This is a genomic window from Candidatus Tisiphia endosymbiont of Nemotelus uliginosus (assembly GCF_964264755.1).
Taxonomy (GTDB): domain Bacteria; phylum Pseudomonadota; class Alphaproteobacteria; order Rickettsiales; family Rickettsiaceae; genus Tisiphia.
Window position 1 is genome coordinate 461,035 of sequence record NZ_OZ183481.1, and the last position, 57,671, is coordinate 518,705.

Here is a 57,671-nt window from a genome sequence, read left to right on the forward strand (position 1 = left end):
CAGCAATTTTAGGTTCTGTTGACAAAATTTTTAACGTAACCATATTATACCAATTGAAATAGTTAAGGAGGTATTATATATGGAAGTATAAATTTGTGCAGGTACTAAAATAGCAAAAACATATATTACCAAAAGGTTTTCATGAACATGATTTCATAAGCCTAATGAAAAACGAGTTGCACGGAAGAAATCGCATACGCTTATTAGCAATGCATCACCTGCAATCAGGCAACTGTATCTATGATAGTTGGATCGCACTGGAAAACAATACAATCTTGGCTTAGAAGATTTAGAAACTCTAGTTTTGATGGATTATTTGAATCACATAAGAGTAGTGCGTTTAGAAAATTCAATAAGTTATCCTAACTAGAGTTTTATTTAATATTTTTCCACCTTCACGATAGGAAGTGCGAAGCAATATTGCAGGGCGAGAATTTCTATTTGGAACGATTGTAATATACATGAAAGAGATTACATCTCTGGAATCTGATAATATCAAACAAAAAACATCATTTACACTATAACAAAATCCCTACAAACCTCTTTACCTCAACATTCTTAGCACTTTTCTATCTCGAAGATAAGTCGCAAGGACATCATAGCGTATGTTCACTATTTGTTAATAATCACAATTCCTCGCCTTTTTCAATCGGCTCTATTCCATATAGTGACACCATTCGCTCAAGGACTCTCCCAACGGTAGGAGCGGCAGTCCAGCCGGCAGTAGCAAAACCAAAGGACTCCTTTGTTCCTTTTGGCTCATCAAACATTATAAAAATAACATATTGTGGATTAGAAGCTGGTAATACACCTAAAAATGATGACATTCTGCTATTCTTAAGATACCTTCTTTTGCCATGCCCATCTGCCGTTAATTTCTCAGCCGTACCAGTCTTCCCACCAACAAGATATCCTTTTACATCAGCTCTACGTCCGGTGCCTTCTTTTACCACAAAACGAAATAATTCACTCATTTGCTTAGAGGTTTTTTCACTAAAAACCTTTGTGCCAACAAGAGGTTCATCTTGTCTTTTGATTAGAGTCAAATCATATAATGTCCCACCATTCACTACCGGCAATACTGCTTGTATAAAGTGTAAAGGACTAATTGAAATACCATAACCATATGACATTACAACACTCGTTAAATCACTCCATCTCTTATCGGATGGAAACAAAGGGGTGCCTCTCTCTGGCAATTCAATTTTAAGCTGATCTAGTAACCCTAATCTTTTTAAGTATTTTTTGAAATCATTTTTGCCGACTTCTAACATAATTTGGCTAACCCCAATATTTGATGAATGCAGAAAAATTTCTGGAACACTATGCCACCCATGCCTTGGGTGATAATCTTTTACATTAAACGCCCCTACCTTCATATAGCTAATATCATAAGCATCGTTCATTGCTATAGCATCAGTATCAAAACCTACAGCCATAGTTAAGGTTTTAAATACCGACCCCATCTCATAAATACCAAGACTTGCCATATTAAACAACTCTTCTGGCTTTGCACTACTCGGGTAATGTGGATTGAAATCAGGTTTACTAATCAGAGCTAGAATTTCACCATTATTAGGATTGGCAATTATCCCTACCGCTCCTATTGCACTAAATTCCTTTAATGTCTTATCTATTTCTTCATTTAGGATATTCTGTAATCTTACATCTATAGATAATTCAAGTGGTTTTTTAAGCTGTTCTGGCTGTGCTAAGTCAAAATCCGAATTAGTTAAAAATTTGTCATAACTCCTTTCCAACCCAGCAAGACCAGCCAAATCCCTACCCACATATCCTATAACATGTGATAATAAATTGGAGAAAGTATATATCCTCTTTTGTTCTTGTTCAAAACTAAAGCCTGGCATTGCCAAATTTAACACCGCCTCTTGCTCTTTTGGCAATAAATCCCTTTTTACCCATACAAAACTTTTATTACCCTTTAGTTCTGCAAGTAATTTCGTTTTATCAATCTCAGGCAAGATTTTAGATAATCTTTCTAAAGATTGCTCTGGGTTGATTACTTTTTGTGGATTAACAAATAATGAGGACGAGGGTAAGTTAACTGCTAATAAATTACCATTGCGGTCTACTATCTCTTTTCTAAAGTTACTACTCTTTACTTGATATTCTGGCTTAACATAACCATTAGTCGCAACGATTATTAAGCGGTATGACAACCCACAAAAAAACACAGCAAAACAAAAGCTAACTATGAATAATCTGATTTTGGTATTGTCAGCACAAATATCCCATAAAATAATATTACTAAAACTTCTTTTCATTTTAGTTATAGTATTTTTTATCAATGCTAATAAAACTATATTATTACTCATAACCTACTCGCGTCATTGCGATGAACCACGAAACTCGAACAAAGCAATCCATTCCTAATCACTTTCCTGGATTGCTTCGTCGGTACTAAAGTACCTCCTCGCAATGACCAGTGGGTAAGAAGTCATTCCGTCATTGCGAGACCATGAAATGGTCGTGGCAATCCACACTCATTAGATTGCCTCATCGGCTTACGCCTCCTTACAATGGCGTATTCATAGGCAAAAAGAGTACCTTTCATCGAATATACTCTGATTTTTTAGTTGAAACAGTTTTTATATATTTACTATTAGGAGTTGTTTTATAACGCCACTTAACATTGGTTTTATTAAAATATGAACCACTCACTTCATGAGACTTGGCATATTTCTTACTCTCAGGCATTAAAGGATCACTAATCATTTGCTTAACTTTAACAGTATCTAATTGTAAATAAAGTGATGATAATTTTCTTAGTCTAGCTGGAGAAGTAAGGTATGATTGTTCGACTTTTAACACGTGAATTCTATTACTCTCATCAATCAGTTGTTTTGAAACCTCTCCAAGCTGATAATGTAAGATAATAACCTTATCTTTTACTCTAAATAACCCATAAATGGAAAAAATTATAGTACAGACAGCTATATAACTAAATATTCTAACCGCCATATGTAGCACCCTCTATTTTCTGTCCAGCCCTTAACTTTGCAGACCTTGCTCTTGGATTAAGTGCAATTTCTCTAGACGATGGACATAATGGCTTCTTTGTAATAATCTTAAGCCATTCCTTAGAATTTTCTTTAGTAAAAACCTTTGCCGCATATTTAGACCTGGCAACTAACTTAGCAGAATTTGCTTTAAAAAAATTCTTAACAATTCGGTCTTCTAATGAGTGAAATGAGACAATTACTAGGCGACCATTTGCTGATAGAATATTTTTGCTATTACTTAGAAATCTTTCTAATTGACCCAATTCATCATTAATGTAAATGCGAATTGCTTGAAAACTCTTGGTAGCAGTATCTATCTTACCTTTTCGAAAACCTATACTACTACGAACAATATGAGCAAACCTTGCTGTATTGGTAATAGGCTCTAACCTCCTATGTTCTACAATTCTTTTAGCGATTCTTCGAGAATAAGACTCATCGCCATATTTATAAATCACATCAGCTATTTCTTGTTCATCAGCATTATTTATAAAATCTGCAGCACTCTGCCCTACTCCACTCATTCTCATATCGAGTGGACCATCATGAGTAAAGGAAAATCCCCTATCGCCAGAATCAATCTGCATAGAAGAAACACCTAAATCCATAACTATGCCGTCAAATTTCAATGAACCTAATTCTGAAAAGCTTTCAGCAAACCCTGTTTGAATAAATCTCACTCTACCAGGATAATCTTTTATCAACTGATTGGCGTAAGTTATAACATTTGGATCACGATCAATTGCCACTAATTGACAATTACAAGAATCGAGTATCATTCGACTATAACCACCAAAACCAAAAGTGCAATCCAGATAAATTCCACCATCTTTAGGACACAAGACTTCCTTAACTTCATTTAACATAACAGCTGTATGAGAGGACTCTTGTATCATATTTCCTTATTAATATTCTTAAGAGTTAAACGGTTATTTTGAGCAATTTGCCGAGCTGAAGAAAGATAGGTCTCAAAATTTTGCGGCTGCCAAATTTCAAAAACTAATCCCTTTCCTACAAAACAAACCTGTTCTGATATGTCAGAATGCTCTATTAAAGATTTAGGCAAAATCACCCTACCCTCACCATCAAACGCAAGTTGGATAGCCTCGCCAAGAATGATTGTTTCAAAAGCATCTCGTTCCTCAGAATATGGGTCTAAGGTTTGAATCATTTGGCTTAACTCCTCAAGCCTCTTTAAACTACACGCTTCAATACACTTATTTCTAAAAGACGGATAGACAATAACCCCATTAAATGACTGGCTAGACAAAGCTGCTCTATAGCTAGCAGGTACCGAAACCCTACCTTTCTTATCAAGATTATTTATATATTTTGACAAAAAAATATTCATTTACCTATTTACCTTCCAATAATTGGTAGTGTCATCCCTGCTTGCCTTAGTGTCATCCCTGCTTCAGTGCGGGGTCTAGATTCCCGCCTACGCGGGAATGACAGACATTATCCGATTAAATACAAATCAAATTAGCTATATAACAATACCCTGTACAAATTATTCCATAATTAGATTTGGTCATATTTGGGATAATTTGGGATTATATGGAATTTTTAGGATATTGTACTATAATTATAGAGTCAAGAAGGTTTTAAATAGTTTGTAAAAAATTTATGAATTTTTATTAATTGTGACTTATTTAATGTATATAGTCAATTCAGGAGAAATTGGTGCTAGGAGCGATGGAGCGAAGCCTATATATAATAGGCGAGCGACGAGTAACGACGTCACCAACTTCTCATCAATTGACTATAGTTCAATCTGAGCATAAATTGTATTTGTATGATAGGTGATATAGATAGTAATTTTTAAAATCACGACAAGGTGATAAATAAAAATATAATATTATAGTCATTAGCTCACAAAGCTTTAAGCTTCCTTACTTGCAACCCTTATCCTTCCTATACTTCTAAACTTTCCTTATCCTATACTCGCATTAGTAGGGGTGCTATATCAACTATTGACTGTAACTAATTACCATGATCTAGAAAAGCTTACTTTGTTTGCTCGTGAAATTATATAGAACAAACAATAAACCATGGTATTTATTACAGTAATTATTGGTGTAATTGGTACATCAAGGTATAATGATGCTGTTAAACCAAGGAAATTTACAGTTAAAGCTATGATAACTGAATTGATAATCATTTGAGCAGGGTTACTAGAAATCATCCTAGCCGTCATGGCTGGAATTAGCAAGATACTAGTGACAAGCAGTGCTCCAACAATTTTAATAGTTGAGAATACTGATAAAGATAAAAGTAACAAAAATGCCAATTCAATGGTTCTTACTTTTATTCCTTTAATTTGAGCAATATCTCTATTAATTACAATTAGAATAATTTGACGGTAGAAATAGCAAATGAAAAAAATAACTGACACAAATATGCTTGATAAAATCAATATATCATTTAAAGAGCTAGATAAAATATCGCCAAATAATAGGCTAGTAATCTTAATCTGTAGTGGATACATATAACTTACTACCAAAGCCAAAGATAACATAAAATTTGACACCAAAATTACTACACTACTACCACCCGACCTATTTTTTAGGGTGAATACTAAGATAGCAAAAATAATAGCGACAACTAACCCTGAATAAACAACAGGCAAATGGATCAGAATAGTAATACTCCCAGCCAGTAAACTAGCATGCGACAGACCATCACCAAAATAAATATATTTTTTCCATAAACTTAGACAACCAAGAGGGGCAAAAATTAAACTGATTAGAATTATAGTTAATATTATTAGAGGCATTTAATACGATTTTTAATAAATAAGTTGAGAATAGCACTTAGTGCTTAATTATTTTTGTGGTATATATTATTGTATAGCTAACCCGATTAATATTACTCTGTCTATTAGCGACGCGACAATCTATAAAAGTAACCAAAAATGGATTGCTTCGTCAGCTTACGTCTCCTCGCAATAACGTTTGAGATTCTAGAACTTATTCGGGTTAGTTATAATATTAGTAATATTATAACCAGTAAAGGAATATGTCTACAAAATCTTCTATTAATCAAATAGAGCTAGAAAAATTTAGTAAGATTTCTAGCCAATGGTGGCAGAAAGATGGAGAATTTAAAATTCTTCATAAAATAAATCCAATTCGTATTGGTTACATAATAGACAAGATAAAAGAGCATTTTAACGTGCAGGATGACATATTACCTTGTTCAAATTTAAAAATTCTAGATGTAGGATGTGGAGGAGGATTAATTACCTCTCCTCTCTGTAAATTAAATGGCATAGTTACCGGCATAGATGCTCTACAAAGTAATATAGATATTGCAGTACAGTATGCCTCGGAACAAAATTTGAATATACAATATCTTAAATCAACTGTTGAGGAGTTAGTATATTCAGATGATTTAAATAAAAAACAGTATAAGTATGATGTGGTGCTGTGTTTAGAAGTAATAGAGCATATAGATAACCCTGGTGATTTTATAAAAAACCTGGCTAGCTTAGTAAAACCAAATGGTATGATTATAATTTCAACGATTAATCGTACAGTGAAATCATATATGCTAGCTATTTTGATGGCAGAATACCTACTTAATTGGGTACCCAAAAACACCCATGATCATAGTAAATTTCTTAAACCATCGGAAATTTACTCGATGTTCAATGATAATAATATTGGGCTTAAAGAACTCAAAGGCTTAACCTATAATATCGTTAATGGACGTTGGCAGTTGAGTGATGATATAGATGTAAATTATTTTGCTTACTTAACTAAATAAAGGAAAATATGACTATAATTACTAGATTTGCTCCATCTCCTACTGGCTTCCTGCATATTGGTGGGGCAAGGACGGCGTTGTTTAATTATTTATTTGCTAAACACCATAATGGTAAGTTTTTGCTGCGAATTGAGGATACTGATCAAGCAAGATCAACCAAAGATGCAGTAGATGCTATATTTTCCGGCTTGAAATGGCTTGGTTTAAACTGGGATGGAGAAGTAATTTTTCAGTCTAAAAGAAATGATTTATACAAAAAAGCTGCTCTGAAGTTAGTAGATGAGGGGAAAGCTTATTATTGCTTTACTTCTCAACAAGAAATAGATAGGCAGCGAGATAGTGCCATAGCTAATAAACAACATTTTTTGTTCGAAAGCCCTTGGCGGGATGTACCACCTTCTAATTCGCAGGAGCAGAAAAGTATCCCCGTTATCCGCTTGAAAGCCCCAAAAACTGGGCAAACAATTATTCATGACGCTTTACAAGGAGATGTTACTATTGAAAATTCGCACCTTGATGATATGGTATTGTTACGTAGTGACGGTACTGCTACCTATATGTTAGCGGTAGTGGTGGATGATCACGATATGCAGATTAGCCATATTATCAGGGGGGATGACCATTTAACTAATGCGGCTCGTCAAAAAATACTTTATCAAGCTTTTGGCTGGTCTGTACCACATATGGTACATATACCGTTAATACATGGAGATGATGGAGCGAAATTATCTAAAAGACATGGAGCTCTTGGAGTAAAGGCTTACCAAGATATGGGGTATTTACCTGAGAGTTTGTGCAATTATTTACTAAGATTAGGCTGGAGTCACAAAGATGACGAGATTATTTCAAGATCCCAAGCTATAGAATGGTTTAACCTTGATGGGCTAGGTAAATCGCCAGCTCGTCTTGATTTTGCCAAAATGGATAGTTTAAATTCTCATTATTTACGTCAGCTTGATGACCAAACATTAACAGAAATGACTTGTCAGAGTTTACAAGAAAATTATCAAGTTACTGAGAAAGAAAAGGAATATATTAGACAAGCAATGCCAAGTTTGAAAATAAGAAGTACCAATTTAGTCGAATTAGCAAAACTAGCTAGGATTTATTTAGTTAATGTTCCTATTATCTATTCTGAAGAAGCTAAAGAACTGATCAATAATTGTGATAAAAATTTGGTGGGACAAGTTATAAAGGAATTGGAGAATTTAGCAAATTTTGATAAAGACTCAATTCAAATAAAATTTAAAGAAATTGCCAAGGATAATAATATTAAACTTGCAGATATCATGCAGTATATTAGAGCTTTAATGACAGGTATGACTACTTCCCCAAGTGTTTTTGAAATTATCGCTATAATTGGTAAAGAAAATGCTATTGATAGGTTATTGTATAAGGACGCTAAGGAATGAGGGAAATGATACATATAGTCAATGCAGGGGAATTTGTGGCTAGGAACGATGGAGCGACGCCTATAAGTAATAGGCGAGCGACGAGTGACGACGTCACCAACTTCCCATCAATTGACTATATATTCTACAACCTAGTTGGAACCTATACTATTACGAGAATTTTAGATAATTATGGCACAGCTAAAGGAATTGCTTATTTTATAGAGGATAAAAAGCCTATATATTCAAAATATCCATCTATATTATATAGAGAAGAACTTGATGTCAACTATCACGGTAGTAGCACTAAGGTAAAAGCCTTTAAGGAATATATATACTCTCTAGAACAAGACAAAATTGTAAAGTACTTTGTTAATGAGAATAACAATACTTTATTTTACCAAATGCGTTTTATCTCGGGTAGTCCTTGCCAGGCTGAAGCTATACATCAGTGTAACTTGGATATTTATCAAGCTAGTTACATATTCTTAAATAAAGATTCTTTTGACTTGAGTTATAAGATTTTAGGACCGAATAAAGATTATACCATCAAAACTAGTTTTATTAGGCTTTGAGGCTTGCAATATCTTTCAACGTCATTGCAAGACCACGCAAGTAGGTCGTGGCAATCCATTTTTGGTTACTTTTATGGATTGCTTCGTCGGCTTCGCCTTCCTCGCAATGACGTCAGTTCTAGTTTCTTCTATTACCAAAGAATCTTAGAAGATATAAGAACAAGTTGATAAAGTCTAAATATAAGCTAAAAGCAGCCATTATAGACATTTTTTGTCCTAATTCTCCACCACCAGACATAAAATACATCGACTTAATTTTTTGAGTATCCCATGCAATAAGCCCCATAAATACAGCAACCCCAATTAGAGATGTTGCGAAATATATAGCAGAGCTTTGTAAGAACATGTTAACCAATGATACAATGAGAAGACCAAACAATCCCATAATAACAAATGATCCCATTGATGTTAAATCTCTATTGGTACTGTATCCATAAAGACTCATTGCTCCAAAAACAGATGAGCAGATAAAGAAAGTTCGAGCAATTGACTCTCCTGTATAGATAAACCCAAGAGATGCTAGAGACATACCAATTAAAGCAGCATAAACCCAAAATAACACTTTAGTAGTATCTAAGCTCATCTTGCCGAATCCCATAAAGAAGTACAAAGCAATTCCTACAGGAGAAATCATTACCAACGTTCCCAAACCAGTATTGCCTATAAATTGTCCATTTGGTGCAGTCTGAAATAAAAGCCTGGTCAATGGATCGAATGATATAGTAGCAAAAGCTGTTACTCCAGTTAACACCAAAGCCAAAGCCATATAATTATAGACTTTCAGCATGTACTCCCTCAGCCCCGCATCATATGTTTTCTGAGTGGCAGTAAAAGTTTTTGTATAATCAATCATAAGAAACCCCATGAATATGTTGTTATTTATATTATATAGTATAGGATGCAAACCTTTTATTTTCAAGAAGAAAATTCTAAATATGTCTTATAGAAGTTTATTGACAGAAGAAAATTCTGAAATATTATTTTAGTTTTAATTCAATAACTTATTTACATAGTACAAAGATATAGCTATTTTGTTGACAAAGCCTCTGTGGTGGAATGGTAGACACGGTAGACTCAAAATCTACAGCTCAAAAGGCGTGCTGGTTCAAGTCCGGCCAGAGGTACCAATAAATAGACTTACCTAGCATAAGTTTAATAACTCTCAAAATCTATGTTAAATAATAATTTTCAAAATAATCTTGTATAATTCCTGATGTTTCGTGTATAAATTAAGTTTAAAAAACTTATCAAGTTCTATGATGAAATTAGCAAAATTATTATTTTATACAATCACTACCTGCTTAATCCTATCTGGTTGTAAAACTAAGAAGACGGACGAAGACTTAATAGTTCCAGCTCCAGAATTATACAATGATGGTCTTATTTTACTGGAAAAGCAACAATATTTGAAAGCTGCCGAAGAATTTTCGAGGATTTTTTATCAAGATCCTGGTAATAAAATGACTCCTCAAGCTGAGTTGATGCAGTCATATTCTTTATTCCTCGGAGGTCAGTATGAAGAAGTAGTAGATGTACTGGATAGCTTTATTAAGCTTCATCCAATGCATGAAGATATTGCATATGCCTATTACCTAAAGGCATTATCCTATTATATGCAAGTCTCGAATGTACAACTTGATCAATCAAGAACCTTTTTAGCTAAAAAGAGTTTTGAAGATGTGATAAGACTTTTCCCAAAAACAAAATATTCAATTGATGCAGCTTTAAAAATTGATTTAGTAAATGATCATTTAGCAGGTAAAGAAATGGACGTAGGTCGTTATTATCTCAAACAAAATAACCCTATAGCTGCTATTAATAGATTCCAGCTTATTGTCGATAATTACCAAACTACATCACATATACCAGAAGCACTTTATCGCTTAGTGGAAAGTTATTTAATGCTAGGTCTTAGCAATGAAGCAAAGAAATATGCCGCGGTACTCGGTCATAACTATCCGGACAGTACTTGGTATAAATATTGCTACTCACTAATTAATAACTCTTTAAAAGAATGAAATATAATGTTACAAAGTCTTTCGGTTAAGAACTTTATTCTGATAGACGAATTGGAGATAGAGTTTGAAAAGGGGCTATGTGTAATTACCGGAGAAACCGGAGCTGGTAAGTCTATTTTGCTAGATGCAATTTTGTTCTCTTTAGGTAACAAATTCTCTGATAATGTAATAAAACATGGGAGTGATTACTGTTCGGTTGCTACAACATTCACTCTCAATGATGATTTAAAAAAGCTTTTGGAGCAATTTAATATTGAGTATGACCAGGAATTATTAATAAAACGTATTCAAAAACCTAACAACCGTAAGAAATTTCTTATTAATGATCAAGTAGTAACGATAAGTACCTTGCAACAAGTAGCAGATTATTTATTTGAACTTCATGGGCAAAATAGTAATACTTCTCTTCTTAGCCCTTCCTTCCATATTAACATTTTGGACGATTATGGAGGGCTTGTAAATTTAAGATCTGAATTATCAAAACATTTTGATATTTTACAGACAACTACCAAAGAAATCAATAAAGTTACCAGAGATAAAGATGCTATAGAACAAGAAATAGATTATTTAACCTTTGTTACCAAAGAATTAGAAGCTCTTGATTATCAAACAGGAGAAGAAGAAAAGCTTGTTACTATAAGGCGTAGTTTACAAAATCGTGATAAAGAAATACAAGTGATCCAAGATATATTATCATATCTTGAAGTCCCTGAAATTAATAAGTCAATTAATAATGCTCAACGTTTGATAAACCGTAATTTACAGCAAAACGAAGAATTTGCCTCTATTTCATTAAATTTAGATGATTGCTATAATAGCTTAGAAGAAGCACGTATAAAATTACAGAATATTATTAATAACATTGATAGAAATGAATTTAACTTAGACGAAGTGGAAGAAAGGCTATTTAAAATTCGTGATATAGCACGAAAATATAATATTTCTTGCGATAAAATACCTGAATTTTTTGATAATTCTAATCAACAATTAAATGCCCTTAAAAATAAAATCAATAATGTTAAAATCCTAGATATTAATAAGCTAGCAGAACATAAAAAATATTTTGAACTAGCTGAAGCTTTATCATGCAAGCGTTCTATTAGTGCAAAAAATCTAGAATTAGCTGTACAAAAAGAGCTTGAACAGCTTAAAATGGAAAAGGCGATTTTTAAAGTAGAAATAGCACCTAAAAATAATCCTTCTAACCAAACCAATAATAAAAATTTTGCAGAATTAAACATAAGCGAGGAGTTTTTAGAAGAAACTAAGCAAAATACGGAAGGTAGAACTAGTCAGATGCTATTATGCAAGATGTCTGATGGTATTGATAATATACGCTTCGTTGCCTCAACAAATCCAGGTATGCAACTTGCACCTATTGATAAAATTGCTTCTGGTGGCGAATTATCAAGGTTTATGTTAGCACTAAAAACTTGTCTCTTTGATAAATCACTGAAAGACATTATTATTTTTGATGAGATAGATACCGGAATTGGTGGTATCGTGGCCGATAAAGTTGGAGAAAAACTTAAAAAGCTTAGCTCTATTGCCCAAGTAATTGTTATTACTCACCAACCTCAAGTAGCAGGTAAAGCAGATCAGCATATTATTGTCAACAAACTACAATTGGATGAAACTACTAAAATTACGGTAAAAAGCCTGAATCTTCAGGAAAGACAAGCTGAGCTTGCTCGCATGATTTCAGGAAAATCCATTACCGATGCGAGCCTAAAAGCAGCTAAAGAGTTGCTTAAGCCTTAGGAGGTTGCCTCCTAAGTGATGCACACAAAATTAATGAGATGTATTATATCTTAAAAGTCATTGCGAGAAGGCGTAGCCGACGAAGCAATCCAGGAAAGTAATTAGAAATGGATTGCCACAACCACTACATGGTCTTGCTAAAGACGTATATGCACCTTGCGAGATAGCTGTATCCTTCTTAAGCAACAACTTTTTTCTTATTTATTTTTTTAGTGTTTACTTGAAGTTTTTCTTTAATTCTAGCTGCTTTACCACTTAGGTTTCTTAGGTAATAGAGTTTAGCACGACGTACTACACCATATTTTACAACTTCAATTGCATGTACCATCGGTGAGAAAATCATAAATCGTCTCTCTACGCCTTCACCATGACTGACCTTACGAACTACGCAAGAAGAGGCAACTCCACTATTTCTTCTAGCAATTACCACGCCTTCATATGCTTGAAGTCTTTCTAACAATTTTTCCTTGCCATCTTTTTCGACTGTCCGGTCAATTATCTTTACAGTGACCTTTACAGTATCTCCCGCCTTAAAATCAGGGATTTCTTTATTTTCGGTTAGTTTTGCAATTTGCTGTTGTTCAAATTGCTCAATAATATTCATCGCTTTAAACTCCTATAAAATTTAATAAATCTGGTCTACGTTTTTTAGTAATCTCCATAGACTGATTACTTTTCCAATCTCTAATTAACTGATGATTACCAGACAACAAAACACTTGGAACTTCTCTGTTTTTCCATTTTACTGGTCTCGTATATAAAGGGCATTCAAGCAATCCAGCAAACTCACCATTTTTCTCAAAAGACTCTGATTGCAATGTATCTTGGTTTGCTAATACATTCGGAAGTAGTCTAATCAAACAGTCGAGAATAGTAAGGGCTGCTACCTCGCCACCAGATAAAATATAATCCCCTATACTAATTTCTCTAACATTATACTCTTCAATTATACGTTCGTCAATCCCTTCAAATCGTCCACATAAAATTATTATTTGTTTTTCTTGTATAATTTGATGAGCAATATTTTGGTTAAATAATTTTCCTCTTGGTGATGGGTAATATATTGGGGTATTAGGACTTGAAGACAAAACATTATCTAAACAACTACCAAGTACATCCGGACGCATTATCAGTCCGCTACCACCGCCATAAGCTTCATCGTCAACATTTTTATGTCTAGTTAACCCAAAATCTTTTATATTAACCACATTATAAGACCAAATACCTTTTTTTAAGGCTTGCCCTGCAAGGGAATATTGTAAATATCCAGGAAACATTTCTGGAAATATGGTTAATATTGAGGTATGTAATGAAGACATTTTATAAATATGCTGAATTTTTAAAACAAAAAAATTGATTTGGCTTGTATTATAGTCTATATAATTAAACAATACCAATCTACTTAGTACTAGTGTTTAATTTTTATCATTTATTCGGGGCATAGCGCAGTCTGGTAGCGCATCTGGTTTGGGACCAGAGGGTCGGGAGTTCAAATCTCTCTGCCCCGACCATATATAATGGACTGACTGTATTCAGTTTTTTTGCTATTATATATTATTTTTTTCTTGTATTATCGGGTAGGTTCATTCTATTAGTCCATTATTAGTTCCTATTATAGTGTTAAACCCACAATCTACATAATGTATCTCACCGGTAACTCCTGATGATAAGCTACTCAGCAGGTATAAAGCAGACCCTGCAACATCACTAGGCGAAATATTTCTGCGTAACGGTGAAGTAGCCTCATGGGAAGTGAGCATAGTTTTAAAATCACTAATACCACTAGATGCTAGAGTTTTAATAGGGCCAGCTGATATGGCATTCACTCGGATGTTATTTGACCCCATATCAGTTGCAAGATATCTTACACTGCATTCTAATGCAGCTTTAGCAAGTCCCATCACATTATAATTACGAACCACCTTTTGGGAGCCATAATAAGTTAGAGTCAGGATACTCCCACCATCTTTCATCAAAGGTTCTGCACGCTTTGCCATAGCAGTTAGAGAATAACATGATATATTCATACTATTAAGAAAATTAGGTAATGTGGTATCTATATATCTACCTTTTAATTCATTTCGATCAGAAAAAGCTATAGAATGAACTAAAAAATCAAGCTTTCCCCATTTTTGTTCAATAAGTTTAAACAAATTATCAAGTGACTGTTCATCGGTTACATCACATGGAGCAACAAAATTACAACCAATTTCCTCAGCAAGGGGCTTAACGCGTTTTTCAAGCATTTCTCCTTGATAGGTAAGGGCTAAGTCAGCACCATGTTCTTTGGTCATTTGAGCAATAGCCCAAGATATTGACAAATTATTAGCGACGCCTGTAATTAGTCCTTTTTTACCATCAAGTAAACCCACAATTTGCATATATTCTCCATACTTTATAATTAGACCTTGCTCAAACAATAGCATTATGTATATTTTTGTAAATAACTTTTAAAATATAACCAAAGTATAACACTAATAATAGATAGCACTAATGTTTTTATCCAAAATATTTCTACTTATTTCAGGTATGGTTAGCGGTTTAGTTTTTGCTCCAACTTTCTTCGTACCTGGGTTATTTTTCTTGGCACTACTATGTTATCAAGTACAAATTGCTAATAGTTGGCAAGAAGCCTCTATATTAGGCTTTATATTTGGTTTTGGGCATTTTTTAGTCAATATGTACTGGATTAGTATAGGGGTCACTGTTTATATTGATGAATTTTGGTGGGCGATACCATTGGCGTTATTTGGTTTACCAATTATTCTTGCTTGTTTCATCGCTATAACCTGCGGTTTAGGATTTTTAGCGAAGAATAATAATTTATATCAGTTTATATTTTGCCTTTATTGGGTATTTTTTGAATGGGTAAGATCATGGATATTTACCGGATTGCCGTGGAATTTACTTGGATACGCTTTTTCATTTTCCGATACTCTCATCCAGTCTTCTAGTATTATAGGAATATATGGTTTAAGTTTTATTGTAATATATATATCAACTAGTTTTTATCACCTATTTACTAAACAATATAATCTATTAAAAATATTATTAGTGAATTCATTAATAATATTTTCTCTAATAACTTCCTACGGTTTATTAAGGTTACATAACAATCCTAGCGATTTCTCAAATATAAAAGTTCGATTAGTTCAGCCAACTATTCCACAAATTGCTAAATGGAACGTTGAAGAATTTTGGAAAAATTTAAATCTTCATATTGCATTATCTGAAAAACCAGGTGACGTAGACCTAATTATATGGTCGGAAGCTGCTATGGTAGTACCATATGACTATAAACCAATCAAAAGGAAAATATTAAAGATGCTAGAAAATAAAAAGGCAATTTTAATTACTGGTGGTATAACAAATAATGGTAAACAGGGAGATGATTTTGAAATTTATACAAGTTTATACGCTTTAACAAAAGAAGGGGACAAATTATTTGAATATCATAAATCTCATTTAGTGCCATTTGGTGAGTATATGCCTCTTAAATGGATATTACCATTGAAGAAATTAACCCCTGGGTTATTAGATTATACTGAAGGAAGCAAACGATTGGTTAGTATTGACCAACCTGCTATAACCATAAAACCTCTTATTTGTTATGAAGCAATCTTTCCAAATCTCGTTCAAACGAGTAATAAACTTTCAGATGTGATTATTAACGTTACTAATGATACATGGTATGGAAACTCTTCTGGTCCATACCAACATTTACAAATTAGTCGTATGCGTAGTATAGAAAACGGTCTTCCTATGCTTAGAACAGCTAATAATGGTATATCGGCTGTAATAGACCCAGTAGGTAGAATTATTCAACAACGAACTCTCAATGAAGTAGGTTATATAGATAGTTTATTACCAAATAAGCTGAAATATGAAACTTTATACTCCCAATATGGCGATATATGTGCTTTATTAGCAATAATATTTATCTTAATTAGCTATAGTCAATTGATGAGAAGTTGGGGACGTCGTCGCTCCATCGTTCCTAGACCCAAATTCCCCTGAATTGACTATAAATGCTCAGTACCCGACAAAAAGATTAAGGAGAGGAAAAAAGAGTGGATAACGCCTAACCAATTGTCTATTTTTCACATTATATTACTTAGTGCTTTATAGTTTTTGTGCTATACTGTTTCTTAGGTACTAATAACTACTAATAGCAGCATATATATGGACAAAATAACTCCTCGTGTGGATTTAGCTTTCAAAAAGATCTTTGGTGTAGAAGAGAATAAGGATTTGCTGATATCTTTGATTAATTCTATCGTTGGACAAGAGGATCAAGTGTCAGATGTAACTCTGCTTAATCCATATAACCCTAAAAATTTTAAGAATGATAAACTGTCAATATTAGACGTTAAAGCCAAATCTGTTGATGGCAAAAGGTTCAATATTGAGATTAAAATTAGCGACGAAGCTGATTATGATAAGCGAGCTTTATATTACTGGGCTAAATTATATACTGAGCAATTAAAGGTAGCTCAGGACTATTCGACCTTAAGCAAAGCCATTGGTATTCATATACTTAATTTTACTTCTATTCCTAAAGTAGATAAATATCACAATGTTTTCCATATAGTCGAAAAAGATAGTGGCTTGTTATATTTCAAGGACCTCGAATTACATACTATTGAGCTTAATAAGTTTACTGATAATTCTCATGAGGAATTAGCGGATATACTGAAAAAAGTAAAAGACTCTCTAGATATGTGGTTAGCTTTTTTAACAAGACATGACCTACTTAACAAAGATAATTTGCCTAAAGAACTGGACAACATTGCCTTAAAAAAAGCTCTAACAGTGCTAAATGTTATGAACTTTACTGATGAAGAAAGAGAGGCTTATGAAGGCCATCTCAAATGGCTGCGTATCGAAGCTAATACTATCAAGAAATTTGAGGATAAAGGTAGAGCGGAATGTAAAGAGGAAGGTAGAGCGGAAGAAAGAATATCTATGGCAAAAGAAATGCTATTAAACAATGAGTTGATGGAAAAAATTATTAAATACACTAAGTTAAGTAAATCTCAAATAGAAAATCTAAAATGACTTACGATCTTCAAACTGTTACTGCTCTAAAAATCGACAATTGGTTAGGCAGTTATCCTCTCCTTAATCTTCTTGTCGTGTACTGAGCTATAAATGTCAATTTAGGAGGTAACAAGTTTTTATGCTATTCTTAGTCGGAGAGGCAATGAAACTAATTATATTAATTTGTTCGGTGAAAGTCGACGTAGTATTACTTAGAATAGAAAGCATTTGCTTTGATATTAGGTTATGAGGGTTTTGCAGTAATGCCCCAGATTCTCCAATATTCTTTAGCTCTCTAATAAAATCTAAAGGACTGTTATAGCTCAACTGAATATTTTCATAATCAACGATAATCTCTGTAAATCCTGCTTGTTGTAACAAAGGTGTGACGTGATCAAAATGTATAAAAGGGGAAACATGTTGGAAGTGAGGGCGATTTGTTGCTATTTCAGCTTCGATAAATTTCATTCGTAGTTCCTTTAGGCTGTTACCACCGATAAAATTAGCAATAAATAGACCATCTGGTTTTAAAATACGTTTTATTTGTGACAGAAAATTTTGTACATCATTGATCCAATGTAAACCTAAGGAAAAAGTTACTAGATCAAAACTAGCTGTTTCAAGAGGTAAATTTTCTTCATCAAGCAGCAATTTTGGATTATGCTCAAAGGATTGTAACATAGTATTAGATGCATTAGTCACTACAATTATAGCATAGTTATAGTTCTGCACTAATAGTTTTGTTAATTGACCAGTACGCCCCCCTAAATCTAGAATATGGGGAAATTTTTTATCAATAATACTCAAACGTTCAATAATATCTTCTGCTGCATGTTGAAAAAACCAACATTTAGCGATATTATGAATCACTTTTTCACGGTTAAATTTTAACTTATCACGATCAAATATAATTGTTACCTAAATCTAGCTAGCTCGTGGTAGTGCTACCATAATACCACTCTTATATTTCCTAATATTACTTACAAATGAAGGTCTTCGTTTATTTGTTGGGGTCGTTGTAGCGATATTATTAGGGTAATTCCCACTATACATATTAACAGAATTTTTATACAAGTCCATATTGTTAGCAATCTTGATAACATCTTGTTTATATTTATAGCCAAGATCATGAGTAGCTGAATGGTAATAGGCGATGGCTTTGTGCCAACTACCTAACTGATCATATTTAGCTTTGAGAAATTTAGCACCATAAGCAACGTTTTGCTCAGGATCAAAAGCTTGATTTAAGGAGTTAAAAGCATCTGGATGGTGTCTTAGGTTAATTTGCATACATCCTACATCCATCTTTTCTTTGCCTTGAATAATTTGATTTTTTACAAAAGCTATCGCGTCTTTTTTAGTATTAAAATGATACCCTTTCCCCTCAACATTGACAGTCCAAGGCCAAACCACCATGATTTTATGTACAGTATGTTTTTTACCAGATTCTTTTAAAGCTATTGAGTGTAGGATATCAGGAGGAATTTGGTATATTTTTTCGAAGTAAGGAAACATCTTTGAACATTTATGTGATTCAGCAATTTCCGCATCCATATTAGCATATGAATATAAAGGAAAAAGGCAAAACAAATATAGGGCTAATATTAACCTAATAGACATAGTATAAACGTAATTTTATTTTGTATACTCAAATGATTTGAGTATATTTGTAGTATATTAAAAATTTCTCTACAAGACAAGTTATGCTTCGGTTTTTAATGTTATATACTAAAATAACTTAAGAATATTGGCACCTGAAAATAATGCAGGTGCTAGGTTCTACACCTGCATTAGTTTCTTATACTATTCTATTAGATTTGAATAATGAATGATGAACACTTATAGTTTACATCTATGCCGTTTACAGTAACCTACGGTATAGCAATAAACAACACTATATTAAAAGCCGTCAGCACTTTTTGAAATAGTGCTATACAAGCCATTTTCTTTCTTAATTATATCGTACTCTCTTTGGGCTATTGAATCGATAAAGTGAATATTACCTGATATACCAATATATGGAGCTGTACTATTCAACGCTGCTAAAAATCGTTCTTCCGTAAAGTTAGTATCTATATATTTTGATGTTATTTTTCCTAAATCATAAGCCACAGCGTGCATGAAAGATAAATGATTAATGCCTATATTTTTAGCTCTCTCTATTATATTACTATTTACAATATTTAATGAACCAGTAAAGATAATATCCACCGGTTCAGAATAATCAATATTTATTCTGTTATCGCCTATTATAATTGCTTTTTTATCTAAATTATGCTTATGAATACTATCAAAAAGCAAATTTAGATTTTTACCATCATCCGACAGATAAATTACAGGTTTAGTTTCTGTATCCTCCATTTCATTTAAATTATCAACAGTATTTGAGACAGTTAACACCGCTTTTTCTATTGATTCTGGTATATTAGCATAAAATTCACTCCGCACTAAGGTAGAATTTTTCTGAATTAATATATTTTGAATAAGTTGATTTGTTGTTTGTGCATGACGCCCTGAAGGTAGCAGGGCAATAAAATTTTTATAATCATTATCTGCAAAGTAATTAATTATTTTTGTAAGCTGCTTTGATGGAGCATGCCCAAATACCAAAAGTTTCTGGTCTGCCAATACAGGATTATTAGACATGGTAATTATAAAAATGTTATGCGTTTTAGCTTTATTGGCAATTAGAGAAGTAAGGTTTGAATATAATGGCCCTAGAATAATTTTTGTTTTACGAGCTAATATTTTATCCATTGCAGCAAGTACCTGCTGCTCATTAGAGCCATCATAAGAAGTGACATGGACATAAGTTTTTAAACCATCTTCTAGACCCATTTTAATTAATTGGTTATATTGTCTACCTAATGTAGAATTTTCTCCCGTTAGAGGCATTAAAATTGCCACTTCTAGAGTTTCTTGCACAACTTCTTTCGTTGTAGGAGTAACAATAGGCTCTTTATTAGATTGGCAAGAAAATAAAGAGACAAGACATATAAATGATAAGGTGATATTTAAAAATTTTTGCTTTATACTGTTCATAATACTTACTTTATCTTAATTAGGGATAATTGGCAATTGGGGTTAAATCATGATCTTTAAACCAGGACTATATATTGTTTCAACACCTATTGGTAACTTAGATGATATAACATTTCGGGCTTTAGAAGCACTAAAAAACTCTACAGTAATACTGTGCGAGGATACCAGAATATCAAAAAAATTACTAGTAAAACATAATATAAAGACCAAGTTACAAGTATATAATGATCATAGTGATAACCAGTCAAGAGAGATTATCTGCAAGCTCATTGATAATGGAGCAATAGTCAGCCTAATATCTGATGCTGGAACACCGTTAATTTCTGACCCTGGTTATAAATTAGTTAGGCAGTTGAGAAAACTTAATTATCACATAGATGTTATACCTGGCGTTTCTGCATTAACTACCGCTATACCCATTTCTGGATTACCGTCAGATCGTTTTTTATTTGCTGGATTCTTACCAAAAACCATTGAAGGTAAAAAGAAGATTTTCACAGAATTATCTAGCATAAAAGCAACTTTGATTTTTTTTGAAACTGCTAGCAGAATAGAGCAATCGTTACATACTGCTCTTGCTGTTTTTGGCAATAGAGAAATATGTATAGCACGTGAACTTACTAAATTGCACCAAGAAGTAAAGTCAGGATTAATAGAAAACGTTATAAATTTCTATAAACAGAATATTATCAAAGGGGAAATAGTATTGCTAATTTCCGGTGTTTCTGAAGATGCTAATGCAGCTAATCTAGCAGATGACTTAGAAAAATTTATACATTTGTACTTATCTAAAGGATGGAGTGCCAAAAGTATTACAGATACGGCTAATGAAAATTTTGGCAAAAGCTACAGCAAGAAAGAAATATATGCTATAGTTAACAGGCTCAAGAGTTCAAGTGATTAATTATATTAACCCGTTAGGCTCTGTGAACAAAATTTAAATTACTAGATTTCGACTCTTTTTAGCTGCAAATTATAAGATTTTTTTGAAATAGAACTAACTATTCCGGCAAAAATCTTATTAATTTTCGCTTAAAAATACTCAAAATCTAAACAATTAAAATTTTGTTCACAGAGCCTAGTCTATGATGTAGTCTAACCGCTATTTCCCTTATTCCATACGTTTTATTTTCTATTAAATAAATTGTGTCATCAAATAACATCTTTAATTCTTGTCTTATATAGATGCTTTCTATTCCTATATTAGTTTGATGCTGTCTAAATTTGCCAGCCCAAGTCCAAGTTTTATTAAACATTTTCTTATGCATATCTTGAGCAAACTTTATTAAAAATATTTGGTTTCTCTTATGTTTAAATGCTCATTCTTCTCCTATTACAATATTATATTGTTCCCATTCATTTAATTCATTCTGGGTAGTCAAATGTTTGGGTATCAAATTGTATATTTCATCATTATTAAGCGGTGTTGCCCCAATTGGATAAACAAACTGCATTTCATTCCCATAAAGATTTTATATTTTTTCTCATTAGCTGATCTTTTAATAAATCAAGTTGGTCTTTTTGCATTTTATTTACTACTTTCTGATCCTCAAGTACCATTGAATGTGATATCCTATTTAACTTTTCTAAAGCTTTTTTTTCAGCTTGTTCTTCAATTATCTTTAAAAAATCCTTCTTTGGTACAAAAGCATATACTAATCTACATCCAAGTTGCTCGGCTGTTTTTTCTAATGTGGTTAAAGTAGTACGTCCAAGGATTTCATCCTGCTCTATGCGTAAAATACGCTGTGTGCTTACAGCACATTTTTTAGCTAATTGAGCAGTACTCATCCCAATTGCTTTACGTATCGTTTTTAGCCAACCTGTTGGAGGTGTTATAAAGCCATTTAAAGAAGTTAATTGATACATTAACTGTTTACAAGTAAGTTTCCTTATATTCCAATCCATAAAAATAATTCAATAAATATTTACAATATATATATTACTTAATATACAAATAAATGCAATATATATATTGTAAATTATAATCAATCAGAAGGACATATTTTTTCCAAAAGGGGTTTTGTAGATTAATGGATTGGGTCTTTTTCTTTATAGTACCCTACATTTTTTTTACTATTTTCCTATGATGAATAAAAAATCGCCAAGCGTCATTGTGAGGAGCAGCTTTGCGACAACGAAGCAATTGTCCATATTATTAATTTTTATGGATTGCTTAGTCGGCTTACACCTCCTCGCAATGATGGTTGGGTCTTATGTACTCCTCGCAATGACGTTTGGGATATCTTAAGTGATCTCACTAATATACGGATAAGCTAAATATACTCAAATCATTTGAGTATATTTAAACTTCTGAAAGTTTTTTTGCCTCATCAGCTGATATTAAAGCTTCAATAAATTCGTCTAACTGTCCATTTTTTACGACATCTTCTATTTTATAGAGAGTTAGGTTAATTCTATGATCAGATACTCTGCCTTGCGGAAAGTTATAGGTACGAATTCTTTCCGATCTATCACCAGAACCAACTTGACCTTTACGTACTTCGGCTCTTTCCATATCTTTTTTATATCGCTCTGCTTCATAAACCCTAGAACGAAGAATTTTCATAGCCTTAGCTTTATTTTTATGCTGTGATTTTTCGTCTTGTAAGGCAACGACAATACCAGTTGGTAAATGGGTAATTCTTACCGCTGATTCTGTGGTATTGACATGTTGTCCACCTGCTCCCGATGCTCGATATGTATCAATTCGTAAATCTTTGTCATCGATCTTAACGTCTACATCTTCTGCTTCAGGCAAGACAGCAACGGTAGCTGCCGAAGTATGGATCCTCCCACTTGACTCAGTCTCAGGGACTCTTTGCACTCGGTGGACGCCTGATTCGAATTTAAGTTTAGAGAATACATCGCGTCCTTGAATCAGGGCTGATGCTTCTTTATATCCGCCAATACCAGTATCTGAGATTGATAATATTTCAAAACGCCAGCTTTTTAATTCGGCGTATCTGTGATACATATTAAATAAAGTTGCTGCAAATAATGCCGCTTCTTCTCCACCGCTACCAGCTCTTACCTCGATAATAGCATTTTTTGTATCAGCTTCGTCTTTTGGTAACAAAGAAAGTTTTACCGCCCTTTCTAGTTTAGGCATCAGAGCTTCTAAACGATGTATTTCATCATATATCATCGACTGCGTATCATGGTCTAAATTTGGCTCTTGTGCCATTTCTTTGATATCGCGTAACTCGGCTATAGAATTATTATATTCATTAATTGTTTGAACAATTGGCTCTAGTCCAGCATATTCCTTCGATGCTTTGATAAATTCTTCTCCGACTATACCAGTGCTTAATTTTTTTGATATTTCTTCATATTTGTTTAAGATTTTTACTAGATTATCAGAAAAGCTCATAATTTATTCTATGATTTAAGTTTTAAGTTGTGATGAAGATAAGATGCAAATCAGAAATTATATAAGCATCAATGCAGGGCTTTCTATAAATTTTTTGAATGAAGTCAAAAATTTGGCTCCAACAGCACCATCAACAACTCTGTGATCAGAAGAAAGGCTAACATCCATCATAGTAGCAATTTTTATCTGATCATTGTCAACTATTGGACGTTTTGAACTTGCTCCTATTGCTAGGATACAGCTTTGTGGTGGATTTATTATAGCATTAAAGCTCTTAATACCGTACATACCTAGGTTAGAGACGGAAAAACCACCCCCTTGAAATTCTTCAGGAGTTAATTTATTATCCCGGGCTTTTTTTATAAGAGTTTGTAATTCGCGGGATAATGTCACCAAATCTTTTTGATCAGCATTTCTGACGATAGGTGTTATAAGACCGTTATCGATTGCTACAGCAACTGATACATCGACGTTATTATAATATCGAATATCAGATTCATCCCAACTGGCATTTGCTTCCGGTACAATTTTTAGAGCTTTGGCTACTGCTAAAATAACAAAATCATTGACAGAAATTTTAATATTACTCTCTTCTATCAGCGATTTATTGATATCTTCTCTAATATCAAGCAACTTATCCATATTACATTCTATTGAGAGATAGAAATGTGGAATGGTTTGTTTAGATTCAAGCAAACGTTTAGCGATGATTTTACGAATATTGTTATTGGGGACAGACCTGTACTCCTGGTTATTTCTGTTCACCGCCCTAATCTTACCACTATTTGTTGGTTGCACTAAGTAGGATAATACATCTTTTTTAATTATTCTACCATGTGGTCCACTACCTTGAATATTTGACAAATCAATATTATCAATAGCTGCTAATCTTCTAGCCAAAGGTGAAGCATATACTCTAGCAGTATCTTTTATTGTTTTGTTTTCCGGAGTTAAATTAACTGATTTACTTTCCTCTACAACTATTGCCGGCTTTTCAGATGATTTAGCAACATTATCACTACTTGCTATAAAATTATCCAATAAGCTTATATCTTCACCTTCTTCAAGTAATACAGCAATAAGTGAGTTGACCGCTACATTCTCTGTACCTTGTGGTACAATTATTTTAGCAAGAACCCCTTCATCTACAGATTCCACTTCCATAGTAGCTTTATCTGTCTCTATTTCTGCTATAACATCCCCTGGAACAACCTTATCTCCTTCTTTTTTTAGCCATTTGCTAACATTCCCTTCAGTCATAGTTGGGGATAGAGCAGGCATGAGAATCTTAATTGGCATAATATTAGTTCTAATTAGTTCGTTGGTATTTTTATGGTATTAGGACTGACTAACATAATTATCTGTTTACCCTCCATTTTAGGAGCAGAATCAATCTTAGCCAAACCTTCTAGTTCTAACAATATACGGTCAAATAACTTCATACCAATATCGTTATGGATAATCTCTCTACCTTTGAACCATAAGGAGATTTTTACTTTGTCACCTTCCTTCAAAAAATCCTTGATTTTACGAAGCTTCACATCAAAATCACCCTGACTAATGTTTGGCTTAAACTTCATCTCTTTAAGGACAATAATTCTTTGTTTTTTCCTAGAATCTTGAATACGTTTTTTACTATCATATTTAAACTTACCAAAATTCAATATCTTACAGACAGGAGGTTCAGCATTTGGTGAAATTTCTACTAAATCTAAAGCAGCCTTTTCGGCATACTCCAAAGCTTCCCTAATACTGACGATGCCAAGCATCTCACCATTTTCACCGACTAAACGAACTTGACTAGCCCTAATTTCCCTATTAGCCTTCGGAAAATTACTGCTCTTAACTCCAGAAATAAAACTTCTCCATAATTATTGTTTAAATAAAATTATATTATTACTCAAATTATTTTGAGCATATAACTAACCCATTCTAGTTAACTCGTCATTGCAAGGAGTACATAAACCTCAACTGTCATTGCGAGAAGCTACTTTAGTAGCATTGAAGTAATCTATTTCTTAATGAAGAATGGATTGCTTCGCTCACATATGTTCGCTCGCAATGACAAACTACAAGCACAACCGTCATTGCGAGAAGGCGTGAGCCGACGAAGCAATCCATTTCTAATTACCTTTATGGATCGCTTCGTTGCCACTTTGCAGCTCCTCGCAATGAAGGAGTGTGGACTCGCAATGACATTTAGCTATATTCAAAATACCACTTACGTTAAATAGCGGGTATTCTGATCTTTCACAAGCTTTACTAGATTTTCTAAAGAAATAATTTCTTGTTGATCAGATCCGAGTTGTCTTATAGTCACAGTATTATTTGCCATTTCCTGTTTACCAACAACAGCTATTATAGGCACTTTATCATTAGAAAAACAACGTATTTTATAATTAATCTTTTCAGGCGAAATATCAATATCTGACCTTACCCCTTCACTAACCAATAATTTATGCACCTCAAGTGCATAATCATTTAAATCACTAGTGATAGTAGCAATAGCTACTTGTACAGGAGCTAACCATAGAGGGAATCGTCCGGCATATTCTTCAATTAATATACCAATGAATCGTTCAAAAGAACCAATTACAGCCCTATGCAACATTACTGGTCTCTTTTTCTCACCGTTTGCTGCAATATAGTGGGCATCAAGACGTTCTGGTAAGACAAAATCAACCTGTAGAGTACCGCATTGCCATTCTCTACCTATTGAATCTTTAAGACAAAAATCTAGTTTTGGTCCATAAAATGCCCCATCACCAGGGTTTAATATGTAAGAATAACCGGCTTCTTTTACGGCATTTTTTAGAGCATTTTCGGCTTTATCCCAAACTTCATCACTTCCAGCCCTTACCTTAGGACGATCTGAAAATTTAATTTTTATATCCGAAAAGCCAAAATCTTTATAAATCTCGGTTAAAAGACTACAAAATTTTACTGTCTCACTGTTAATTTGCTCTTCGGTACAGAAAATATGGGCATCATCTTGCCTAAAAGCCTTTACTCTCATCAAACCATGCAGTGCTCCAGATGCCTCGTTTCTATGACATAAACCAAATTCAGACATACGCAATGGTAAATCCCGATAACTTTTGATACCTTGCTTAAAAATCTGTACATGACATGGACAATTCATTGGTTTCATAGCCAGCGTTTTATCATCAGCAAGATTTAGAGCAAACATATCTTCCCTAAATTTTTCCCAGTGTCCAGAAGATTCCCACAAGCTTTTATCAACAAGTACCGGAGTTTTTACCTCAATATACCCCATTTTTCTAATTTTATTTCTAATATATTGTTCGATAGTGCGGTATATGTTCCAACCCTTATCATGCCAAAATACCATACCTTGAGCTTCTTCCTGAAAATGGAACAAATCAAGTTCCCGCCCTAATTTTCTATGATCACGTTTCTCTGCCTCTTCAAGCATATACAGATAATTGTCCAACTGCTCTTTTGTTGCCCAAGCTGTACCGTAGATTCTTTGTAGCATAGGGTTCTTACTATTACCTCGCCAATATGCTCCTGCCACTTTCATTAATTTAAAATGTTTAATGAAGCCAGTTGATGGAGCATGCGGACCACGACAAAGATCAATAAAATTACCTTGCCGGTATAAGGTAATATCCTCATTGTCCGGAATTTCCGAGATTATCTCAGCTTTATAATGTTCACCAATTGATTTAAAGAATTCTATAGCTTGATCACGATTCCATACTTCTCTAGTGATTTTCTCATTTCTTTTAACAATCTCATGCATTTTTGCTTCTATCTTCAGCAAATCTTCCGATGAAAAAGGTTGCTCCTTAGCAAAATCATAAAAAAAGCCATTTTCAATAGCTGGTCCTATAGTTACCTGGATATTGGGAAATAATTCTTTAACTGCCTCCGCTGTTATATGAGCAGCATCATGACGTATTACCTCTAAGCATTTAGAATCTTTATAGGTTAGAATTCTTAAATTACAATCAAATTCTATCGGCAAGCTTAAGTCCTTTAGCTCATTATTTACCTCAATAACCAAAGCATCTTTTGCTAGAGAAGTAGAGATTTGACTAGCTATCTCCAACCCCGTAATATTTTTTGTAAATTGCTTTTGTGTTCCATCTGGAAAAGTAATAGTAATCATTGTATCTTATCTAATTTCAACATCCCCATATTATATTGTTAATAGCTTATATTCAACTTAAATTTTAATGAATTCCTCACTAACAGACGTATAGCTAACCATAACATAATAGGTTATTGATATTAGACCTATTATCTGTTGGACTTACTACTGTATTATCATATTAGTTGTCCCTACAACCATTTTATCTTCCTCAGTGCTTTCTTTTAACTATTTCTCTGTTTTTACAGTTTCTACAACATCAGTGATATCTTATACTAGTAATTCTTGAGGTAAATCTTTGATCGAGTAAGTACGCACATTAGTAGCACCAGCATATTGGGTCAATAACCTTGTCATTTCATGCATTTGTTCTTTTAACAACTGTTCTCCATCAAAACTAAAAATTACTGTAATAAGATCAGTTGTTGAGTTATGAATTAGGGCTTTATTTGAATCGGATGTTGGGCTTCCAAATGGTCCATCCTGATCACATAATACAGGTAAATGCTCAAGATTAATTGCTTTCTTTGTAGTACCAATATAAGTTTCTCCTGTTTTTCCTGGTCGAAACTCAATATCTCCTGATAATTTAGATAAATCATAAGAGCCTACAGATCGTAGTGAAGTAATAGAAATATAATTATTTATGTCTACAACAGTATTAATTTGATATAATCCTTTATCTGAAAGAATTCTTTTTAATAAGGCTTCATTAGACCCTTGATAACTAGAAACTTTTACTCCTAAGTTCTTATAAGTATCGCGTAAAGCTTTAATGGGGGTAATATCACTAACTGTTTTAGGATCATATTTTTTTTGACTTTTTCCACTATCTTGTAATAAATCCCATAAGCTCTGGTTTAATGGACTTACTTGTACCTTTGCTGTGACAACTCCTAACGTTAGAATTCCTCCTGAAGCTTCTATCAATTCTTTACTGACAGATATTCGTCTGTTAAATTCTCCTACAACGTTCTTCATATTAAATCTCCAATATTTAAACCTTACTTTTACCCACAAATATAAAATTAAGTATAAACTAATATTGAATTATATACTTAAAATATAAGAAGGGGAAAGAATGAGGAATATGCAAGCGTTATCTAATGCTTACAACTTAGGTAATAAGTGGTTAGAAAGGGAATTTAGGCATGTTAACTTTGGAGATCAAAGGCTTATAAAAAGACTTATTAAAACTAGCTCACTTATAGAAAGCAAAGCTTCTGGTTCAATAAATCAAAGTTGCAGAAGTTGGAAAGAGGCTAAAGGAGCGTATAGATTATTTAGCAATAAAAAATTTGATCCAGCGGGAATTTATTATTCACATTATAAAGAAACACAAGAAAGGATTAAAGGTAATGAGTTTGTATTTTCAGTTCAGGATACAACATACCTAGATTTTGATTCTCATATTAAAACTAAAGGGCTCGGTAGCGTCTCAAAGTCTTATACAAAACATAAAATGGGGCTGATTGTGCATAGTGCCTTGATGTTTACAATGGAAGGATTACCTTTAGGATTATCTTCTCAACAATGTTGGACTCGTGTTATACGTGAAGAAACTGCACAAGAAAAATCAAGAAGAAAATATATCTCTTCTACTGAAGATAAAGAAAGTTATAAGTGGATAGCAGCACTTAAGGACACTATGCATATTATACCTAAAGACACTAAAGTTATAACTATTGGTGACAGAGAAGCAGATATCTTTGAACTATTATGGTCGTGTCAAGAAATGGGTAGTTTGTTTATTGTTCGTAATAGACAAAATAGAAAATTTATTTCTACAGAGGGAGGAAAAACAAATTTGCAAACCCATATAAATCAGATATCAGCAAAGAAAGAAATAGTAATTCAAGTTCCAAAAAAGAACAATGAAGCAGCAAGAATGGCAAATATTGAAATAAAATATATGTCTGGTTTAATACCAATTAGAACCCCTTCATTATATGGTTCAAAAAATACTGAACACAAAATCAGTGATAAAGTAGTGCTCTATGTTGTAAGAGCTAAAGAACAAGTCCCCCCTAAAGGAGTGGAAGCAATTGATTGGCTCTTGCTAACTAATGTTCCTGTCAGTAATTTTGAAGATGCGATTGAAAGGATAAATTGGTATAAGTTAAGATGGAGAATTGAAGAATATTTTAGAGTTCTAAAATCTGGATGTAAAATAGAAAATTCTCGTTTAGCTACAAAAGAAAGGCTAGAAAAATTAATTGCCATAAAAAGCATCATTGCATTTAAAATTTTATATTTATCAAAAGTAGCAATATCTCATCCGCAAGAAGTGTGTACTAAGATTTTAACTTCACAAGAATGGCAAACTCTTTATATTCGAGAGCATAAAACTATTTCCATACCTGAAGAACCTCCAACTATGAAACAAGCTATTATCTGGCTTGGTAAATTAGGAGGATTTATGAATAGAAAAAATGATAAATTACCAGGAACTATGACACTATGGAGGGGCTACGAAAATCTTACAGAAAGTATCGAAATATTATCTATATTTCTCTCCCAAAATTGTGGGTAAAAGTAAGTATTTAAACTTAGGGAATAAAAATTATAGTAGCAATGAATTGTCATCAATTGTTGGTATAGCTCCATCTGCTTGTGATAGTACATAGGCGTCAGTCTAAGGAGAAAAGAAAACATGCTATAAACCGCATATCTGAACGGTTGAAGACCTGTTTTTTTCTGGATTTTTGAGCAAGTTTTTTTAATTTAGATGATGTAAAAAAACTTTTATTTTTTTGTATACTCATGTATGGATTCCTTATTAATTGTGTGTGTGAATCCTCATTATACAATCTTAAGTCATATCTCCCTATAGCTTTTTCATCTCGTTTTCCTTAAACTGATGCTTATGCGTATGCTTTCTCCTCATTTTCAAATCCAATTCTCCAAATCATTTGAGTATATATCTGCTCTCAACCCCTCTTTAATCTGGTGTTCAGTTGGAGGGATTATTCAGCAAATAGTCAACTCTTCCTCCACTATACCTCCTAGCCATAGCTTTCTTCGAGACTAATTTGCTGTTGCCTTTCTGATCAAGCAACTAACATTATTATTTTGCTCATCAGAGATTTCCAATGCTGTTCTATAATGATAATCAGTAGCCTTAATGTTTACCCCACGCATAATCAAAAATTTTGCCATATAATAATTGCCAATTTCTGCAGCTTCATGTAAAAGAGTGTAATTATCATCTCCCCTTTTTTGAATGATTGAATAATTATCCAAAAGAGTCCTAAGAGCAAATAAATTATTTTTTCTAACCGCCTCAAACGCCTTATCTGTTGCATCATTTACTATATTATTAGTAATATACACATCACTATTATAATTATCAATAAACCTATTTATTATCTTTCTTTGATTCTCTCTATGCTCACTATCATAAATTCTCTTAAACGTTTGAATAAATGCATACATCGCCATTTGATTTAATCTTGCCTCTTCTGTAAGCTCTCCTAATACTATATCATCATCTGGCAAAAATAACATTTGTTTTTCATCTTCTATGAACAGAGCCATTTCCGGTGATATTTCTTTAATGCTACTAGTTGAACTTTTAGCAATTGGAGTAGATTTATCATGCTGTTTGTTATTTACTGATCTCTCTTCAACAACCTTACTAGATTGCTCTGATGGCTTATTATCTTTTACGAATACTGGTACAGGTGTTTGAGCTTGTGGTGTCACAGAAACTGGGGAGCCTTTAGGAATAACCGGTACAATGGCAGGTTCAGTCACTTTAGGTTCAGTATTTTCCTTAGGTAATATTGCTGGTATGATATAGGGAGTTGCTTGAGCCTCAGTCGGCTTTTTTTCTTGTGAAGAAGGTAATATATCTAAGTTAGGCGTAACCACTTCCTTTTTATCTTCACTACCTATTTGCGGCAACTCTACTGAATTTTTCTCTTTATCAGGCATAGTTACAGGCGGTACAGTATCTTGACTCTCTATATTTTGATTTTCAGTTGGTGGCAGGGCAGGAGAATTGTTGTTAATATTATTATTGTTGTTTTTACTGGATTCTTCTAGCTCAATTTTCTGGGACGGAATTTTATCTAATTGCTCCGATTTTTTTGGGTTATTTATTTTTTTATCATATAGAGTATTGTCTAGAATTGGTAATTTATTATTTCCTAAATCAATGAAAGAATCTGTCTCCCCTTCTTCTTTACTAGCTTCATTACTGTTATCTTGTGGTTTAGATGCTGGTTTTACTGATTCTGGTGCTTGATCATCCGTTTTCTTGGAGTGCATAAATTGTTGTATTTCTTTCATTAAAGAATCTGTCTCTTGTGGATCTTCTTTGTGTTTATTCACTTTATCATTTTCTAATTGTGGCAACGTTGGAGACGGCAGAGGAGGTGGATCAGAATAAGCCCTATCTATAAACAAAGAAATAGTTATTAGAAGGGTTATTAAGAATTTCCTGTAACTTAATCTAGCTAATAATTTTAGAATGACGAAACTCCTACTATCATTTCCAAGAGTTCTATTAAAGTACATTGGAATTCTCACGTTATTTTATATTATTAGCTCACATTACGCTGATTATAACATAATTTACTTCTTGCACTAAGTTATTTCTGATCATTTGGCAATAACTTTTGAATCTCTTTTTCTACTAACTGCTTTACTAATAAAGGCAAGTTTTTATCTAACCATTGACTCAATTGTGGTCGTATCATCTCAACAACTATATCCTCTAACGTTTTAACCTTAGAGTTCGAAGCATTTATATTAATCTCTCGAGCTGTTTTCGAGAAATGTTGGAAAATCTTAGTAGTTTCTGCTGCAGATTTATCGGATATCAAGGATTCCTCCAATAGTTCTTCTGCTAATTGACTATGTGTACTATCCTCTTCTAGCTTATCTTCTTCATTCCAAGCTATATTAGTCAATTCTAATATATCGTCATCATTAGATTGGGGTTCATTACGATTATCAATCATCCCTTTAATTGATTTCAATATCTCTTCAATTGACATATCTTGGTTTTTCTTATGGTTTTTACTCATAATTAAAAACCTATAATAAGTTTTTTCTTGAGTCCTTTAAACTCATCTTCAGGAGTAAAATATTTAACTTTTAATTTCAAGCTTTTTGCAGTTAATTCCCCTAGTAAAGATTTTATTTGGTAAGCCGCTAAAATAGAGTCTCTGGATGCATCAACTTTTGATATCTTAGCATTATATAATTTTTCTTCAGCAGTAAAAACTTCTAAGACTGTTTTAGAGCCAACAATTTCCTCCTGCATTATCCCATCATAAGCTATTTGAGCCGCTTCTACTCCTTGTGATGTGGCGATAATTTTAGATTTTGCTGCTTCAAATCCTTCCCAACTACCAATAGCACTTGCCCGTATTTGTTTTATTGTATCATCAAGTTGAATAACAGCACTCCTAGTACTATTTTTAGCTTTCCTAATTTTTGAATATTCGCTACCCCCATGAGAATAAATAGGTATGTTAACTGATAAAGTTGATGTAGTACTTCTGCTATTATTAGTCATTGGAGTCTCTGGGGTATAGATGTTTTTACCAGACTCAATTCTAAAATTTACCTTAGGCAAAAGTTCAGCCATTGCTGCTATTTGGGCAGCTTTATGGCTTCTAACACTATGTCTTGTACTGTCTATGCTAGGATTAATATTTACTGCCTTCTCTATTAAAGCATCTAATGAATTAGGTAAGTTGTCTGGCATAGGAGGCATAGCAATATCATCCGCTTCTATACCAAAAACTCGACTAAAGGTTGCTTTTGTTGCCTGATAATTAGCATATAGGTTTAATCTATTAGTCTCAGCCACTGCAAGACTTGCCTTGGCACTAGCTAAATCTATTGATGTTGCTTCACCTAATTTTAGTTTTTCTTCAATGGTTGCTAATTGATGTTTGTTAGTTTTTACACTAATTTCAGAAATCTCATATTTCTCTTTTGCATCATAACAATCGAGATAATTTTTTATTAAGCTTAAAAGAACCCTCTGTTCTTCCGCATAATATTTAGCACGCGATGCTCTAAAAGCTGACTGAGCAGCTTTCAAATTTGCAACACTACTACCACCACTAAATATAGGCTGCTCTAATATAAAAGTGTTTTGTTGTGATTTTGTCTCTTTTTTAGAAGAATTAGGAACATATTGACTATTCGGTTTATTCTTACTAATGTTAGAGTTAATATTATAAGATATATTAGGCATAAAACCTGAGAAAGCTGCAGAAAATTGTTCAATCTCACTTAAAAAGTTTTGTCTAATGATTTGTAATTCACCATTATTATTATATGCACTAGATAAAGCATCAGGTAAGTCGACAGCAAAAACTGAACAATTGAACAAAATGATAATGGCAAAATGTGTAAATTTATACATAGTTGATTTTCTAAATATGTTTATGTTAAAAAAATTTGCTAGCTTCTGCAATAAGTTAAAGATATCATTAATCTAAAAATTGACCTATTGCAAAAGCTAACATATTATAGCTAATATGTAACATATCAAAAACTAACCTTAAGAGCAACATAACAGTGTTAAACTATAGTTTTTATTTGTATTATCTTTAAACAAGATGGTAGATTATCAATTAAAAAATTTAAATTAAATTTATTATGCCTAACTTATATTCTTTCCTTGCAAAAAGTGCTTTACCTAGTATCTTATCAAACCCTTCAATTGCTGCTACTGTACAGCAATTAAAGTTTGATTCTACGAACACATTCAAAATGTTTTCTAGTAACTTAAAAGACATAAAGAAAAGAGCTGGTTATATATATGACATATTTATCGATTCAGATTCGAATGATCAACAACAAAATCGAGAAATAGCTGAATATTTCAAAGAAACAGTCGGCAACTCCTTAGATGAATTAGACCTATATCTTGACGAACAAGAGCGAGTAAAGGAGGAAATGTTGTTTTTTGAAAGTACTTTCATTGAATACATAATAAACATTCTTGAAAGTATTTTACAGTTTCAAAACAAACTAAATGCCTCGTATCCTGGAGCGTCAGAAAAGATCATTGATTTTTGCGGGAATTTATTAATTGCTTTAATATCTATACAAATGCCGATAGTCGGTTTAGTACTCAAAGGAAGTGGCTTGTTAGATTCGGTAAAATCTTTTCTCAGTACGGAAAATCTAACAAAGACAGTAGATAATTGGAAGGCAAAACTAGGAGTAGTTGAAGAAAAATTAGTAAAAATAGAAAAACATCCAGACCTTAAAGAAAAATACTGTAAAGCTAAACAAATTGCTGAAATAGCAGAAATAACAGGAGTTTCACCGGTAGCTGTAGTAGAATTAGGGTTAGATGTAGACTCTTTGAAGAAAATTAATAAATCGGTTAGACAAGAGCCAAAAGAAAAAGAATATTTTAAAAAACTTGTTGACTTATCCGAAGAACTTCCTTATAATAAGAGTGGTATAATTAGGGTTGTTAGTGCTATACGTGATGGTGTAAGTAAAATCCTTGGAAATATGCCAAATAAAGAAAAATATCTAAAAAATTTAATCGAACCAGAATTATATGGTATAAAAGAAAATCTCCTATCTACCTTAAATCCTAATAAAACTATCATTGAGAAGTTAGATTGTTGCTATAAAGCAACAAAATATATATTTACTATCACATCTCAAATACAAGAAGCAGTCAAATTAATACCCAACAGAGAAAAAATCATCACAGCTTTTGCAAATTTAGTTAAAGACAAAACAAAAAATATTATCCCTACACAGTTTTTGCAAGATCTTACATCATTAAACACTACTTTAAAACCGCTATCAAAACTAGTACAGATTGGTAATGCTATGAAAGTAGCACTTGGCAATAGTAGCAACAAAACCCAAGGCGTAGTACGAGAAAGGTAACAGGTGTTATAGTCAATTGAGGTGACGTCGTTACTCGTCGCTCCTAGCACCAAATTCTCCTGAATTAACTATACCCTTGCGAAACTTACTATTACCAACAAACATTTGGTCAGCATGAACACACACCACCGTCTATTAGCGAGGAATCACTATAAATCTTCACCTCTTGTTTATTGTCTCCATTCTTCAAATCATTTGAGTATATAAGATTAAGATTTTGATATCTAATAATCAATAGTTTATTGATTCATTATTTTTATTCCTACAAAAGAAGGGGGCTTTTTTAACCCCTTTCTTTTTTGTGCTTTTTCAGTCTTTGACAAAAATAAAATATAGTTAATATGTAATTAAATCTTGCATAAAAAATTAAAGATTTGTTAGAATTTAATTGAAAGTCTATTAAAATTTTTTTACTTATATAGGAGCAAGCATATGAAAAAATTATTGTTGGTTGCCGCGACCAGTACAGCTTTTTTGACTTCTACTGCATCATTTGCTGAAACAGGGAGGTTTTATCTTAAAGCCGAAGGTGGTGCAAGTAAGTTGAGTACTATAAACTGGGAGTATGCTGACGTTAGTTTAAAGCTGAAATCTTCTATTTCTGGTATTTTTGGTGCTGGTGTTGGTTATTATCTAATGGATAATGTTAGAGCAGAGCTAACACTTAGCATCCTTGCCAATCCAGAGCATAGAGGATCTTTTAACGGAGTTTTTATCTTTGAAAAGCCTAAATTTAATGAATATCTTTCTTATATTAAATTTAAAGAATATAAAATATCTGAAACAACAAAAATTAAAAGCAGGGTGAAATCATTATTGCTTAGTGGCTATGTTGATTTGTATGATGCAGGTGGTATTGCTAAGATCTTTGTCGGAGCTGGTGTTGGTATGGCAAAAGTGCAAGAGAAAAGAGTTTGTACTGCAACTGCAACTAATGAGAAAGGTAAATCTGAAACAATAGTATTTTCTATATCCTCTAAGAATGCTAATAATTTTGCTTATCAGTTGACTGCTGGGGTTTCTTTTAATTTGGTTAATGGCATAAAATTAGATTTTGCCTATAGTTGGAGAGATTATGGACAAACAAGTTCTAAAGGTAATGACAAGGATGATCCCAAATTATATAAAAGTGCTTACAGAGGGCATAATTTAATGACTGGTATAAGGTTTGATATCTAACTCACCTTACGCATAAACCCCATAGCAATTTAAAAATTGCAGAAAAGTACAAGACGTCATTACGAGCTGATGTATCCCCACGAAATTGTTGCAAAATAGCAAGAATTGATAGAATATCTTCATTATTTAATGATGATGGAGATAGTAGGTTATGGATGTAAAAACAGTATTAAATGAAGTAATAAAAGAACATTGTCCTTTTATACATAATAATCGTTTAAATGCGTTACTTGATGTTGCAGAAGGCTTGCGATATAGTCAGAATTTGTCTTTGAGTGCAATTGGCAGGAACTTGAGTGGTGATAGTAAAGTAAAACATAAAATAAAAAAAGTTGATAGATGCATAGGTAACAAACATTTATATAACGAGGTTGATAGTCTCTATAGTGCTTTATCATATTTCATATTTGAGTTTATCAAGCATTCTAATGATGAAAGCGTTGTGATTGATTTATGTTATCTTAAAGATGATCGCATGGTACAAATGCTAAGTACTTAATTTTGTACAAGAAGGATGAGTTTACCTTTATATCAAGATGTGTTTGAAGAAGGTGAATTAAAGGGCAGAACGGTAGAATTTCTAAATAAATTAAAGAGTATAATACCTGATGGAAAAAGGGTTGTTGTGATTATGGACGCTGGCTTTCATATTGAATGGTTTAAGGAAATAGAAAAACAAGTGTGGAGTTGGGTGTGTCGGGTACGACGAGGAAAAGATTTAAAATTAGCTAAGAATGAGGATTGGATATCAGTTGAAAATTTCATACTATCAATTGGTTCAAAAACGATGGAATGTGGTACGATTCTGCTAACCAAAGCTCATAAATATTCCTGCAGAATGGTTACAACTTGCAAAGTCCCTAAGGGGCGAGTGCAGAAGGTTAGCAGGAATCGTACTAGCAGTAAAACAGCAAATGGTTCATATAACAAAGCTGCAAAAGAACCTTGGATATTGGTAACTAACTTAAGTTCTGATGAATATAAGGGAGCGGAAATAGTGAGGTTATATAGCAAACGTATGCAAATAGAGGAAACGTTTCGAGTGATAAAAAATCATCAAATTGGTCTTGCTGGAAGATATATTAGAACTTTAGATGTGAATAGATGGGGAGTTTTAATGTTACTATCTGCCATTGTTATTATAACATATTGGGTTATAGGTGTGGTAGGCTATAGCCAAGGTATGCAAAGAATTTTCCAACCTAACACAGTAAAAGATAAAAAGATTTATTCGTATTTTACCCTTGGGAAATTTATTATTGAATTTAATTATCTGCATGCCATAAAACCATTGCTAGAACCCCTGGCATCTATTATAAAGACGGAGCTTTGTCGTGCTTAATTTCGTGGGGATACATCAGATTGCGAGGAGCCGCTTTGCGGCAACGCGGCAATCCATAAAAGTTGATTAGAAATTGCTTCGTTGGCTCACGCCTCCTAGCAATGACGTTTGAGGCTTATATACTCCTTGCAATGAAGAGTAGTCGGGCTAGTTATATGTTAATCATTTAAATTTATAAGGAATAAACATGCAAATCTTATATTTTTTAAAGGCTACACCATTTTATGTATATTTATTATTTGGTTACTTAATTTTTATAGGAGTTAAAGCAACTAAGCAAAGAGTTATATCACCCCCAAAATTATTTATTTCTCCTGTTGTTTTCTTGTTATTTTCTATAAAAGGATATTCTAGTATGAAAGATTTAATGTTATTTTTTATAGTACTAATTATATCTATTATTGTTAATTGGCAATTTTTTGACAAACCACTTATGCAAATTAATAATAATAAAATAATTATTCCAGGCTCGTGGCAACCATTTATATTGATAATCATCATCTTTTCAATCAAATATTTTTTTGGGTATATGCACGTTGTAAATCCAGAACTAGCCACAAAATACAAAATAATAGAATTAATAATCTCAAGTTGGACATTGGGAATCATGTTTTTTAAAGCAATATATTATTATAGCTGTAAAACAAAATAAATATGGCAGAAAATTGATCAGAACCTAGGAGCCTGTCGAAGGTAACTAATTAATTAAAACTTTTTCAAGTGTTATACAAATTTTACTAGACTTATAAAGCTAATAATTATATAAAACTTATCAATCGTTATAAAAGGGCCTGTAGTTCAGTTGGTTAGAACCCACCGCTCATAACGGTGTTGTCGCAGGTTCAAGTCCTGCCGGGCCCACCAAAATTAACAGGTGAACATTTTATTTTAAAATGATTAATTTCAGAATACTTTCAATTTACCTATTTAGACTATATTGTAGCTATTTTATCGGTATATTGCTTCTGCTTATTGGGGTTTTAATTCTTTCAAATATCTTTGATCTTTTACAGAAATTTAAAGATATTTATATTCCCACACATTCTTTTTGGAAACTAGTATTATATAAAATACCTTACTTGGCTAATGAAGTAGCTTCTCTGCTTAGCTTTATTGCAATGTTATTTTTTCTAAGAAGACTAACTAAACATAACGAATTAATAACTATTTTATGCAATGGTATACATATTTGGCGGGTTATTGCTGTTCCATTTTTTGCAGCGATTATTCTTGGTATAATATTAATAACTATATGTAACCCTATTGGTACACTCGGCTTACATAAATATGAATCTTTACAAGCAAAATTGCTTAAAAAGCCAGCTACTAATCTTAGCATATCAAAATCGGGTTTACTATTTCTTGAAAATTACCAAGGCAATAAAAGAATTATTCAGGCTGGGTCTATTGATATAGTGAATAATAAGTTAAATAAGGTTATTATATTATTTTTGGATAATGAAAATAGCTTCGTAAAAAGAATTGATGCTCAATATGCTATTTTAATCGATAATAATTTTGAATTAACTTCTGTAAAACTTTCGGATGCTAATAACTTCAAGCAATATGAGAATTTTGCCATTCCAACAAATTTGTCAATAAATAACTTACTAAATAGTTTTATAACCCCTGAAATGATTGCTATTTGGGATTTACCAGATATAATTCAGCAATTAGTAAAATTTGGCTTACCCATAACTAATTATCAGATTTATTTCTATAAACAGTTATTTAAACCTATAATTATGGCTACTACCGTAATTTTAGCAGCATGCTTTTTTAGCCTTAGGCAACGTGATAATTCTCAGGAAAAAATTTTAGTAATTGGTTTATTTTTAGGTTTTATTATTTATTCTTTATTAGAGGTGTTGTTTAAAATACTTGCATATAATGCAACTCCTCCTTTCTTAGCTATTTTATTACCAAATATATGTATATTATTTTTCAGTAATTTTGTTATTATGCATTCTAAGAAAATTTGATATATTCAAATGTATTTAATCTTGAGAATTGATATAAGATGGTTAGAACTTAAGACTTTGGAGAAATAAAAATGCTAACAAAATTTTTCAGTAGATTTGCAAGTGATATGGCAATAGATCTTGGTACTGCTAATACTTTAGTGTATGTCAAAGGCAAAGGAATCGTATTAAACGAACCTTCTGTAGTTGCATTGATTAAAGTGGATGGAGCATTTAAACCATATGCATTTGGTCATGAAGCAAAAAATATGTTAGGACGCACCCCAACCGATATTGAAGCTAAGAGACCACTAAAAGATGGGGTTATAGCTGATTTTAAGGGGGCTGAGGAGATGATAAAGCATTTTATCAGAACAGTACATAGTCGCCGCTCATTTACTGGTCCAATGATTATAATTTGTGTACCCTCAGGTTCTACACCCGTTGAACGTAGAGCTATCCAAGAAGCAGCGGAGAGTGCAGGTGGTAGAGATGTGTATCTTATAGAGGAACCTATGGCAGCAGCAATCGGTGCTGGCTTACCAGTAACAGAAGCAACTGGTTCAATGATTGTTGATGTAGGCGGTGGAACAACAGAAGTAGCCGTCTTATCATTAGGCGGTATTGTATATGCTAGATCAGTGCGGGTTGGTGGTGATAAAATGGATGAGTCTATTATTTCTTACATTAGAAGGCATTATAATTTGCTAATCGGTGAAGCTACAGCAGAAAAAATTAAAAAGCAGATTGGTGCTGCTTATGTAGATGATAGTTTAGAACCAAGAGTAATGGAAATTAAAGGGCGGGATTTAATTCATGGCATCCCTAAAGAAATGCTACTAAACGAGAAACAAATTGCTGATAGTCTAATTGAACCAGTCAGCCAAATTGTCGACGCAGTAAAAGTAGCGTTGGAATGCACCCCCCCTGAACTTTCATCGGATATTGTAGATAAGGGGATTGTTATGACTGGTGGTGGAGCATTACTTCGAAACCTAGATCATGTTCTAAAAGAAGCAACTAAATTACCGGTAATTGTTGCTGAACAGGCTTTATCATGCGTAGCTCTTGGCACAGGAAAAGTATTAGAAGATTTTCAAAAATTAAAGCATGTGTTATTTAAACAAGATTAACAAATGGCATTACTAGCAAATAGAATAAAGAATCCTAGTAGAATAGCAGGGTTAGCTAAATTTATACTTGTCACCGCAAAACGTGGTTTGATTTTATTTTTTACCATAGCTTCGCTTTACTTATTTATTGCTACTCCAAAAAGACTCTCTTCTATGTCTGTTGAAATCGTTGGACATGTTATGTTTAGTGGCTTGCTAATTCATGAAAATATATTTAAACAAATTAACCTAATAACCCAAAATTTTATTTATTTACGGGACTTAGCAAGAGAAAATATTGAATTACAATTAGAGGTGGCAAGATTAAAGAGCTTGCAGAGTGATATATATTTAATCCAATCTGAAAATAGAGAGCTAAAACAACTATTATCAGTTATAGAAGAAGAGCAATATAGCTATGTTAGTGCTAAATTGTTAAGCGTCTCATTAAATCCCTTCAGCAAAACTGCTTTACTGTCAGCTGGTGCAAAACATGGTGTGGCAATTGATCAAATAGTTACCAACAGTAAAGGATTAGTTGGACGAGTAATACAGGTAAGCAACAATTATTCTAAGATAATTTTAGTTAATGACGTGAATTCTAGAATTCCGATCACTACAACCTCTTCAAAAGAGAAAGGTATTATGAGTGGATATGGTAACGGTAGTAAAATACTCTATTTATCAAAAAACCACTTGGTGCAAAAAGGTGAAAAAGTTATAACCTCTGGTTATGGAAATATTTATCCTTATGGCATAACAGTTGGTTACGTAAACAAAGCAAATTCAGAAAATGTTCTTGTAAAACCTATAGTTGACTTATCTAAAACTAAGTTTGTCAGCATATTACTTCCACAATGAATCTTTTATACTATATTTTATGTTTGGACAAAATCCCAAAAGGGCAGCAATATTTAATGACGGGACTAGCCTAGAGATTAAAAGTATCTTTAAGACTATTCAGGGAGAAGGTTCTTTTGTCGGTATGCCTGCTGTCTTTATTAGGCTTGGTGGATGCAATCTAGCTTGTAATTTTTGCGATACCGACTTTGAAGATTTTAATATATTGACTATTAATAATATTATCGAAGAAGTCCAAAGATTTACGATTAATGTCAAATTAGTGGTTATAACTGGAGGTGAGCCTTTTCGTCAACCTATAGAATTATTGTGTCATAAATTAATAAATTTGGATTATATAGTGCAAATAGAAACTAATGGCACGTTATATCGTGAGATTCCAGATAAAGTACATATAGTTTGCTCACCCAAAGCTGCAAAAAATGGGACTGCAAAAAATGGTTATTCCTTATTGCGAAATGATTTACTATCTCGCATTAATGCCATAAAATTCTTAGTAGCTAAAAATATACCAGAATATTCTAACATACCTGAAGTTGGGCAAAGTAAATATAATATACCAGTATTTATCCAGCCTATGGATCAAAACAACCCATTGCTAAACAAAGAGAATGAACAACTGGCTATTGATTTGGCACTTAAGTACGGTTATCGCCTTTCTATACAAGTCCATAAGATTTTGGGTATTGAGTGATTATATATTTATTCACCTAAAATTATCCCACCTACCATAACCTCATTAAAAATTTCATTCCAACGTATTTTATGCTCGTATTTAATAGCTCTATCAACCTCTACTAATGAAACATATTTGATTGATGGTACCTAACATCCTGAGAAGGATGAAAATACTTGTATACTACACTTGTAATGAGAACTGTTAGCACCCCCTTATACCAATTCCCGAATTTAATTTAGTAAATGATTCATGCAACAAATAGATTGAATTAGCAAGGTATTTAAATTTTTAATAGAGGAAGATACTACTATTTCTAATTGTTCAATTGTATTGTATACTTTATTCTTTATAGTCTCAGACTTTAAATGCTCCCATAATCGCTCCGCAGGATTTAATTCAGGAGAATATGGTGGCAAATAAAGAATTTCTATATTAGCAGGAACCACTAAGTCCTTAGCCTTATGCCATCCAGCACAATCCATAACAACAATGGCTTTTTGATCGCCTATATGTTTAGACATTTCCGCAAGAAACATGTTCAAAGACATAGTATTAACATTTGGCATCATTAAGCTAAAATCATCTCCTGTTATTGGGTTAACAGCACTGTAAACATAAAAATTCTGAAAACCTATTTTGATTTTAACTTGAGTTCTGATACCTTTGCGAAACCAACCATGACCTAATTTAGAATGAGTTCCAAAACGCGATTCATCAAAGAAATACAAAAAACTTCTTGGATTGCTTGTTATTTTTTCTTGAATTTTTTTTTAAACTGTTCATGAGTTTCTTTATTCTGTTTGTAATGCACTGCTCTTGGAGTAATGTACGCAAACTTAAGCTTGTGCAATGCCCTGTGTACAGCCGATTTACTTACATTAATTCCCAAATTTTCTTTAAGTTTTATGACGATACTTTTTATTGTTATGTTACAATCTTCTTGTATCCATTTGTTTATTGCTTCATAGCAGCTTTCCGTTAAATCGCTTTTCCTTCCCCTACCTTTTTTATATTCAAGATTTTTATCATCGCCTTGGGCAAAGCTTTTTATCCAGTTTCTTAGCGTATTATACCAATTCCCAAATTTAATTTAGTATAAAGATGAGAAAAATAGGTTATAATGTAAAAGATAGATAAAATTAGGAATGTAATGGGTACTCATCAAAAATTAATAACAGAAGATTTATACAAACAGGCTATAGCTCAACTTGCAAGTACGAACAAAGAGAATAGGATCGCTATTAGGTTAAGAGCTATAGTAGCTGCAAAAGAACATGGTATTGGTATGGTGTCTAAAATATTTGATATCACAACTAATACGCTAAGAAACTGGATAAAAAGCTTTGCCCAAGGCGATGATAAAAATCTTGAATATAAAAAAGGTAGGGGAAGGAAAAGCGATTTAACGGAAAGCTGCTATGAAGCAATAAACAAATGGATACAAGAAGATTGTAACATAACAATAAAAAGTATCGTCATAAAACTTAAAGAAAATTTGGGAATTAATGTAAGTAAATCGGCTGTACACAGGGCATTGCACAAGCTTAAGTTTGCGTACATTACTCCAAGACCAGTGCATTACAAACAGAATAAAGAAACTCATGAACAGTTTAAAAAAAAATTCAAGAAAAAATAACAAGCAATCCAAGAAGTTTTTTGTATTTCTTTGATGAATCGCGTTTTGGAACTCATTCTAAATTAGGTCATGGTTGGTTTCGCAAAGGTATCAGAACTCAAGTTAAAATCAAAATAGGTTTTCAGAATTTTTATGTTTACAGTGCTGTTAACCCAATAACAGGAGATGATTTTAGCTTAATGATGCCAAATGTTAATACTATGTCTTTGAACATGTTTCTTGCGGAAATGTCTAAACATATAGGCGATCAAAAAGCCATTGTTGTTATGGATTGTGCTGGATGGCATAAGGCTAAGGACTTAGTGGTTCCTGCTAATATAGAAATTCTTTATTTGCCACCATATTCTCCTGAATTAAATCCTGCGGAGCGATTATGGGAACATTTAAAGTCTGAGACTATAAAGAATAAAGTATACAATACAATTGAACAATTAGAAATAGTAGTATCTTCCTCTATTAAAAATTTAAATACCTTGCTAATTCAATCTATTTGTTGCATGAATCATTTACTAAATTAAATTCGGGAATTGGTATTAGTTGTGATATCAAATATTTTAGACACCATACCAATACCATGTTCTTTTGCAGCTACTATAGCTCTTAACCTAATAGCGATCCTATTCTCTTTGTTCGTACTTGCAAGTTGAGCTATAGCCTGTTTGTATAAATCTTCTGTTATTAATTTTTGATGAGTACCCATTACATTCCTAATTTTATCTATCTTTTACATTATAACCTATTTTTCTCATCTTTATACTAAATTAAATTTGGGAATTGGTATTACTTAAGCTCTGGTAAATTTTGTTCACCTCTTTTTACCTTTACCTCCTGCGGCAAATTAAAGCTTTGCTCCTCAGTTGATTCAAGCTCTGGCAAACTTTGTCCACAATTTTGTCCATTTTTTTTATATCTAGATAAAGATATAGATATATTATTATCTATTATATTGAGTGGAGAAAAATTTTTTTCAGTTGAGTGGTAATTTTTTTCCGGTTGAGTGAAAATTTTTTTATGGCTAGATCGATTATTTATGTGGTTAAAGTGAGAAGAATTATCGTTAGCTTTACGAAAACTTATAAATTTTTTAAGAATTCTAATACATAGAATATTGCGGCATTTTAGGTTATGTTTGATCGTAGTAATTAAAGAGTGATCAATGAACCCACTTGTTTGTAATTCTATTAGACATTGTTTAACCCGTTTTTGACAAACTCCTAGGTTCTGTTGACAAAATTTTATGTTAAGTTATCAGAGTAGAATAAAGAAGTTGCAATAGTAAGAAGAAATGGTAGTTTCTAGTTATCGAAACCAAGAAACTACCGATATGAAGTATTACATAGAAGACCAAGCATGGGAAGCAATTTTATCATTTTTTAAGAAAAAAAAAGCTATACACAACAAGAATGAGGAAAAAATAAGACAGTTTATTGAAGCAATATGGTTTATTGCTAGGTTCTGTTGACAAAATTTTTTGTTAAGTTATAGTCAATTGATGAGAAGTTGGAGACGTTGTCGCTCAATGCTCGCCTATTACTTATAGGCGTTGCTCCATCGTTCCTAGCCCCAAATTCTCCTGAATTGACTATATACTTTGCAGTAATTGATAAAAGAAAAGGAACCATCTTGGATAAAACTATTTTTTGGGTTATTGTTGTTGGCACTATTATAGTAACTTTGACTCTGATCTCTAATATATTGATGCCATTTTTTATAGCTGGGATAATATCATATATATTACAGCCTATAATTGATAATCTGTTGTTACGATATAAATTATCTAGAACTATAGTGGTTTCAGTAATTTCCTTTCTATTTTTTAGCATTTTTGCTATAGTAATGGTAGTGTTGCTGCCTATCATATATCAACAAACAACTTTGCTAATTAGTAAAATTCCAGCTTATAAAGATTATTTACAAACTGAATTAATACCTGTTATTACGACAAAATTTTATTCAATATATCCAGATATTGCTGATAATATAAAAAATTCTATTAGTAACTTTGTTAATGGTATATTTTTGTTGATCACAGGGCTTGCTAATAATATTTGGCATGTTACTATGGTAACAATCAATTTATTTGTGTTGGTTTTATTAATACCACTTATATTATTTTATTTTTTACGAGATTGGTTAACAATGTCAGAAAATATAAACCTTTTACTACCTTTGAAAGGTAAAAAGAAAATTCTAAAAATATTATCAGCTATTAATACTTCCTTGTCTGCTTATATAAGGGGACAGCTAAATGTTTGTTTATTATTATCAATCTATTACGGAGTTTCTTTGTCGATTCTTGGTGTAGATTTAGGATTATTGTTAGGGGCTTTGTCTGGTTTTTCAATAATTATACCATTTGTTGGCATCTTAATATCCTTTTCTCTTACCATGATTGTTAGTTATTTTGCTTTTGGTATGGTCAGTACATTATTTTATATAATCATTATTTATTTGGTTGGCACAATAGTTGAAGGATATATTTTATCACCGAAAATTATAGGTGATAAGATCGGTCTACATCCTCTTTGGATAATATTTGCAGTTCTTGCATTAGGTAATATATTTGGTTTCTTGGGTATATTATTTGCTATACCAATTGCCAGTATAATAAAAGTTTTGTTTTTAGCTGCTATCGATTTTTATAAATCTAGTAAGTTTTATAAGAGTTAAAGATTATCTATTAATTATGCGAGATTCCCAGCAATATATATTACCATTATTTGGTAATGATCGATATGTTTTAGATAATTTTATTAATTCACCTTCTAATCAAATCGCATACAATTCAATAAAAAACTGGTCGAGAATTTGGGGCAGTAAACCCTATGAGTTTACAATTTTGCTTTATGGACCTCCTTCCTCTGGTAAAACATATCTTAGTAAAATATGGCAGAATTTGTCGAATGCATTTTTTATAAAAAAAGATTCAGATATACTTAGTGCAGAGCATATTATGAAGTATAATGCTTTTATTATGGAAGATATAGAATTTTGGCAGGAAAGAAATATCCTCCATTGTTTTAATTTAATAAGTGAGTGTCGTAAATATTTGTTGATGACTACAGGAAGTTTAGCTAATAATTTTGCATTACAGGATTTATCATCAAGAATCAATTCTGTTCTAAGGTTAGAAATAAATCAGCCAGATGATGAATTGATGAGCAAATTAATCTTTAAATATTTTTCCGATCAGTCGGTTAAGGTATCTGACTGTGTAATTGAATATTTATTAATTAATTTACCACGACAATTTGATCAAATAATCAAATTATTGGATGTAATAATGCACTATGCATTAGTTCGTAAGCAAGCTGTTACCATCTCTCTTATCAAACATGCACTTAAATAGGAAAATTGTATAGTTTTGATTATGTGGTAAAAATGTTATAAAAATTAGTTGATTTCTTTTATATTAGCTATTAACCTATAATTTCAATAATTAGTTTTAGGAAAAATTGATGTCTATAGATGTTCTTGTGGTTGATGATGAAGCAGATATTAGAGATTTAGTCTCAGATATTTTAAAAGAGGAGGGTTTTACTACCAAAACTGCTGCTAATAGCATGCAGGCTTTAAAAATACTTCATGAAAAAACCCCCTCAGCAATTATTTTAGATATTTGGCTGCAGGGTAGCGAGCTTGATGGACTTGGAGTTCTGGAGATAGTAAAAAAACGTTACCCGCTAATGCCTGTGATAGTTATCAGCGGGCATGGTACTATTGAAACTGCAGTAAATGCTATCAAAATGGGGGCCTATGATTATTTAGAAAAACCGTTTAGTCATGATAAGCTAGTGATCTTGTTAAAAAGGGCCTGTGAGGCAACTAAGTTAAAGCGTGAGAATCTTGATCTAAAATCAAAGGTTATTAATAAAACTGAGCTTATAGGTAACTCTCACATTACCGCCAAACTTAAGTCTGATATTGAAAAAGCTGCTTTAGCTACTAGTAGAGTATTTATTCAAGGCAAAATTGGTAGTGGTAAAGAACTAGCTGCTCGGTTAATTCATAAGAAATCAAAAAGGGCTAGTGGACCTTTCGTAATCTTTAGTCCAGTATGTATGGATCCTGACCGTATTCATCAAGAATTATTTAAGGGAATAGATAACCAGGACATTAGACGTCCTTCGATATTAGAAGTAGCAAATAGTGGCACTTTGTACATAGATGAAATTAGTGGTTTACCAGTTTCAGTGCAAGTAAACTTACTTAAATTTTTGCAAGACCAAATGTTTCATAAGCCAGGAGGTAAACCAATAAAACTAGATATAAGGGTTATTGCTGCAACTTCTAAGACTATACAAGAAGAGATAAGTAAAGGAGAAGTTTTGGAGGATTTATATCATCGATTAAACGTTATTTCCCTAAAAGTTCCATCTTTATATGAGAGAAAGGATGATATGTCTGTATTAGTGAAGTATTTTGTTAAGCAACTTTCTAAGTTTTCTGGTTTAAAAACACGTGAGTTTTCTGATGAAACAATTGCCGCTTTTCAAGTTTATAGTTGGCCAGGTAATATAAGGCAATTACGTAATGTAATAGAGTGGACTTTAATTATGAATTCGTTATCTTCAAATAATAATCAAGTGATAAAACCAACTATGATACCACCAGAAATTTTAGTTAATGGTTCTAGTCCTGCAAAGCAGGAAGATAATGTTGATATAATGATCATGCCGCTCCGAGAGGCAAGGGAGGTTTTTGAAAAACAATATTTAGCTGCTCAGATGCATAGGTTTAATAATAATATTTCTAAGACCTCAGCCTTTGTAGGTATGGAACGTTCTGCTTTACATCGTAAATTGAAGTTACTCAATTTACATATTCCTAGTAATAAATTTAATGATGAGGATTTTTATGACAATTATGAATAAAACAACTTTACCAACTATCATAGCTAATAACTATCTTGTAATTGCTAAAGTAATGCTGGGGGTAGCCGCTCTATTTGCTGGCTCACAAATCGTTATTCCTCTCCAGCCAGTGCCGATATCCATGCAAACTGTGGTGATTTGTATTATTGCTGTTACTTATAGCCCAAGACTTAGTTTTGCTACGGTTTTAGCTTATATTACAATTGGCGTGGCAGGGCTACCAATATTTGCAAAATTATCCAGTGGTTTACATATTTTGTTTGGTGCAACAGGTGGTTATCTGATAGGATATTTAATCGCTACTCCTGTGATGAGTATACTTAACAGTAAGTTTTCTGAAAGATTTACTGGAACATACTCACGTTATTTGAGTATATTTTGTACTTGTCTTATAGGGCATCTTATAATTTACTTTTTGGGAGTTAGTTGGTTAGCAACATTTATGGGAATTAAACAAGCTATTTATAGTGGATTTATAATATTTATACCGAGTGGCTTAGTAAAGATGCTAATATTTTCTTCTACATATTCTTATGTAAAAGGCAGAAAGAATACTATTTTATGATTCAAATAACAAGGTCATTGCGAGGAGGCACTTTAGTAACGACAAAGCAATCTAGGAAAACTTGTAGCACAATAAATAATCTGGATTGCTTCGTCGCAGTTTTGCTGCTTCTCGCAATGACGGTTACCTCTATATCACGTAGACAGGAACCTGTAATATCGCATGGTGGTGTAAAATTCTTTATTGTAACTTTGCTTTTAGTTCTTACCGGATGTTCAGATTCTTCAAGAGATGCAGATGGTTTGTTATCTAATAGTCAAAGTCTCATTATTAGAAATTATATAGCAGAGCAAAATAAAAATAAGGTACCAGTAAATATTAAAAATAAATTTGGTGCAAATCTTAGAGGCTTAAAACTAGTAGGTGTTAAACTGATAAATGAGGATCTTTCTGGTGTTGATTTAAGTTTCTGTGAAATATCACGGGTAGATTTCTCAGGAACAAATTTTGAGAATGCAATTTTAACAAGATCTATAATTCAAGAAAGTGATCTTTCTAATACTATATTAAAAAATATATCAGCTTATGGTGCAGATTTTCAAGCATCGATGTTTGAGAATACTCATTTTAGAAATAGTAATCTTATTCAATCAAATCTTGAGGACACTGACTTTGTCAAAGCTAATTTAGAAAATATTAATTTTGAAAATGCAAATCTTACTAGAGCTGTATTTGATGAGGCTATGATCAGTAATTCTAATTTTCAAAAAAGTAATTTAGCAAAAGGTAGTTTTAAAAAAGCAGTTATCTCAAATTCTATTTTTTATGGTACAGATTTACGGCAAATATTAGCTAATTACCTAAATATGACTAATTGTTATTGTGAATCTGTGGATCTAACTGGGGTGGACTTTACTGGAGCGGTGATTAGCAATTCAGATTTTACTCATGCTATTATTAATCAAGCTCAATTAAAAAATATAAAGCTTACTAACTCGTTATTTTCTTTCTCTTCCTTTCAGTCTGCAGATTTTGCCAATGCAATTATTGAGAATTGTAATTTAAAAAATACCAATTTGAATAATGTGCAATTGAATCAAGTACAAATTCAAAATAGTGTGATGGATAATGCTCATTTTAATGATGCTATTATAAAGGAGCTATCAATAAAGAACTTCCATAGCATTTTGCTCAAGTTAAATAAAATTAATATCACTAATGCTGATATTGAGAATAGCAATTTTACCAGCGTATCATTGAATAATAGCTATGTCAAGCAAGCAACTATTATTAACTCTGATTTAACCAATAGTGAATTAATAAACTCTAATTTCTCTGCTACTAAATTTAATACGGTAAATTTTACTAAAGCACTGATACAAAATACTGTTTTAAATGGGATAAAATTTGTTGATAGCCATTTTTATCAGATAGCTATCATAAATTCAGATTTATCAGAAGTCATTTTTGATAGTTCACCAACCATAAATTCTCAATTAAGTAACGTGAGATATAAAGATGCTGATTTTATTAATTCAGATTTCAATAGAAATATTGTATTAAATAGTCAGGACTTTTATAAGTTTAAGTCAGTAAACACTATATATTCTGTAAAAGATTTAGAACAGGTGAAAGACTTATCAAATATCAATTTACAAGGTTTAAATTTGTCAGGTCTGGTATTTAACCAAACTATTTTCTCAGGTTCTGTTCTTAAAGGAGTTGATTTATCTAATGCTATAATCCAGAATTGTATATTGCAAAATACTAATCTAACTATGGCAAATCTAAGTAATGCAGATTTCAGTAAATCGTCGCTTATTGGTAGCAATTTAGAATCCGCTAAACTTTATAATACAAACTTTAATGATACTGATTTAACAAATGTTAATTTTATCAGAGCTTTTGTTAGTAAAATATCTTTAGTTAATGCAAAGTTGGATGGCACCAAAGGTCTTGATGATCAGGGTAGTAAAAATATAGAATAACTATTGTAAACAATTAAAGGGAATTTTTACCATAGCATCTTACATTTTTTATTCTATCATAAAAGTGTAATTCTGTATACGTATCAATTTGAGGGAAAAAGCTGAGTTCTAAGAGTCATTGCGAGGAGCCACTTTAGTGGCGATGAAGCAACCCAATTTATACAAAGATATTATTAGCGTATGTTTTTGGATTGCTTCGTCGTGCTTCTCCAGTTCTCGCAATGACGCTTATGTATAGCATAATACCTTATAAATTTTTACTTACTGATGTGCAACAAAGTTTTAATAAACTAACCAAAGTATAAACTCATGAAAGCAACATTATATATTTTAAGTGCATTTGGACTTGGAGCAATGAAAGCCAGTATAATAAAATCCCTTAACAACAGTGTTCCTATTTCTTTAGTGGTATTTTCACAATTTTTTCTTTGTACTATCTATTTTTTACCAAAAGTTATAAAGTCTCATGGTAGATTAATAGTGTCGCAACATTATTGGGCATTAATTAGCAGGGGATTATTAGGCATAGGATATTGGTATTGCATGTTTTCGTCAGTAAATTACTTGTCTCTTTTTAATGTCAGTGTACTTTCAAGTCTTTCTCCATTTTGGGTGCTACTAATAACGGGCATTTTTATTGATAAATCTATCAACAAAGAGCTATTTGTCTTAGCAATAATTGGCTTTATTGGGTGCTTATTAATATTAAAACCGTCAAGAGAAATTATAAATTTAGGAGCAATTTTTGGATTATTTAGTGGAATATTTATGGCACTAACTCTCATATCAATAAAAAATTTACTAAAAACAGAAAATTCAGATAGAGTATTAGTATATTATTTTGGGATAGCTTCTCTTAGTATGTTACCTTTTTTAATGAATTTTGCTATAACACAAGTTTCTTTAAATGACTGGGTCTTGTTATCAATCAATGCTCTGTTGATGCTTTTACACCAAATATTATTAAATAAAGGATTAGAAATTGGTTTAGTTACAGAAACGAGTATTTTAGCTTATAGCAGTGTTTTATTTTCTTTAATTTTAAGTATAGTTATTTGGCAAGAAATACCAGATATTTTCTCAATTGTTGGAGCAATAATAATAATCTCAAGTGGAATATATATAGCCAAGAGACAAAAATCATGATCAGAAAGCAAACCAAAGTTCTGGGAACATATTTAGTGATCGTTCACGAATTTTTTTGTTATCATCTTATGATGAATAAAAAATAAGCAATACCGCAAAAATAATGAAAACAGCTATTAGTGGATCAAAAAAATCTGTTATATTTATAGATATAACCGAATTTGTAATAACTTGTTATATCTAATTCAGGTTAATTATATTTTGAACTATTTCCGACAACCTCCTAGTAATATTGGATATTGGATAATCTTTTATGATAAGAAAAATAATTATATCTACTATCATTGCTATTTCATTGTTAATATGCTCTATATTAGTTGCTGTAAACTTTGTTGACTATAATTCTGTCAGTAACAGTTTTGTCAATGAATTAAAAATTTCTCCTCAAAATCTAAAAAACATAAAAATAACTAAATTTCCTAGACCTTATTTGACTATTGATCGTATAAAAGAAGATGGCAGGCTAGAATTAGAAAATATAAAAATTTACTTTGCTCCGTGGTCATTATTAATTCTTAGACCAAAAATTAGTGCTGTAACCATAAATAATGCCACAATATATTCAGATGAGCAGGATTTTGACATTATAAACCATGATAGGATAGTTAGTTCATTGATAATAAATGGTATAATAGATATAAATTTTGATGTTAAAAATCTGACTATTTTAAATAAAGATAACCAACCTATTCTTACTTTAAATAACTGCTCTCTATTTAAAAACAACCCTGTTTCTAGTAAAATTTCATTCAAGGGAAATGGGGGGTATGTAGGAAAATTATCCGGATTCTTTGAAAGAAATGCTAATCAAATAAATCTTGACCTTACTATTGCTAATAGTGATTATAATTTTCACCTGTTAGAAACCTATATAGACTCTAAACTGATAAATGGCAAAGCAGAATATCTAATACAACATTTAGCTGATATATTACATATTCTTATACCAGATTTAGATTCTTTGTTTAGAAGATTTAATCCGAATGAAAAGATAAATATAAAATTTGATATTTTACCTACTCCCCAATTACTTAAGCTAGAAAATATAATTATAGATTCTAATTCACTAGCAGGTAATGGTTCAATATATTTGAATAAAAGTGATGATGTTACTAGTATAATAAAATTACATTTTCCTAAGATAGATGCAAAATCACTGATTACCTCATCAAATAATATTAAACAATTTAGCAATTCAATTTTTGGGTTAAGGTTTCTCTTTGAGAATAAATCAATTATCACCAATATTTTAGTTGATCAAATAATATTAAATAACGATGAGGTATTAAATAATACTAAAATTTTGCTTAATTTAGACAAAGGGGTATTAGTGGTTAATGATTTTTCTGGTACAATAAAATCCGGAGGAAATTTTCAATTTGTAGGTAATGTAACTCAAAACTCAGTAAGAAGTATATTTGACGGCACAATTTACTTGCAACATAATGACCTTAATTCTGTATTGAATACTTTAGGTTATGAACAGGCAGTTAGTAAAAAGCCTACAGCTTTTATTTTATCCTCAGATTTAAAACTAACTTTAATAGATGTATATTTACAAAATCTTATGCTAAAAACTGAGAATACTAAAGTTACCGGTAATATTACGGCTAGATTTATTGGTTCTATGCCACATTTTATAGCTATTCTTGACTTCTCCTCGATAGATTTAAATAGAGAGGATTATCCAATAATTTCACCATTGGTAAAATTTGTCAAAAGTTTGTCAGAAAATATGAAAGATGAATCATACTTAGCTAAATATATTCCCATTAGAACAGTTAATTATTTAGGTAATTTTGATATCACGATCAATGATATACTTATGGGAGATAGTTCATTTGGGAAAGCATATATATTAGCAAATATTTCGCCAGGTAATATTGAAATTAGTAATCTTGATATAAGAACCAATAGTGATTACATCAATCTTAGTGCCAATTTGTTAGCAAATAATATTAAACCACAATTAGAAGTTACAATAAATGATGGTTCTCTTAATGTTAACTATTTAACTGCTGAATCTTTACTTAATCTACGAAATAAATTACTAAATGAATTTGATTTAGAAAAAATAGAGTTAAAATTAGATGGCATGTTATCAAAAATAACGCAGAATGATCTAGTATTACAAAATATTAAATTTGCTTTAGCAAATAACAATGCCCTATTTAAGATCAGTAACCTTGAAGCAAATTTACTTTCTGGTAAATTAGCAGCAGAAGGTAATATTTTATTAGATCCATATACTCTTAACTTTGTTTATGCCCTAAATTCTATTGATTTAGCTCAATTATCTAATATTTTTCCAAAAGGGTTACTAAACAATTACGGGGGAATGAGTATCAATGGAACACTCGCCACTAATGGTGATAGTTTAAAAAAATTGTTATATGAGCTTAGCACTCAATCAGAGTTTGTCGTAAAAAATGCTAAAATCAGTAACTTTTCCATTGATTCATTTATAGAAAAAGTTAATAATAAAGATTATAATCTTAAATATTTAAAAGAAGATTTAGCCCATGCTATGTATCAAGGGCAAACTGAATTAGATAGTTTGCGTGGCAACATTCAGTTAAAAAATGGCATAGCTACAATAAAAGATGTAGTATTTAATACGAAATATACTAGCGGGTCTGCATCATTAGCTGTAAATGTATATAATTGGGACATGACATTATCTTCAATATTATCTTTCTATATAGCAGACTCAAAACTTAATTTAAATGACTCTAGTAATCAAAATACTCCTATAAATCTTAAAATAAAAACATCGGGTACTATATTAGACCCTATAAAAACGTTAGATGAAACTGAATTAACAAAGGCTTTAGAGAACAAAAAAAAATCCACAGTTACAAAACAATAATTTTAACCTTGCCGACTAGTAATATTATTCTATAGTCAATTCAGGAGAAGTTGATGCTAGGAGCGATGGAGCGACGCCTATAAGTAATAGGCAAGCGACGAGTGACGACGTCACCAACTTCTAATCAATTGACTATATCTTAACAAGAAGATTTTTAAACCATATAATTATGCTAATGCGATTACAACTATTGCTATTTTTTTCCTGTATAATAACATTCAATATAAGCTCATATTCTGCTTATGCTGCAAAAAAACCGGTATCTTTGCTAACTCAGACAAGTCTTGTTGTAGATTACAATACTGGTAGAATCTTGCATGATAAAAATTCTACTACTAAAATATATCCGGCTTCATTGACAAAACTAATGACCTTGTATTTATTATTTGAAGCAGTAGAATCTGGCAGATTATCAATGAACCAAAAATTATATGTTTCAAAAAACGCAGAGAGAATGTTGCCCTGTAAGCTAGGACTTAGAGCAAAAGAATCTATTACTGTAAGAGAGGCTATTTTAGCCCTAATTGTTAAATCTGCAAACGATGCAGCTATGGTCGTAGCTGAAAATATTAAAGGTAGTGAGGAAAAATTTGCTCGGTTGATGACTATTCGGGCCCATCAGCTTGGTATGAGAGATACTTATTTTAAAAATGCTTCTGGATGGCATCATCCTTGTCAAAAAACTACCGCTCGGGATCTTGCTAAATTATCTATAGCTATTAAGCGAGATTTTCCTAAATATTATAGTTATTTTTCTAGAAATAACTTTGTTTTTAGAGGTAAAACTATACGAGGGCATAATAAAGTGAATGAAACTTATGAAGGAGTTGAAGGGTTAAAAACTGGCTATACCACTCCAGCTGGCTATAACTTGATTACTGCTGCAACTAGAAAAAACAAATCATTGGTTGCTATTGTCACTGGTGGCAGATCTGCTGAGTCTAGAAATTTGCAAATGGTAAAACTATTAGATACGCATTTTGATAAACCGAGCAATAATAAGACAATGGCTAATAAATTGATAGCAAAGATAACGGTACCATCAAAAACATATAGCAGAAAAATAAAGTCAACTAAAGTTGCAACAAATCTTAAAGTAAAAAACAAAAAAAAGCTTGTTCAAAGTTAGGAGGTATACTCGAATGATCTGGAGAATTGGAACGTAAAACAAGAGGTGAGCGAGCGGAGTGTACATTTAGTACATGAGCATGCGAATACCCCGAAGTTTTGCGGAGCCAATTCTTCAAATCATTCGAGTATATAACTAACCCGATTAGCTATACTTCTATCTATTAGCAAAGAGCCACTTTGGTGACGACTAAGCAATCTAATGAGTGTGGATTACCACGACCTATTTGCGTGATCTTACTAATAGACGTTTTGTACTTTTCTGTAATTTTTAAATTGCCACGGGGTTCGTAAGGTGAGCTACTTAGTGAATAGGGAGAATATAAAAGCAAAAATGGGCAGATTGATACAAGAAGAAGGGTCGCATATTCAAAGCAATCTAACTAAAAAACAAAAAAA

Annotated in this window: 58 protein-coding genes and 3 tRNA genes (1 of these 61 running past the window's edge); 33 read left to right on the forward strand and 28 right to left on the reverse strand. The window is 32.2% G+C overall.

Annotated elements, in window-relative coordinates:
* Positions 1–626: 626 nt before the first annotated feature.
* The 4 genes from ACFELW_RS02345 to mraZ all read right to left on the reverse strand — a co-directional run bounded on the left by ACFELW_RS02345 (position 627) and on the right by mraZ (position 4,374).
* Positions 627–2,285, reverse strand: a complete 1,659-nt coding sequence (locus tag ACFELW_RS02345; protein WP_341749410.1) for a penicillin-binding protein 2 — start codon at positions 2,283–2,285, stop codon at positions 627–629.
* Positions 2,286–2,571: 286 nt separating this feature from the next.
* Positions 2,572–2,982 (reverse strand): hypothetical protein, encoded by a 411-nt coding sequence (locus tag ACFELW_RS02350; RefSeq protein WP_094649794.1) that lies wholly within the window; start codon positions 2,980–2,982, stop codon positions 2,572–2,574.
* Entirely contained in the window at positions 2,972–3,919 is a 948-nt protein-coding gene (gene rsmH, locus ACFELW_RS02355; protein WP_341749038.1) for a 16S rRNA (cytosine(1402)-N(4))-methyltransferase RsmH, read from the reverse strand. Before rsmH ends, ACFELW_RS02350 begins: the two co-directional genes overlap by 11 nt.
* A complete protein-coding gene (gene mraZ / locus ACFELW_RS02360; protein WP_094649792.1) occupies positions 3,916–4,374 on the reverse strand; it encodes a division/cell wall cluster transcriptional repressor MraZ in 459 nt (152 codons plus the stop codon). The genes rsmH and mraZ overlap by 4 nt, the downstream gene beginning before the upstream one ends.
* A 304-nt stretch (positions 4,375–4,678) precedes the next feature.
* Here mraZ and ACFELW_RS02365 point away from each other — a divergent pair, with 304 nt between their 5' ends.
* A complete protein-coding gene (locus tag ACFELW_RS02365) occupies positions 4,679–4,801 on the forward strand; it encodes a palindromic element RPE2 domain-containing protein (RefSeq protein ID WP_375330317.1) in 123 nt (40 codons plus the stop codon).
* A 209-nt stretch (positions 4,802–5,010) separates the two neighbouring features.
* On the opposite strand, the gene ACFELW_RS02370 is transcribed toward ACFELW_RS02365, so the two are convergent.
* Positions 5,011–5,799, reverse strand: coding sequence for a metal ABC transporter permease (locus ACFELW_RS02370; protein ID WP_375330318.1), 789 nt, complete (start codon positions 5,797–5,799; stop codon positions 5,011–5,013).
* Between the two features lie 242 nt (positions 5,800–6,041).
* On the opposite strand from ACFELW_RS02370, the gene ubiG reads away from it, so the two are divergent.
* Genes ubiG through ACFELW_RS02385 form a run of 3 tightly spaced genes read left to right on the forward strand, consistent with a single transcriptional unit; the run spans position 6,042 to position 8,757 of the window.
* Positions 6,042–6,791, forward strand: a complete 750-nt coding sequence (ubiG, locus tag ACFELW_RS02375) for a bifunctional 2-polyprenyl-6-hydroxyphenol methylase/3-demethylubiquinol 3-O-methyltransferase UbiG (RefSeq protein ID WP_375330319.1) — start codon at positions 6,042–6,044, stop codon at positions 6,789–6,791.
* Between the two features lie 8 nt (positions 6,792–6,799).
* The gene (gene gltX, locus ACFELW_RS02380) at positions 6,800–8,203 is read left to right on the forward strand and encodes a glutamate--tRNA ligase (protein WP_375330320.1); all 1,404 of its coding nucleotides are present in this window, start codon (positions 6,800–6,802) and stop codon (positions 8,201–8,203) included.
* Between the two features lie 5 nt (positions 8,204–8,208).
* The gene (locus ACFELW_RS02385; protein ID WP_375330321.1) at positions 8,209–8,757 is read left to right on the forward strand and encodes a DUF6314 family protein; all 549 of its coding nucleotides are present in this window, start codon (positions 8,209–8,211) and stop codon (positions 8,755–8,757) included.
* A 118-nt stretch (positions 8,758–8,875) separates the two neighbouring features.
* Here the strand turns inward: ACFELW_RS02385 and ACFELW_RS02390 are convergent, their stop codons facing one another.
* Entirely contained in the window at positions 8,876–9,610 is a 735-nt protein-coding gene (locus ACFELW_RS02390; protein WP_375330322.1) for a Bax inhibitor-1/YccA family protein, read from the reverse strand.
* Between the two features lie 189 nt (positions 9,611–9,799).
* Here ACFELW_RS02390 and ACFELW_RS02395 point away from each other — a divergent pair.
* The 3 genes from ACFELW_RS02395 (at position 9,800) to recN (ending at position 12,536) form a co-directional block, all read left to right on the forward strand.
* Positions 9,800–9,884: transfer RNA gene (locus tag ACFELW_RS02395), tRNA-Leu, on the forward strand.
* Between the two features lie 132 nt (positions 9,885–10,016).
* Entirely contained in the window at positions 10,017–10,775 is a 759-nt protein-coding gene (locus ACFELW_RS02400) for an outer membrane protein assembly factor BamD (RefSeq protein WP_375330495.1), read from the forward strand.
* A gap of 6 nt (positions 10,776–10,781) precedes the next feature.
* Positions 10,782–12,536: a DNA repair protein RecN gene (gene recN, locus ACFELW_RS02405; protein ID WP_375330323.1), complete on the forward strand. Its 1,755-nt coding sequence runs from the start codon at positions 10,782–10,784 to the stop codon at positions 12,534–12,536.
* Positions 12,537–12,714: 178 nt separating this feature from the next.
* Here recN and rplS read toward each other — a convergent pair whose 3' ends face one another.
* On the reverse strand, positions 12,715–13,140 hold the full coding sequence (gene rplS, locus ACFELW_RS02410; protein ID WP_341748589.1) for a 50S ribosomal protein L19: 426 nt from the start codon (positions 13,138–13,140) through the stop codon (positions 12,715–12,717).
* Positions 13,141–13,144: 4 nt separating this feature from the next.
* Positions 13,145–13,855, reverse strand: coding sequence for a tRNA (guanosine(37)-N1)-methyltransferase TrmD (gene trmD, locus ACFELW_RS02415; protein WP_375330324.1), 711 nt, complete (start codon positions 13,853–13,855; stop codon positions 13,145–13,147).
* A gap of 115 nt (positions 13,856–13,970) precedes the next feature.
* Here trmD and ACFELW_RS02420 point away from each other — a divergent pair.
* Positions 13,971–14,047, forward strand: a tRNA-Pro gene (locus ACFELW_RS02420).
* 72 nt (positions 14,048–14,119) lie between these two features.
* On the opposite strand, the gene ACFELW_RS02425 is transcribed toward ACFELW_RS02420, so the two are convergent.
* Complete coding sequence (locus ACFELW_RS02425) at positions 14,120–14,917, reverse strand: enoyl-ACP reductase (protein WP_375330325.1); 798 nt, start codon at positions 14,915–14,917, stop codon at positions 14,120–14,122.
* 112 nt (positions 14,918–15,029) lie between these two features.
* Here ACFELW_RS02425 and lnt point away from each other — a divergent pair, with 112 nt between their 5' ends.
* Together lnt and ACFELW_RS02435 are read left to right on the forward strand one after the other, a co-directional pair.
* Positions 15,030–16,553 (forward strand): apolipoprotein N-acyltransferase, encoded by a 1,524-nt coding sequence (gene lnt, locus ACFELW_RS02430; protein ID WP_375330326.1) that lies wholly within the window; start codon positions 15,030–15,032, stop codon positions 16,551–16,553.
* Between the two features lie 165 nt (positions 16,554–16,718).
* Positions 16,719–17,594 carry an Rpn family recombination-promoting nuclease/putative transposase gene (locus tag ACFELW_RS02435; RefSeq protein ID WP_375330327.1) on the forward strand — a complete coding sequence of 292 codons (876 nt, stop codon included), beginning with the start codon at positions 16,719–16,721 and terminating at the stop codon, positions 17,592–17,594.
* Positions 17,595–17,690: 96 nt separating this feature from the next.
* Here ACFELW_RS02435 and ACFELW_RS02440 read toward each other — a convergent pair whose 3' ends face one another.
* The 3 genes from ACFELW_RS02440 to ACFELW_RS02450 all read right to left on the reverse strand — a co-directional run bounded on the left by ACFELW_RS02440 (position 17,691) and on the right by ACFELW_RS02450 (position 20,618).
* On the reverse strand, positions 17,691–18,434 hold the full coding sequence (locus ACFELW_RS02440; protein ID WP_375330496.1) for a methyltransferase domain-containing protein: 744 nt from the start codon (positions 18,432–18,434) through the stop codon (positions 17,691–17,693).
* 66 nt (positions 18,435–18,500) lie between these two features.
* Positions 18,501–19,130: a lytic transglycosylase domain-containing protein gene (locus ACFELW_RS02445; RefSeq protein ID WP_375330328.1), complete on the reverse strand. Its 630-nt coding sequence runs from the start codon at positions 19,128–19,130 to the stop codon at positions 18,501–18,503.
* A gap of 345 nt (positions 19,131–19,475) precedes the next feature.
* Complete coding sequence (locus ACFELW_RS02450) at positions 19,476–20,618, reverse strand: penicillin-binding protein activator (protein WP_341758941.1); 1,143 nt, start codon at positions 20,616–20,618, stop codon at positions 19,476–19,478.
* Positions 20,619–20,667: 49 nt separating this feature from the next.
* Between ACFELW_RS02450 and rsmI the strand changes: the two genes are divergently transcribed.
* Positions 20,668–21,522 (forward strand): 16S rRNA (cytidine(1402)-2'-O)-methyltransferase, encoded by an 855-nt coding sequence (gene rsmI, locus ACFELW_RS02455; RefSeq protein ID WP_375330329.1) that lies wholly within the window; start codon positions 20,668–20,670, stop codon positions 21,520–21,522.
* A 145-nt stretch (positions 21,523–21,667) separates the two neighbouring features.
* Here the strand turns inward: rsmI and ACFELW_RS02460 are convergent, their stop codons facing one another.
* The 8 genes from ACFELW_RS02460 to ACFELW_RS02495 all read right to left on the reverse strand — a co-directional run bounded on the left by ACFELW_RS02460 (position 21,668) and on the right by ACFELW_RS02495 (position 29,089).
* On the reverse strand, positions 21,668–21,886 hold the full coding sequence (locus tag ACFELW_RS02460) for a hypothetical protein (RefSeq protein ID WP_341758939.1): 219 nt from the start codon (positions 21,884–21,886) through the stop codon (positions 21,668–21,670).
* 51 nt (positions 21,887–21,937) lie between these two features.
* A complete protein-coding gene (locus ACFELW_RS02465; RefSeq protein WP_341758938.1) occupies positions 21,938–22,072 on the reverse strand; it encodes a hypothetical protein in 135 nt (44 codons plus the stop codon).
* Between the two features lies 1 nt (position 22,073).
* Positions 22,074–22,526 carry a mobile mystery protein A gene (locus ACFELW_RS02470; RefSeq protein ID WP_375330330.1) on the reverse strand — a complete coding sequence of 151 codons (453 nt, stop codon included), beginning with the start codon at positions 22,524–22,526 and terminating at the stop codon, positions 22,074–22,076.
* A gap of 397 nt (positions 22,527–22,923) precedes the next feature.
* Positions 22,924–23,991, reverse strand: a complete 1,068-nt coding sequence (gene prfA / locus ACFELW_RS02475; RefSeq protein ID WP_094648936.1) for a peptide chain release factor 1 — start codon at positions 23,989–23,991, stop codon at positions 22,924–22,926.
* Positions 23,992–24,048: 57 nt separating this feature from the next.
* Complete coding sequence (locus ACFELW_RS02480; protein WP_375330331.1) at positions 24,049–25,290, reverse strand: pyruvate dehydrogenase complex dihydrolipoamide acetyltransferase; 1,242 nt, start codon at positions 25,288–25,290, stop codon at positions 24,049–24,051.
* A 14-nt stretch (positions 25,291–25,304) separates the two neighbouring features.
* Complete coding sequence (gene infC, locus ACFELW_RS02485) at positions 25,305–25,847, reverse strand: translation initiation factor IF-3 (protein ID WP_341749426.1); 543 nt, start codon at positions 25,845–25,847, stop codon at positions 25,305–25,307.
* Positions 25,848–26,212: 365 nt separating this feature from the next.
* Complete coding sequence (gene thrS / locus ACFELW_RS02490; RefSeq protein ID WP_375330332.1) at positions 26,213–28,126, reverse strand: threonine--tRNA ligase; 1,914 nt, start codon at positions 28,124–28,126, stop codon at positions 26,213–26,215.
* A gap of 252 nt (positions 28,127–28,378) precedes the next feature.
* Entirely contained in the window at positions 28,379–29,089 is a 711-nt protein-coding gene (locus tag ACFELW_RS02495) for a B3/4 domain-containing protein (protein ID WP_375330333.1), read from the reverse strand.
* A gap of 109 nt (positions 29,090–29,198) precedes the next feature.
* On the opposite strand from ACFELW_RS02495, the gene ACFELW_RS02500 reads away from it, so the two are divergent.
* On the forward strand, positions 29,199–30,641 hold the full coding sequence (locus ACFELW_RS02500; RefSeq protein ID WP_375329996.1) for an IS4 family transposase: 1,443 nt from the start codon (positions 29,199–29,201) through the stop codon (positions 30,639–30,641).
* Between the two features lie 494 nt (positions 30,642–31,135).
* Here ACFELW_RS02500 and ACFELW_RS02505 read toward each other — a convergent pair whose 3' ends face one another.
* The 3 genes from ACFELW_RS02505 to ACFELW_RS02515 form a co-directional block, all read right to left on the reverse strand.
* Positions 31,136–32,629 carry a hypothetical protein gene (locus ACFELW_RS02505; protein WP_375330334.1) on the reverse strand — a complete coding sequence of 498 codons (1,494 nt, stop codon included), beginning with the start codon at positions 32,627–32,629 and terminating at the stop codon, positions 31,136–31,138.
* 74 nt (positions 32,630–32,703) lie between these two features.
* A complete protein-coding gene (locus ACFELW_RS02510) occupies positions 32,704–33,141 on the reverse strand; it encodes a DUF2497 domain-containing protein (RefSeq protein WP_341758931.1) in 438 nt (145 codons plus the stop codon).
* A gap of 2 nt (positions 33,142–33,143) precedes the next feature.
* Positions 33,144–34,496: a TolC family outer membrane protein gene (locus ACFELW_RS02515; protein ID WP_375330335.1), complete on the reverse strand. Its 1,353-nt coding sequence runs from the start codon at positions 34,494–34,496 to the stop codon at positions 33,144–33,146.
* A gap of 236 nt (positions 34,497–34,732) precedes the next feature.
* On the opposite strand from ACFELW_RS02515, the gene ACFELW_RS02520 reads away from it, so the two are divergent.
* The 4 genes from ACFELW_RS02520 to ACFELW_RS02535 all read left to right on the forward strand — a co-directional run bounded on the left by ACFELW_RS02520 (position 34,733) and on the right by ACFELW_RS02535 (position 38,513).
* Complete coding sequence (locus tag ACFELW_RS02520; protein WP_375330336.1) at positions 34,733–35,992, forward strand: hypothetical protein; 1,260 nt, start codon at positions 34,733–34,735, stop codon at positions 35,990–35,992.
* Positions 35,993–36,424: 432 nt separating this feature from the next.
* Positions 36,425–37,171 (forward strand): outer membrane protein, encoded by a 747-nt coding sequence (locus tag ACFELW_RS02525; protein ID WP_375330337.1) that lies wholly within the window; start codon positions 36,425–36,427, stop codon positions 37,169–37,171.
* Between the two features lie 151 nt (positions 37,172–37,322).
* Positions 37,323–37,670 (forward strand): hypothetical protein, encoded by a 348-nt coding sequence (locus ACFELW_RS02530; RefSeq protein ID WP_341758855.1) that lies wholly within the window; start codon positions 37,323–37,325, stop codon positions 37,668–37,670.
* A 15-nt stretch (positions 37,671–37,685) separates the two neighbouring features.
* On the forward strand, positions 37,686–38,513 hold the full coding sequence (locus tag ACFELW_RS02535; RefSeq protein WP_375330305.1) for an IS4 family transposase: 828 nt from the start codon (positions 37,686–37,688) through the stop codon (positions 38,511–38,513).
* A gap of 243 nt (positions 38,514–38,756) precedes the next feature.
* Here ACFELW_RS02535 and ACFELW_RS02540 read toward each other — a convergent pair whose 3' ends face one another.
* Positions 38,757–39,122, reverse strand: coding sequence for a hypothetical protein (locus ACFELW_RS02540; protein WP_375330338.1), 366 nt, complete (start codon positions 39,120–39,122; stop codon positions 38,757–38,759).
* Between the two features lie 178 nt (positions 39,123–39,300).
* On the opposite strand from ACFELW_RS02540, the gene ACFELW_RS02545 reads away from it, so the two are divergent.
* From ACFELW_RS02545 to ACFELW_RS02565, 5 genes are all read left to right on the forward strand, one after another.
* Positions 39,301–39,377, forward strand: a tRNA-Ile gene (locus ACFELW_RS02545).
* A gap of 29 nt (positions 39,378–39,406) precedes the next feature.
* A complete protein-coding gene (locus ACFELW_RS02550) occupies positions 39,407–40,495 on the forward strand; it encodes an LptF/LptG family permease (RefSeq protein WP_341758859.1) in 1,089 nt (362 codons plus the stop codon).
* A gap of 71 nt (positions 40,496–40,566) precedes the next feature.
* The gene (locus ACFELW_RS02555) at positions 40,567–41,607 is read left to right on the forward strand and encodes a rod shape-determining protein (RefSeq protein ID WP_341758860.1); all 1,041 of its coding nucleotides are present in this window, start codon (positions 40,567–40,569) and stop codon (positions 41,605–41,607) included.
* 3 nt (positions 41,608–41,610) lie between these two features.
* Complete coding sequence (mreC, locus tag ACFELW_RS02560) at positions 41,611–42,447, forward strand: rod shape-determining protein MreC (protein WP_375330339.1); 837 nt, start codon at positions 41,611–41,613, stop codon at positions 42,445–42,447.
* 19 nt (positions 42,448–42,466) lie between these two features.
* Positions 42,467–43,141 carry a 7-carboxy-7-deazaguanine synthase QueE gene (locus ACFELW_RS02565; protein ID WP_375330340.1) on the forward strand — a complete coding sequence of 225 codons (675 nt, stop codon included), beginning with the start codon at positions 42,467–42,469 and terminating at the stop codon, positions 43,139–43,141.
* Positions 43,142–43,356: 215 nt separating this feature from the next.
* On the opposite strand, the gene ACFELW_RS02570 is transcribed toward ACFELW_RS02565, so the two are convergent.
* Together ACFELW_RS02570 and ACFELW_RS02575 are read right to left on the reverse strand one after the other, a co-directional pair.
* The gene (locus tag ACFELW_RS02570; protein WP_375329725.1) at positions 43,357–43,854 is read right to left on the reverse strand and encodes an IS630 family transposase; all 498 of its coding nucleotides are present in this window, start codon (positions 43,852–43,854) and stop codon (positions 43,357–43,359) included.
* Between the two features lie 20 nt (positions 43,855–43,874).
* Positions 43,875–44,216: a helix-turn-helix domain-containing protein gene (locus ACFELW_RS02575; protein WP_375330497.1), complete on the reverse strand. Its 342-nt coding sequence runs from the start codon at positions 44,214–44,216 to the stop codon at positions 43,875–43,877.
* 60 nt (positions 44,217–44,276) lie between these two features.
* Here ACFELW_RS02575 and ACFELW_RS02580 point away from each other — a divergent pair, with 60 nt between their 5' ends.
* Positions 44,277–44,762, forward strand: a complete 486-nt coding sequence (locus ACFELW_RS02580) for a helix-turn-helix domain-containing protein (protein WP_341758975.1) — start codon at positions 44,277–44,279, stop codon at positions 44,760–44,762.
* A gap of 20 nt (positions 44,763–44,782) precedes the next feature.
* On the forward strand, positions 44,783–45,280 hold the full coding sequence (locus ACFELW_RS02585) for an IS630 family transposase (RefSeq protein ID WP_375329725.1): 498 nt from the start codon (positions 44,783–44,785) through the stop codon (positions 45,278–45,280).
* On the opposite strand, the gene ACFELW_RS02590 is transcribed toward ACFELW_RS02585, so the two are convergent.
* Positions 45,277–45,462: a hypothetical protein gene (locus ACFELW_RS02590; protein ID WP_375330341.1), complete on the reverse strand. Its 186-nt coding sequence runs from the start codon at positions 45,460–45,462 to the stop codon at positions 45,277–45,279. The two genes, ACFELW_RS02585 and ACFELW_RS02590, sit on opposite strands and share 4 nt — an antisense overlap.
* Before the next feature lie 585 nt (positions 45,463–46,047).
* Here ACFELW_RS02590 and ACFELW_RS02595 point away from each other — a divergent pair.
* The gene (locus ACFELW_RS02595; RefSeq protein WP_375330342.1) at positions 46,048–46,224 is read left to right on the forward strand and encodes a hypothetical protein; all 177 of its coding nucleotides are present in this window, start codon (positions 46,048–46,050) and stop codon (positions 46,222–46,224) included.
* On the opposite strand, the gene ACFELW_RS02600 is transcribed toward ACFELW_RS02595, so the two are convergent.
* The gene (locus ACFELW_RS02600; protein WP_341758865.1) at positions 46,211–46,384 is read right to left on the reverse strand and encodes a palindromic element RPE2 domain-containing protein; all 174 of its coding nucleotides are present in this window, start codon (positions 46,382–46,384) and stop codon (positions 46,211–46,213) included. The genes ACFELW_RS02595 and ACFELW_RS02600 overlap by 14 nt on opposite strands.
* A gap of 1 nt (position 46,385) precedes the next feature.
* Here ACFELW_RS02600 and ACFELW_RS02605 point away from each other — a divergent pair, with 1 nt between their 5' ends.
* The 9 genes from ACFELW_RS02605 to ACFELW_RS02645 all read left to right on the forward strand — a co-directional run.
* The gene (locus tag ACFELW_RS02605) at positions 46,386–47,432 is read left to right on the forward strand and encodes an AI-2E family transporter (RefSeq protein WP_375330343.1); all 1,047 of its coding nucleotides are present in this window, start codon (positions 46,386–46,388) and stop codon (positions 47,430–47,432) included.
* 16 nt (positions 47,433–47,448) lie between these two features.
* On the forward strand, positions 47,449–48,111 hold the full coding sequence (locus tag ACFELW_RS02610; RefSeq protein ID WP_375330344.1) for a hypothetical protein: 663 nt from the start codon (positions 47,449–47,451) through the stop codon (positions 48,109–48,111).
* A 106-nt stretch (positions 48,112–48,217) separates the two neighbouring features.
* Complete coding sequence (locus tag ACFELW_RS02615) at positions 48,218–49,636, forward strand: sigma-54-dependent transcriptional regulator (protein ID WP_375330345.1); 1,419 nt, start codon at positions 48,218–48,220, stop codon at positions 49,634–49,636.
* Entirely contained in the window at positions 49,620–50,201 is a 582-nt protein-coding gene (locus ACFELW_RS02620; protein WP_375330346.1) for a biotin transporter BioY, read from the forward strand. Before ACFELW_RS02615 ends, ACFELW_RS02620 begins: the two co-directional genes overlap by 17 nt.
* 116 nt (positions 50,202–50,317) lie before the next feature.
* Positions 50,318–52,129, forward strand: a complete 1,812-nt coding sequence (locus ACFELW_RS02625; RefSeq protein WP_375330347.1) for a pentapeptide repeat-containing protein — start codon at positions 50,318–50,320, stop codon at positions 52,127–52,129.
* Between the two features lie 309 nt (positions 52,130–52,438).
* On the forward strand, positions 52,439–53,275 hold the full coding sequence (locus tag ACFELW_RS02630; RefSeq protein ID WP_375330348.1) for a DMT family transporter: 837 nt from the start codon (positions 52,439–52,441) through the stop codon (positions 53,273–53,275).
* A 253-nt stretch (positions 53,276–53,528) separates the two neighbouring features.
* Positions 53,529–56,144, forward strand: a complete 2,616-nt coding sequence (locus ACFELW_RS02635; RefSeq protein ID WP_375330349.1) for an AsmA-like C-terminal region-containing protein — start codon at positions 53,529–53,531, stop codon at positions 56,142–56,144.
* A gap of 169 nt (positions 56,145–56,313) precedes the next feature.
* Positions 56,314–57,273, forward strand: a complete 960-nt coding sequence (locus ACFELW_RS02640) for a D-alanyl-D-alanine carboxypeptidase family protein (RefSeq protein ID WP_375330350.1) — start codon at positions 56,314–56,316, stop codon at positions 57,271–57,273.
* Between the two features lie 333 nt (positions 57,274–57,606).
* Positions 57,607–57,671: the 5' end (the start) of an MFS transporter gene (locus ACFELW_RS02645; protein WP_375330351.1), read on the forward strand. Its footprint extends 1,291 nt past the window's final position; the window shows 65 of its 1,356 coding nt (coding positions 1–65); it begins with the start codon at positions 57,607–57,609; its stop codon lies off the right edge, out of view.

What these genes read in the sequence shown, in the direction of transcription:
- rplS (WP_341748589.1), bottom strand. Translation starts at nt 13,140, where the DNA reads ATGAATATTATTGAGCAATTTGAACAACAGCAAATTGCAAAACTAACC.
- mreC (WP_375330339.1), top strand. Translation starts at nt 41,611, where the DNA reads ATGGCATTACTAGCAAATAGAATAAAGAATCCTAGTAGAATAGCAGGG.
- ACFELW_RS02635 (WP_375330349.1), top strand. Translation starts at nt 53,529, where the DNA reads ATGATAAGAAAAATAATTATATCTACTATCATTGCTATTTCATTGTTA.
- ACFELW_RS02435 (WP_375330327.1), top strand. Translation starts at nt 16,719, where the DNA reads ATGGACAAAATAACTCCTCGTGTGGATTTAGCTTTCAAAAAGATCTTT.
- ACFELW_RS02350 (WP_094649794.1), bottom strand. Translation starts at nt 2,982, where the DNA reads ATGGCGGTTAGAATATTTAGTTATATAGCTGTCTGTACTATAATTTTT.
- lnt (WP_375330326.1), top strand. Translation starts at nt 15,030, where the DNA reads ATGTTTTTATCCAAAATATTTCTACTTATTTCAGGTATGGTTAGCGGT.
- ACFELW_RS02610 (WP_375330344.1), top strand. Translation starts at nt 47,449, where the DNA reads ATGCGAGATTCCCAGCAATATATATTACCATTATTTGGTAATGATCGA.
- ACFELW_RS02510 (WP_341758931.1), bottom strand. Translation starts at nt 33,141, where the DNA reads ATGAGTAAAAACCATAAGAAAAACCAAGATATGTCAATTGAAGAGATA.
- gltX (WP_375330320.1), top strand. Translation starts at nt 6,800, where the DNA reads ATGACTATAATTACTAGATTTGCTCCATCTCCTACTGGCTTCCTGCAT.
- ACFELW_RS02450 (WP_341758941.1), bottom strand. Translation starts at nt 20,618, where the DNA reads ATGAACAGTATAAAGCAAAAATTTTTAAATATCACCTTATCATTTATA.
- ACFELW_RS02370 (WP_375330318.1), bottom strand. Translation starts at nt 5,799, where the DNA reads ATGCCTCTAATAATATTAACTATAATTCTAATCAGTTTAATTTTTGCC.
- ACFELW_RS02520 (WP_375330336.1), top strand. Translation starts at nt 34,733, where the DNA reads ATGCCTAACTTATATTCTTTCCTTGCAAAAAGTGCTTTACCTAGTATC.
- ACFELW_RS02630 (WP_375330348.1), top strand. Translation starts at nt 52,439, where the DNA reads ATGAAAGCAACATTATATATTTTAAGTGCATTTGGACTTGGAGCAATG.
- ACFELW_RS02500 (WP_375329996.1), top strand. Translation starts at nt 29,199, where the DNA reads ATGCAAGCGTTATCTAATGCTTACAACTTAGGTAATAAGTGGTTAGAA.
- ACFELW_RS02590 (WP_375330341.1), bottom strand. Translation starts at nt 45,462, where the DNA reads ATGGGTACTCATCAAAAATTAATAACAGAAGATTTATACAAACAGGCT.
- ACFELW_RS02555 (WP_341758860.1), top strand. Translation starts at nt 40,567, where the DNA reads ATGCTAACAAAATTTTTCAGTAGATTTGCAAGTGATATGGCAATAGAT.
- ACFELW_RS02390 (WP_375330322.1), bottom strand. Translation starts at nt 9,610, where the DNA reads ATGATTGATTATACAAAAACTTTTACTGCCACTCAGAAAACATATGAT.
- ACFELW_RS02460 (WP_341758939.1), bottom strand. Translation starts at nt 21,886, where the DNA reads ATGCATAAGAAAATGTTTAATAAAACTTGGACTTGGGCTGGCAAATTT.
- ACFELW_RS02515 (WP_375330335.1), bottom strand. Translation starts at nt 34,496, where the DNA reads ATGTATAAATTTACACATTTTGCCATTATCATTTTGTTCAATTGTTCA.
- prfA (WP_094648936.1), bottom strand. Translation starts at nt 23,991, where the DNA reads ATGAGCTTTTCTGATAATCTAGTAAAAATCTTAAACAAATATGAAGAA.
- ACFELW_RS02525 (WP_375330337.1), top strand. Translation starts at nt 36,425, where the DNA reads ATGAAAAAATTATTGTTGGTTGCCGCGACCAGTACAGCTTTTTTGACT.
- ACFELW_RS02385 (WP_375330321.1), top strand. Translation starts at nt 8,209, where the DNA reads ATGATACATATAGTCAATGCAGGGGAATTTGTGGCTAGGAACGATGGA.
- ACFELW_RS02600 (WP_341758865.1), bottom strand. Translation starts at nt 46,384, where the DNA reads ATGGTTCCTTTTCTTTTATCAATTACTGCAAAGTATATAGTCAATTCA.
- ACFELW_RS02535 (WP_375330305.1), top strand. Translation starts at nt 37,686, where the DNA reads ATGAGTTTACCTTTATATCAAGATGTGTTTGAAGAAGGTGAATTAAAG.
- recN (WP_375330323.1), top strand. Translation starts at nt 10,782, where the DNA reads ATGTTACAAAGTCTTTCGGTTAAGAACTTTATTCTGATAGACGAATTG.
- ACFELW_RS02400 (WP_375330495.1), top strand. Translation starts at nt 10,017, where the DNA reads ATGAAATTAGCAAAATTATTATTTTATACAATCACTACCTGCTTAATC.
- rsmI (WP_375330329.1), top strand. Translation starts at nt 20,668, where the DNA reads ATGATCTTTAAACCAGGACTATATATTGTTTCAACACCTATTGGTAAC.
- ACFELW_RS02530 (WP_341758855.1), top strand. Translation starts at nt 37,323, where the DNA reads ATGGATGTAAAAACAGTATTAAATGAAGTAATAAAAGAACATTGTCCT.
- ACFELW_RS02470 (WP_375330330.1), bottom strand. Translation starts at nt 22,526, where the DNA reads ATGGATTGGAATATAAGGAAACTTACTTGTAAACAGTTAATGTATCAA.
- rsmH (WP_341749038.1), bottom strand. Translation starts at nt 3,919, where the DNA reads ATGATACAAGAGTCCTCTCATACAGCTGTTATGTTAAATGAAGTTAAG.
- ACFELW_RS02625 (WP_375330347.1), top strand. Translation starts at nt 50,318, where the DNA reads ATGACGGTTACCTCTATATCACGTAGACAGGAACCTGTAATATCGCAT.
- ACFELW_RS02480 (WP_375330331.1), bottom strand. Translation starts at nt 25,290, where the DNA reads ATGCCAATTAAGATTCTCATGCCTGCTCTATCCCCAACTATGACTGAA.
- ACFELW_RS02425 (WP_375330325.1), bottom strand. Translation starts at nt 14,917, where the DNA reads ATGCAAATTGTGGGTTTACTTGATGGTAAAAAAGGACTAATTACAGGC.
- ACFELW_RS02345 (WP_341749410.1), bottom strand. Translation starts at nt 2,285, where the DNA reads ATGAAAAGAAGTTTTAGTAATATTATTTTATGGGATATTTGTGCTGAC.
- ACFELW_RS02505 (WP_375330334.1), bottom strand. Translation starts at nt 32,629, where the DNA reads ATGTACTTTAATAGAACTCTTGGAAATGATAGTAGGAGTTTCGTCATT.
- ACFELW_RS02620 (WP_375330346.1), top strand. Translation starts at nt 49,620, where the DNA reads ATGACAATTATGAATAAAACAACTTTACCAACTATCATAGCTAATAAC.
- thrS (WP_375330332.1), bottom strand. Translation starts at nt 28,126, where the DNA reads ATGATTACTATTACTTTTCCAGATGGAACACAAAAGCAATTTACAAAA.
- ACFELW_RS02495 (WP_375330333.1), bottom strand. Translation starts at nt 29,089, where the DNA reads ATGAAGAACGTTGTAGGAGAATTTAACAGACGAATATCTGTCAGTAAA.
- ACFELW_RS02640 (WP_375330350.1), top strand. Translation starts at nt 56,314, where the DNA reads ATGCTAATGCGATTACAACTATTGCTATTTTTTTCCTGTATAATAACA.
- ACFELW_RS02565 (WP_375330340.1), top strand. Translation starts at nt 42,467, where the DNA reads ATGTTTGGACAAAATCCCAAAAGGGCAGCAATATTTAATGACGGGACT.
- ubiG (WP_375330319.1), top strand. Translation starts at nt 6,042, where the DNA reads ATGTCTACAAAATCTTCTATTAATCAAATAGAGCTAGAAAAATTTAGT.
- ACFELW_RS02550 (WP_341758859.1), top strand. Translation starts at nt 39,407, where the DNA reads ATGATTAATTTCAGAATACTTTCAATTTACCTATTTAGACTATATTGT.
- mraZ (WP_094649792.1), bottom strand. Translation starts at nt 4,374, where the DNA reads ATGAATATTTTTTTGTCAAAATATATAAATAATCTTGATAAGAAAGGT.
- ACFELW_RS02595 (WP_375330342.1), top strand. Translation starts at nt 46,048, where the DNA reads ATGGTAGTTTCTAGTTATCGAAACCAAGAAACTACCGATATGAAGTAT.
- ACFELW_RS02465 (WP_341758938.1), bottom strand. Translation starts at nt 22,072, where the DNA reads ATGCAGTTTGTTTATCCAATTGGGGCAACACCGCTTAATAATGATGAA.
- ACFELW_RS02365 (WP_375330317.1), top strand. Translation starts at nt 4,679, where the DNA reads ATGTATATAGTCAATTCAGGAGAAATTGGTGCTAGGAGCGATGGAGCG.
- ACFELW_RS02580 (WP_341758975.1), top strand. Translation starts at nt 44,277, where the DNA reads ATGGGTACTCATCAAAAATTAATAACAGAAGATTTATACAAACAGGCT.
- trmD (WP_375330324.1), bottom strand. Translation starts at nt 13,855, where the DNA reads ATGTCTTCATTACATACCTCAATATTAACCATATTTCCAGAAATGTTT.
- ACFELW_RS02445 (WP_375330328.1), bottom strand. Translation starts at nt 19,130, where the DNA reads ATGGATGCGGAAATTGCTGAATCACATAAATGTTCAAAGATGTTTCCT.
- ACFELW_RS02540 (WP_375330338.1), bottom strand. Translation starts at nt 39,122, where the DNA reads ATGATTCCCAATGTCCAACTTGAGATTATTAATTCTATTATTTTGTAT.